This is a genomic window from Flavobacterium resistens (assembly GCF_900182645.1).
GTDB classification, from domain to species: Bacteria; Bacteroidota; Bacteroidia; order Flavobacteriales; family Flavobacteriaceae; genus Flavobacterium; species Flavobacterium resistens.
In genome coordinates this window covers 115,343-158,198 of sequence record NZ_FXTA01000007.1, presented here as the reverse complement: position 1 = coordinate 158,198, position 42,856 = coordinate 115,343, and the positions used below count along the sequence as shown (strand labels likewise).

The following is a 42,856-nucleotide window of genomic DNA, read 5'->3' as shown; positions in this document are numbered from 1 at the left end:
TCATTGCAACCATTGCCTATAGGAGTTGCAGGAAAACTGTATGTATCTGGAGCAGGAGTTGCCAGAGGTTATTTAAACAAACCGGAACTCACGGCGGAGAAATTCATTTCGAATCCTTTTATAAAAGGAACAAGGATGTATGATACCGGTGATTTGGGCAGGTGGCTGCCGGATGGCAACATTGAATTTTTGGGCAGAAACGATAATCAAGTCAAGATAAGAGGTTACCGTATAGAGCTAGGAGAGATAGAAACGGCCATATCCGAATATTCAGAGGAGATACAACAGGTTGTAGTTGAAGCCAAAGAAATCAACCAGGACAAAACTTTGGTGGCTTATTATGTATCCAAAACAGAGATTGACAAATCAGAGATCAGAGCTTATCTGCAAAACAAGCTGCCTGAATATATGGTTCCTGGTTTTTATGTAGAGATAGAAAGTCTGCCTTTGACACCTAATGGCAAGATAGACAGAAAAGCCCTTCCAAGTGTTACCGGAGAAGACATCATCAAAAAAGAATATGTAGCCCCAAGAAATGCCATTGAAGAAAAAATGGTAGAAATATGGCAAGAAGTATTAGGGGTTCAAAAAATAGGAATTACAGATAATTTCTTTGAATTGGGAGGACATAGTCTGATAGTAGTTCAAGTTATCAATCAAATTTCTAAACAATTAGGACAAACGATATCCTTTAAAATATTTTTTGCCAATCCAACCATAAAAGAATTAAGCAAAGAATTAAAACAAAGCGAATATTTAGACATTCCCAAAGCAGCGGAGGATGAATCCTATCCCCTAACTAGCTCACAGAGTCGTTTATGGATATTGAGCCAACTTGAGGGTGGTTCTTTGGCCTATAATATGCCGGCAGCAGTTAGGTTTACAGGAACTGTTGATTTTGATAAATTTGAAGAATCATTTAGGTTATTAATCAAGCGTCATGAAATTTTAAGAACTTACTTTAAAACAAATGAGCAAGGAGATATCAGACAATATATCCTTCCTATTGAACAAGTGGAGTTCAGAATAACATTAGAGGATTATCGTTCGGTAGAAAATCAGGAGGAGACAGTTGTTTATTATTTAGAGAAAAGAAATGATGAACCTTTTGATTTAGAACACGGACCACTTGTAAGGGCTTCTTTGATTCATCTAAACGAGCAAGAATATGTATTTTTCTTATCGATGCATCATATTATTGGAGATGGTTGGTCAATGGAGTTATTGATATCAGAGATTGTAAAAACCTATAATGCTTTAATGCAAGGAGAGGCAATTACTTTACCTGAATTACGTATTCAGTATAAGGATTATGCTGTATGGCTTAATACAACAATTCAGCAAGAAAAACACCAGGTTTCAGAGCAGTATTGGTTAGAGCAGTTTGGAGGCGAACTTCCAGTTTTAGACTTACCGAGTTTTAAAACTCGTCCATTGGTTCAGACCTATAATGGGGATAGCTTTACACACACTTTTTCGAAAGAATTTTTAGATAAGTTAAAGACTTTTTCAAAAGAACAAGAAGTTACTTTGTTTATGACTTTAATGGCAGGGATAAATGTTTTGCTATATAGATATACAGGACAGGATGATATTATAATTGGAACTCCAATAGCAGGGAGAGAGCATCCTGATTTGGAGAATCAGATAGGAATATATTTGAATACGCTAGCCATACGAACCCAACTTAAGGAAGGGGCAAGCTTTTTAGATTTGGTAGCTATCCAAAAAGAAACTTTATTAGGAGCTTATGAGCATCAGGGTTATCCTTTTGATGCTTTAGTAGGGAAGTTGAATTTAAATAGGGATGTGAGCCGTTCGGCCTTATTTGATGTCTTGGTGGTTTTACAAAACCAAGGACAATTAAATAACCTGAATACTGAGGAATTAATCGACTTTGAGGTAAGTGGATTCAATTTTTCTAGAAAGGTTTCTAAATTTGACATCAGTTTTGCCTTTTTTGAAGCAGAAGGATTAGGTTTGACAATAGAATACAATACGGACATCTATGATGGTTATTTGATAGAAAGAATGTTTTCTCATTTTGAGAATCTTGTTAGAGAATCAATAGAACAACCTGAGACCCTTATTCAAGAATTAAACTATTTAACCCAAGAAGAGAAGCAACAGTTATTGTTAGATTTTAACGATACGGAAGTAGCTTATCCTCAGGACAAAACGATTGTTGATTTATTTGAGGAGCAGGTAGTAAAAACGCCTAATAACGTAGCTGTTGTTTTTGAAGAAAAGGAATTAACGTATCAGGAGCTTAATGAAAAGGCGAATCAATTAATGTATTATTTACAGAAACAAGGAGTAGGATTGGACTCAAAAATTGTTTTGTGTTTTGATAGTTTTATAGATTTACAGATTGTAGGCTTACTAGGGATAATTAAGAGCGGAGCTGTTTATGTTCCAATAGAGCCAGATTATCCTCAAGAAAGAATCCAACATATACTAGATGATACAAAGGCAAGATTCGTATTAACCAGCAGTAATCATTCAGATATTTTTGCCACTACAGATGATAATATACTTTTTCTAGATCAATTAAATTTTAATGAAGAAATTCAAGGGAATAAAATTAGATTGAAGCAAAATGATATTTGTAATATAATATACACATCTGGGTCAACTGGAAATCCAAAAGGCGTATTGGTGAGCCATGGGAATTTAATGGATTATTTATTTGGTTTGTCTTCGAAAATTAAGATAGAAGAGAATAGATCTTTTGCCATGATGTCAACAGTCTCAACAGATTCAGGTAGTACTGTTTTATTTGGCTCTTTAATTTTTGGAAAAACAATCCATATGTTTTCAAAGAATTCATTAAGAGATATAAATTATATTCAACAATATTTTAGAGATAACAAAATTGATTGTATAAAAATAGTGCCTCCTTATTGGGCGTCGTTAAATGAACACGATATGATGCCTACGCCTAACAAAATGATTATTTTTGGAGGAGAGGAACTTACAAATGAAATAGTAGAAACGGCTATAAAAAAGGATCCAAATGTTGTAATTATCAATCATTATGGACCTACAGAAGCAACTATAGGAAAACTATTGCATGTGGTAGAAAGTACCCAAAAAGGAAGATCTATACCTATTGGTAGAGCATTTTCTAATACTCAATTATACATATTGGATAAAAACTTGAAAATTTGCCCAATTGGAGTGAAGGGAGAGCTTTTTATAGGTGGCGATGGTGTAGCCAAAGGTTATTTAAATAATTCAACATTAACCCAAGAAAAGTTTGTAGAAAATTGTATAGATAAGAATCAAGGGAAACTATATAAAACGGGTGATTTGGTAGTAATGCGTCCAGATGGAAATATTGAGTTTATAGGGCGAATGGATAATCAGGTTAAGATATTTGGACATAGAATCGAATTAAATGAAATTGATAGGGCAATTAATCAATTTCCGTTGGTTAAAGCAAGTGTTGCACTTGTGAAAAGTAATGCGAACCATCACAAGAATATAGTATCTTACATTGTAACTGATAAAACGATAGACAAATCAGAATTGCGTAGCTTTCTGCAAGGGAAACTACCTCCTTATATGATTCCGGGGTTCTATGTAGAAATAGAATCAATACCTTTAACACCTATGGGTAAAATAAACAGAAAGGCTTTGCCGGATGTAACTGAAGAAGATATTGTTAGAAAAGAATATATAGGTCCCCGTTCGAAAGAAGAAAAGTTGTTGGTTTCTGTTTGGGAAGATGTATTGAAGAGAGAGTCCATTAGTATTAAAGATAACTTTTATAATTTGGGAGGAGATTCTATCAAATCCATCCAGATAGTATCAAGGTTAAAACAACGTGGATATACCCTTAAAATCCAACAGATACTTCAAGTGCCGGTATTGGAGGATTTGACAAAATATTTAGAAGTAAACAGCCAGATTGCAGATCAGTCTACGGTATCAGGTGAAGTAGATTTTACCCCGATACAATATCATTTTTTCGAGAATCCTATTTTTAAAGTACACCATCATTATAATCAGTCAGTTTTATTAAAAAGTAAGGAAGAGCTAAATCAAGAATTTTTATCGAAAAGTATAGAATTTTTGATTAAACACCATGATGTGTTACGTATGGTTTATAGTAATTCGGGAGGGAATTGGAAGCAATTTAATCAAGGTATATCAACAAATGATGTTTCCATAATGTTTCATGATTTGCGCGAGGAACAGGATGAATTAGAGGTAATGTTTAATTTAGGAGAAAAGTTGCAATCCAGCTTTAATTTAATGGAAGGACCGTTATTCAAAGTAGGTCATTTTCGATTGAAGGATGGTGATCGATTAGCCCTGATTGTTCATCATTTAGTGGTAGATGGTGTTTCCTGGCGTATTTTGTTGGAGGATTTATCTACACTTTATGGGCAATATAGATTTGGAGAAAAGCCTAAATTACCCTTGAAAACAGATTCTTTTAAATTATGGGCTTCTTTACAGAAGGAGTATGCTTATGGAGATAAGATAAAATTAGAGAAAACTTATTGGGAGGATATTTGTAATCAATTGATTCCTGTTTTTCCAAAGGATATGGAACTTAGTGAATCTACTATTATAAGGAAGGACGGTAGTATTTCTTTTATCTTAAATAAATCTATTACAGAGTTATTGCAAACACAAGTGCATGGTGTTTATAATACAGAGATTAATGATGTCTTATTGACAGGCTTAGGTCTCGCAATAAAAGAGACTTTTGGTATCAACAAAAGTGTTGTCAAAATGGAAGGCCATGGAAGAGAGGATATCATAGCAGATGTTGATATCAGTAGGACAGTTGGCTGGTTTACCTCTGTTTATCCCTTTGTATTGAATTTAGCTGATTCAAAACCGGCTATAGCTAATTTAATTGGAGTTAAGGAAGATCTAAGAAAGATACCGAACAAGGGTATTGGATACGGAATACTGAAGTATTTATCGGATGGTTTTAGCAAAGGGCTTGAGCCATCGATAGAGTTTAATTATTTAGGAGATTTCGGTAATAATGTAACTAATAAATCAAATTCGTTATTTGAATATTCCTCAGAGAGTATAGGTTTAGATATAGATAGACAGAATGAAAGCGATGTTGCCCTTAGTGTTTCTGGTATTTTGGTTTCAGGCCAACTTAGAATGTCAATAAATTTTTCTAAAGAAATTTATCAGCTAAATACGATTCAAGATTTAGTGGACTCTTACCAAAGAAACCTTACCAATATTATAGAAGAACTAAGTATTATTAAGGAGAATTATCCAACACCATCTGATTTAACTTTTAAAGGTTTGAGTATTGAAGATTTATTTGTGATAAACAGAGATAATACATTAGAGGATGTTTATAAGCTGTCTCCTTTGCAACAAGGAATGTACTATCACTGGTTGTCTGAGAAATCGTCCTCAATGTATTTTGAGCAGATGTCTTATAGAATAAAAGCACTGGATTTAGATATCCAGTCAGTACATGAATCCTATGACAAGCTAATATCAAGACATAGTGTATTGAGAACAAGTTTTAACTATGATTTAAGCGATCATCCGTTACAGATAGTGAGAAAAGTAGTTCCAAGTCAATTTTCATATCAAGCAGTATCTCAAGAAACAGATGTGAATGATTATGTGGAAGAAGTAAAACTAAAAGACAGGGAAAAAGGATTCGATTTAGAGACTTCCTTTTCTCAGATGCGCCTTCAGGTATTGAATATAGGAGATGATCAATACGAGTTTATTTGGAGTCGCCATCATATTCTTACCGATGGTTGGTGTATGAGCATTCTAATAAATGATTTTTATCAAATATTGAATTCAGTTAGTCAAAAAGAGCCATTAAATCTTCCGAAACCATTGCCTTATGCTAACTATATCCAATGGTTAGATAAAGTAAACACAAACGATTCCATGGAATATTGGAAAGGTTACTTGAGAAATTACAGTCAAGTTGCCGAAATTCCATTTAAGACACTGTCTACGGAGAATCCTATTTATAAAGAATCTAAAGAGATTTTGAAAATAGAAGGTGATTTATACCAAAGGCTAAATAGTATATGTAGTCAAATTGGTGTAACACAAAATACCTTCATGCAGTCAATTTGGGGGTATCTACTGTCACGATATAACAGTACGCAAGACGTAGTATTTGGGGCAGTAGTTTCTGGAAGACCTGGAGATTTAGATGGAGTTGAGAATATGGTAGGCTTGTTCATCAATACAATTCCGGTACGAGTAAGATATAACGCAGGAGATACCGCTCTGGATTTGTTAACGCAGGTTCATAATGAGGCAATATCAGGTAATGCCCATCATTATTTGAATTTGTCTGAGGTACAATCTCAAAGTGAATTGGGGATGAATCTGATTAATCATATTATGGTTTTTGAGAATTACCCAGTACAGGAGATAATTAAGGAGAATGTAGAAAATACCCAAAGTCAAAAAGGTCAAGAATTAACCATAGAATCTATGGAAGTATTTGAACAGACCAATTATGATTTCAGCATCATGGTGATTCCAACCCCATTATCATTAATTGTGGAATTGAGGTATAATGCCAATAAATTTGAGCCGCAGTTGATTAAAGGAATTGTAAACCATATTGGTAATTTGGTTGAACAGTTTAGTATTAATATTGACAAACCACTAAATACATTAAATTATTTAACTCAAGGAGAGAAACAACAATTATTAGTAGAGTTTAACGATACCAAAGTTGATTATCCGAAAGATAAAACCATCATCGATTTATTTGAAGAACAAGTCGATAAGACTCCGGATAACATCGCTGTTGTTTTTGAAGAAGTACAATTGACTTATAAAGAACTCAATGAGAAAGCAAATCAATTAGCACATTATTTAAGAGAAACCTACAAAATACAAGCCGATGATCTAATCGGAATGAAGTTAGAGAGAAGCGAGCAAATGATATTGGCTATTTTGGGGATACTAAAATCTGGTGCAGCTTATGTGCCAATTGACCCAAGTTACCCTCAAGAAAGGATTGCTTACATAGAAAAAGACAGTAACTGCAAAATTGTTATTGATAATCAAGAGATAAAAAAGTTTAGTGAGATTAGAGATGATTATTCTCGAGAGAACCTTTCTTCTATAGTATGCGCAGATGATTTAGTTTATATTATTTATACATCTGGTTCAACAGGTACCCCAAAGGGTATAATGATGCACCATAAAAGCATGTCCAATTTAGTCTCATTTCATACTAATGTGATAAATGAAAATTTTGGAAAAGTATTGCAATTTACTAGCATAAGTTTTGATGTTTCATTTCAAGAAATTTTCACTACATTGACAAGGGGTACTACTATTTATCCGATATCAGAATCGAGTAAGTCAAACCCTATTGAAATAGTAGATTTTATTAATGTAAACTACATTGATACAATTTTCTTACCAACATCATATTTTAAGGTTTTAATAGAAACTAAAGAATTTAATCATTTAATTAGACAAAATAATTTCTTAAAAAACATTATTGTAGCAGGTGAGCAATTGACATTAAGTAATGATGCTATAAAAATTATTAAAGAGTCAAAAATTAAGCTTCATAATCATTATGGTCCTGCAGAAACACATGTAGTGACAACAATTGTTTTAGAAGAGAATTATTTAAACAATAATCCATCAATCGGGAAACCAATTGATAACACACAGATCTATATATTAGATGAAGGGTTACAGCCAGTTTCTATAGGTGTTACAGGGAAGCTATATATTTCTGGAGCTGGAGTTTCCAGAGGTTATTTAAACAAACCAGAGCTTACGGCAGAGAAATTCATTTCGAATCCTTTTATAAAAGGAACAAGGATGTATGATACCGGTGATTTAGCCAAGTGGTTGCCAGATGGCAACATTGAATTTTTGGGCAGAAACGACCATCAAGTCAAGATAAGAGGTTATCGTATAGAGCTAGGTGAAATAGAAACGGCTATATCTGGATATTCAGAGGAGATACAACAGATTGTAGTAGAAGCTAAAGAAATCAACCAAGACAAAGCTTTGGTGGCTTATTATGTGTCCAAAATCGAGATTGACAAATCAGATATTAGAACTTATCTGCAAAACAAGTTACCTCAATACATGGTTCCTAGTTTTTATGTAGAGATAGAAAGTCTGCCTTTGACACCTAATGGCAAGATAGACAGAAAAGCCCTTCCAAGTGTTACTGGAGAAGACATCATTAAAAAAGAATATGTAGCACCAAGAAATGCCATTGAAGAAAAAATGGTAGAAATATGGCAAGAAGTGTTAGGAGTTCAAAAAATAGGCATAACAGATAATTTCTTTGAATTGGGAGGGAATTCTATTTCAGCATTAAGAATGATTTCAAAATTCCAGTTAAAATTTGGAACAAAATTGCCTGTTACATTATTATTTAAAAATCCAAACATTTCTCTAATAAAACAGAAAATGGATTCAAATAATAGTATTCCGTATTCGAATTCTCTGTTAATTCCTATTAATGAGAAAGGAACTAAAACACCAATATTTTTCGCACCACCTGCCGGAGGAGGAAATTTAACCTATAAGGATTTGTCAGAAGCTATTGGAGATCATCAACCAACTTATGGTTTAAATGTAAGAGGATTGGATGGGGAATTACCTCCGCATGAAACAGTAGAAGAAATTGCAGCTTGTTACATAGAAGAGATACAAAAAGTTGATCCTCATGGACCATACATTTTAGGAGGATTTTCTTCAGGGGGAAGAATAGCTTTTGAAATGGCTTTTCAACTGTTTAGAAAAGGCTTTGAAGTAAAGAAATTGTTATTATTTGATTCGATGGCGCCAGATGTAGATTATTCAACTTTTCATCCTCAAACTTATCCAGAATGGTTAATAAGAATTGCCGAAGTTATAAGTGAATTATTTTTATTGAAAGACAAAGTAAGATTAGCAATTAATGAATTGGAAAATTTAAATAAAGAAGAACAATTTAGTTTATTCTATAAAAAATTAACCGATCTAGGGCTAGACATGAAAAAAAATTATCTTAGAGGATATGTAGATGTCTACATTAAAACTGTAACAATGACTTATGCTCCTCCGATTGATGAAAAATTAAATTGTCCGATCATATTATTTAAATGTATAAAAAAGATTGATCGTAGTAATTATACAATAAAAATGAAGGAAGCTTTAGCCAATATTGATGAAAAGGAAATAGGATGGCAAAAATGCACAAATAATGTTGTAACTGTTCATGAATTAGAATGTGCACATAATGAAGTGATGAATTCTCCTCATGTTAAGACAATAGCAATAAATCTTGTAAAGCATTTAAGTTGAGAATAAATAATTTTTAGTAATGATTCCTAAAAAATAGGCTTTATCCTATTTTTTAGGAATTATAAAATCTGAAATAAGAAAGAGAGATCAATAATGAAAACATTAGAAATAGAATTAGTTAATTAAAAATTTAAATATGAAGCCTCAATTATTTTTATTACATTTTGCAGGGGGGAGTATGTTTTCCTTTGATTTTTTAAAAATGCATTTAGATTTAGATGTTGAATTTATTCCGTTAGAACTACCTGGTAGAGGTAATAGATATAGTGAAAATCTTTTAAAAAATTTAGACGAAGCTATAGAGGATTACTTTAATCAAATTAGAAAATTAAGAAATAGGGGGCCTTTTATTATATATGGACATAGTATGGGTGCATCTCTGGGATTGTTTTTAACATCAAAATTTGAAGCTATTAATGATTTTCCAATTCATTTAATTGTATCAGGAAATGCTGGCCCAGGAGCAAAAAAAGAAGAGATTATTTGTTACCATAAATTGGATGATATCCAGTTTAAAGATAAATTGAAAGAGTTGGGAGGAATGCCCGAAGAAGTATTTGATAACGATGATCTTTATAATCATTTTGCACCAATTATCCGTTCAGATTTCGAATGTTTAGACAACTTAGATCAAATTGAAACTATTCAAATTAATACTGAAATATATGCAATAATGGGAGAGGATGAGAAAACTAGTTGTGAAATAGATAATTGGAAAAAATTTACAAAGGGAAGCTTTCAAAATAAAATAGTTTCTGGAAATCACTTTTTTATATATGACCATCCTAAAGAAATAGCTAATATAGTTACTGATTGTATCAATAAATTTAAAAATAAATATAGTCTAAGTGTTTAAAATAAAAATAAAAAATATAATCGGTCTTCTTCTCTACGCCATTCCAAACACTATTCTTAGTTTCGGAATCGTGTACATTATGAACAACGTAATTTCAGGCAAAGAAGGTTTCTTAAACGATTACATAGGGATAGTTTTTGTATCAATTGTGATTTATACTTATTTACTAAATATAATATTTCAAAAGAAAATCAATAAATATTCTTTTGACTTATTGTGTGAAAATGAAAAAAAAATATTTCATAAAATTTTAGAAGCACCTCTAATTACACTAGAAAAAATGGGGTCTCAACGATTTTATACAGTAATAGAAGATTTAAGGATTTTTTCGTCTTTTCCAAGTGTAATTACTAATTCAATCAGTTCATTATTAACGTTGGCACTATGTATGACTTACTTGTTCACTCTGTCAATAGTAGCAGCTTTGGTTGTGATTTTTTTAATCATTTTGATAGGATTTATTTACTTTTTTATTGTCAATATGATGTCAAAAAAAGTAGAGACGATTAGAAAATATAATGAATATTATTATAAGTATGTTGAGGATGTGATCAAAGGTTTTAAGGAGTTTAAATTAAATAAACAAAGAAGAACAAACTTGATGCAAAATTATTTAATTCCCAATAGAGAAAATGCAAAAGAATTGGATTTTAAAATTAATTATGTTTTTCTATCTATCAATTTGATTAGCGGATACGGTTTGTATTTAGTGATAGCTGTTATAATTTTTTTACTACCAGAATTAGGTGTCCTTAAAAGAGAAGATGTCATTTCTTATGTCGTTATTCTTTTGTTTATTTCGGGGCCAATAAATAATTTGATTAACATGCAGAACATTTATACTCGTTTGATTGTTGCCAATAATAGAATTAAACTTTTCTTAAAAGATTTTGATACTGTTGAAGCAACTTCAGAAGTTGAACAAACATCTTCGGAAAATTTAAGCCAATTAAAATTCAATGATGTATATTTTACTTATGATAATGATGCGATAGATAAATCTTTTGCACTAGGACCAATAAATGTTTCTATAGAAAAAGGAGAAACAATATTCATTATTGGAGGAAATGGTAGTGGTAAAAGTACCTTTATAAATATTTTAACTGGTTTGTATCAACCGTCTCAAGGAGAGATAATTCTAAATGATCTAAGTGCAAATCAAAGTACAGTACTACAAAATCTTATCGCGGCTGTATTTACAGACAATCATATATTTTATCATAACTATGATGATTATTCCCTAGAACAAAATGAAGAATACCAGGAATTATTAAAAATAATGGAACTCGATAAAGTGGTTGGAGATGACAGTGAAGAATCTGCGAGGCGTTCTTTTTCTAAAGGCCAAGGTAAAAGAATGTCTCTGATATTTGCACTATTGGAGAATAAACCAATTTTGGTATTGGATGAGTGGGCTGCTGACCAAGATCCATATTTTAGAAAATATTTTTATGAAAATTTATTACCTAAATTGAAAGAAGAAGGTAAGACTATTATTGCCGTTACTCATGATGATGCCTATTTTAAACATGCAGATAGAATCATAAAATTTGATTATGGTCAAATAATTATGGATAAAAAAATAACTGATGATATAGTATTGGATTCATCTTTATGGAAATAATATGAAAAAAAATATTCATGAAACTGACTTTACCACAACAAGATATTTATTTTGAACAATTATTATCCACTAATGACCCTATATACAATATTGGAGCTAAAATCGAAATAAATGGAATAGTAAATATCGAAATATTCAAAAAAGCATATATTGAATTAATCAATCAGAATGATGCGTATAGAAGTATTCTTGTAAAAAATGAAGAAGATGTAAGTCTTAAATATTTAGATGAACATCAATCTGAATTGGGATTTATTGATTTTTCTGATGACAAAAAAACAATTGAGGAAGCTAATTTATACATGCAAAAGGAATTTACAAAACCTTTTGATTTATTGGATGGAAATCTTTTGCATGTATTCACTTTAGTAAAAGTTCAACAAGAGCTGTATTATTTATTTTCTGTTTATCATCATATCATAACCGATGGTTGGGGAACTTCACTAATGTTTCAAAGATTGGTTCAAAACTATAATGAAATTTCTGAATTCGGCGCCGTTACATCAAGCTACACTTTTAGTTATAAAGACTTTGCAGAAGATGATTCTCAATATCAAATTTCAGAATCATTTAATCAAGATTTAGACTACTGGTCTCAAAAATTCAAGTATTTACCAGAGAATTTATTTCAAAAGTTAAATCATAAAGTTCAAATAAACAAAAGCTCTCGCAAAGAATTGTTTATTAAAAGAGATACCTATAATCAATTGAATGACTTAGCCATAAGTTATAAATGTTCTACTTTTCATATAATTTTAGGGCTGCTATATTCCTATTTTGGTAGAAAGCACGAAAATAGCGATTTTGCCATCGGTTTGCCTGTTTTAAACAGAAGCAAATCTATGTACAAAAAAACGGTGGGACTTTTTATGGGTATTTCTCCTTTGAGAATGTCATTAGATTTTGAAGCTACTTTTCAAGATTTGATAATTGATATAAAAAAACAATTAAGACAAGATTATCGCCATCAGCGATTACCGTTGGGAAAATTAATTCAAAAACTTCAACTATATAGTCAAAAAGAAAGATTATTCAACATCACACTTTCATATGAAAAACAAGATTATGCCACTCATTTTAAAAACACGAAAACCAAAGTAATTCCTCTAAGTCATCAATCAGAAAGGGTAGCTTTAGCTTTATATATTAGAGAATTTGACGAACAGGAAGATGTGAAAATTGACTTTGATTACAATTTAAATTATTTTGATGATTCTAGCATAACCCAAGTGGTCAATCATTTTGAAAAATTACTTAATGAAGTTTTAACTAATTCTAACAAAAAACTTAAAGAGTTATACTATTTAACAGAAAAAGAAAAGCAACAATTATTATTTGATTTTAACGATACAAAGGTTGATTTTCCTAAAGATAAAACCATATTGGATTTATTTAAAGAACAAGTTGCTATATCCCCTGAAAAAACTGTATTAAAAGATGATGTAAAATCATATTCTTATATTGAACTGGATAAGTTATCAAACCAAATAGCGAACTATATTATTGCAAAATGTGGTCAAGAAGATAAATCTCCAATTGCTGTTTTATTAGATCGTTCGGCTAATATGATTGCAGTTTTGTTAGGGATCTTAAAAACTGGTAAATCTTATATTCCTTTAGATCCCACGTTCCCAAAAGAGCGTTTGAGTTTTATTGTTGCCAATAGTCAAACCAAAATAATTATCAATGAAAATGATTATGAAATAAGTGGAGTTGAACAAGTAAAGACAATATCATTAAAAAATATTCTTGATGAAATTGATGGATTTCAACCAACAGAATTAAAAATTGTCACTTCATTAGACACAGCTTATATTATTTATACATCAGGATCAACAGGAAATCCAAAAGGGGTTGAAATAGGACATAAATCATTACTTAATTTTTTAACTAGCATCCAAAATAAGCCAGGTATTAATTCAAATGATACCCTGTTTTCTGTAACAACCTATTCTTTCGATATTTCCATATTAGAATTCTTTCTCCCTTTGATATCAGGTGCTTGTTTATATGTTGCCAGTCAAGAAACTTTATCAGATCCCAATTTAGTTATAGAAAGATTACAAGAAATTAAACCAACAATTATTCAAGCTACTCCAAGTTTTTATCAAATGTTATTTCATGCTGATTGGCAAGGAGATATGTGTCTGAAGTTACTTTGTGGTGGCGATTTGTTGAGTGAATCATTGGCAAAAAAATTAATAAGCCATAGTTCAGAAGTATGGAACATGTATGGTCCAACTGAAACCACTATTTGGTCGAGTGTTAAAAAAATAGAAAAAGCTTCAGATGCCTCGAACATTGGCAAACCCATAAACAATACACAACTCTATATTCTAGATGAGTTTTTAAATCCAAAACCAATTGGAACATCAGGAGCTATTTATATAGCAGGTGATGGATTAGCCAAAGGATATTATAAAAATGATATACTAACCAAAGAAAAATTCATCCAAAATCCTTTTGATTCAAATAGTCTATGCTATGAAACTGGAGACGTTGGGAAATGGAATAGCGAAGGAGAAATAGAATTTTTAGGACGAAATGATAACCAAGTAAAAATAAGAGGCTATAGAATTGAACTGGGAGATATTGAATCACAATTAAATCAGATAGAGCAGATTAAAGATTCTGTAGTAATTGCTAAAAAAGGAGAACAACAAGAAGCATTTTTAGTTGCTTATGTTTTAAAGAATCAGGAATTCATAGATTTGGATGAAATTGTTAATCAATTAAAAAAGACACTTCCGTATTATATGATTCCCAATGCAATTATTCCTTTGGAAGAATTTCCGCTTACCCCAAACCAAAAAGTAGATCGAAAATGGTTATCACATAGAGAAATTCAATATGATAGAAATGAAGTTAATTTTAAAGAACCCGTTTCTGATTTAGAAAAAATATTATCGCAGTATTGGGGAGAAGTCTTAAAAACAAAAGAAGCTATAAGCATAGCGGATAACTTCTTTGCACTTGGAGGTCATTCCCTAAATGCCGTAAAATTGATTGGATTAATTTTCCGAAATCTTTTTTTAGAAATTACTTTAAAAACTATTTTTGATTATCCTACTATTGAATCTTTAGCTGTTTATTTGCAACAATTGAAGCCATCACAATTAAATTTAATACCATTATCTGAAATCAAAGAGTTGTATCATTTGACTCCTACTCAATATACGATTTGGTTAGCCTCTCAACAAACAAGGGGTTCAATAGCTTATAATATGTTAGCGAGTTATACTATTGAAGGAAATATTGATATTACTAGAATCAATAAATCAATAAATCAAATTATTGAAAAGTATGAAATCTTAAGAACCAATTTTGTTGAAATTAATGGAATTCCTTATCAAAAAATAAATACTCCCAATGATGTTAAATTTGAAATTGGGGTACACAAATTAAAAGATGATAACATTGAAGAAGTAATCAACAAATTAATTACTATTGAATTTGATTTAGAAAAAGAGATTTTAATAAGAGTTCAATTGATACAACTAGGAATTGATAAAAACCTATTGTTCTTTTCTACTCATCACATCATAATGGATGGTTTGTCGCTGGAAATTTTTATCAAAGAGTTTATTCAAAACTATAATGAAAATGATTCAGGCTTTGCAAGAGAGACTATTTTAAAATTACAATTCAAAGATTATTCAGAATGGTTAAATAAAACTATAGCAGAAAATCAATCTAAAAATGAATTGTTTTGGAAAAATTATCTTCAAAATTATATACCCAAAGATACATTTGATAAGGATTTTAGTATTCAAAACAACAAAAAAAATGGTGCAAAATTATTATTTGAGCTTACAGAAGAGGTTACGCTACAGTTGAAGCAATTGGCTACTGAAAAGCAAGTGACTTTTTACACCCTTTTAGTTACTTCAATCAATGTTTTGATTTATAAACTATCGGATCATTCTGATATATGTATCGGAATGGTGAATTCTGGAAGAAATGCTGTTGAGTTAAATGATCAAATAGGAATCTTTGTGAATACAATTGTGTTAAGAACTCAAATACAATCAGAACAAACTTTTGTGAATTTATTAGAAACTGTAAACATTAATATATTAGAGATAAATAATTATTTAGATATTCCATTTGACAGACTACCAGGAACTCTTTTCGATGTGATGCTCGTCTATCAAAATCCAGAATTTAATTTTGAGAATGATATTGAATTGAGTGAATTGAAATTAACTCCTTATCCTATTGAAAACAAATTCAGTAGAATGCCTATGGTATTTAATTTGTTCGAAAGTGACCATCAACTAAAAGGAATTATAGAGTACAATTCTGATTTATTTGAAGGAGATTCCATACAAATAATTGTAGAAAAATATAGTAAATTTTTAAGTGAAATTGCTGCAAATCCTTTAATCAATATCGGAGAAATAGAGAATAGATTGGTACAGGAAATGAATACAGAATTAGATTTTGATTTTAATTTTTAAAAATGTTCATAGGTTCGGTTTTAATTGACAAACTAAGCATTTCACAAAAAAATAAATCAACTACTTAATATTATAAATATAATTTTTTAATGCAGATTGTTTAAAATAAAAAAATTAAATGAAAATAATCCAAAGTTTATGGGTAAAGCCCAGTTTAAAAAAAGAAAATATTAATATTTCAGATAGAAATAATGGAGGTTGGGTAGATAAAAAATACAACTATATGAGTTGGGCACTTAGTTGCCTTCAATTTAAAAAATATTATAACGAAGTTGAGTTAGTTACAGATTCACTAGGTTATGATTTACTAATAAATAAATTAGAGCTACCATATACGAAGGTAGACGTAAGTTTGGATCTTTTAAATGATTATCATCCTGATTTATGGGCATTGGGGAAGATTTATGCTTATAGTATACAGAAAGAACCTTTTATTCATGCTGATGGAGATATTTTTATTTATAAAAAATTTGAAGACAGTTTTGAAAATTCTCAATTAATATCTCAAAATATAGAAAAAGGATTCGGCTATTATGATGAAGCATTTAAATTGATAGAAGAAAAATTTGATTATATCCCCACTTATTTAACAGAATCGAAAATTGAAAATAATGGAATAATAGCTGTTAATGCTGGATTATTAGGAGGTTCAGATTTAGATTTTTTTAAAGAATATACTGATGAAGCTTTTAAGTTTGTAGATAAAAATGTTTCTAAGTTGCATGAAATAAATATAGGGACTATTAATACAGTTTATGAGCAATTTTTATTTAAAGCAATAGCGGAAAAGAAAAAAATTGATATTAATTATTATTTAGAAAATATTAATTATTCTTTTGATGGTCTTGCAGATTTTACATCTTTACCGGAAAAAGAAAAATATATACACACAGTTGGAATATATAAAAGAAATGAATATATCGGAGATTTATTATCACACAGATTACTTACCGATTATCCAGATTATTACTATAAAATAATCAATCTCATTCGTACCAACCAAATTTAATTTTTAATTCATGGAATCATTGGAAGAAAATAGAAATAATGTATTATTAAGAGTTGAAGATTTATCAAATTTAATATTAAATTCAACTTTTGAAGAGCTTATTGAAATTTCAGAAAAAAACAATAAAAAACTAGACCGGTATCTAGTTTCAAATAATTTAGAGAATATTGAAACTGGAGTTTCTGGTTTTGTACTTTATTTATTAGAGATGTATAAATTTTCTGGGAAAGATATTTATTTAGAAAAAGCAGAATTATTGTCTAAGAATATTATTTCTTATTGTGAAAAAACCGATACGAATGATTATTCTCTTTATTGTGGGAGATCCGGATTGATTTATGTTTTGTTACAACTGTATGATGTGAACAAGAATGTAGATCTATTACAAGTTTGTGAGGATTTAATTATCCCTTCTGAAAATGAATTTTTAGAGTCTAAATATACATCTGATTATTTATACAATGGTAGGTCTGGAACGTTATTGGTTTTAAACGAGTTGTTTCAACTGTCAGAATCTGAAAGAATATTTGAAATTATAAATAAGTTCATAAATAAAATTTTTCAAAACGCTTTATTTACAGAAAAAGGTATTTCATGGAAAGCAACCGAAGAAATTAATCTAAATAATTCATGTGGATTTGCCTTAGGGTCATCAGGAATTCAATATGTTTTAAAAAAAATGAATATAGATTTTCCAAATAATCATTTAGACTATATTATTAAATATATTGATAAACACAAAGACTCTTGTTGGGATGAAAAACATCAATCATGGCTTAATTTTGAAAAGGATATTATTAATAATAAGGTTTTAAATCAGTTTAAAAGACAATATTTAGAAAATGACCCGACGTTATACAATCCTACAAATGAACTAAATTGGTCTAAAGGGGGCATAGGTATACTATTGTCTGAAAATCTAAATAAAAAGATATTTTTTGAATTAAATAATTATAAAATAAAGAATCTTCAGAGTAATATTTACGATGGCCTTTCAGGAATTGGATTGTGCTTGTTAGAAAACCATTCCATAGACAATAGATATGCATATCTTTCGCTAATTAAAGAAGAAATATTAAATCAACATAAGCAAACTACACTAAACGGAGGCTTGTTTTTTGGGGATTTGGGAGCATCCTATTTTTTATTAAAAACTTATACAAACATTGAATCAGATACTATTATAAAACCATTTAAAAACAAAAATCAAAGGCCTAATAAACGCGACTTAGCCATTGATATTAGATTTATTAAAAAGAGTTTGTTGTCAAAGATTTACAATAAAACTTTGCTTTTGATAGAAAATATATTTGATGATGAATTAAGTATTTTTTTAAATAATTTAAATTATGATATTAATGAATCTGAAATTAAAAAATTTGAGGATTTTGTGGTTGAAACGTTTGTAAAAGTTGATTCCAATATAAATAGAGTGATAGCTGATATTTTCTTTTTTGAAAAAAAGAAAAAAGAGTATATCAATCAGGAGTTAAAAACAAATCTGCAAGTTTTTCTAGATAAATTATTTCATAGTGATAAAATAATTAAAATTCTTAATAATTCTGATCAATGGATTTTAAACCAAGAATTAAAAATCTCACAGCATATTAAGATAGTAAATACTAAATGGGATTGGGAGCTTAGGGAAAAGCATAGTTTTGTTCAAAATTTTTATAATGAACCTAGCAATAATGAATTTATATTTATAAATACAAATAAAAATGTTGCTGTTGAATATTCACTAAGAACTGATGGTTGGGTTTTGCATCGATTTGATTCGCGAAAAAAAATTAAAGACGCCTTATTTGAAATTAAACAATATTGTACATCACAATCAGAAGAAACGATTAAGGAGTTTATAGAAAATTCTGGTTCAAAAGATGCAGAAGATCTTGTTAAGAGGTTAGATTTTTTAATTATTGACAAAATAAAGCAGTTGTTGTATAATAATATTTTAGAATTTGTATAGATGTTAATATTATATTCGAAGATATCTGAACATTTGCATGAGAATATTATTGAACAATATTTAAATTATTTCGATAAAGATTTTCAAAATAAAATTTTAAATTATAGAAGATGGCAAGACGCACAATTATCATTACTTGGAAGAGTTTTACTTCTAAAATTTTTTGAAGAGAATGGAATTTCAAGTAAGGAAATTAATAATATTCACTATAATGAATTTGGCAAACCATTTTTAAAAGGTAATTCATCATTCTTTAATATATCTCATTCTGGAGACATTACGGTTTGTGCCATAAGTGACAAATCAGAAATAGGAATTGATATTGAAATAATATCAAATATTGAAATAGATGATTTTAAACCGCAGTTTACGGAGAATGAATGGAATAAAATTATCTCATCCAACAACAAAAAAGAAACTTTTTTTGAATATTGGACACAAAAAGAAGCAGTCATAAAAGCACATGGTGATGGACTAACATTACCATTAAACACATTTGATATTTTAGATAATATAACTCATATTAATGACGAAAAGTACTATCTAAAAGAAATAAAAATAGATAAACAGTATAAATGTTATATCTCACAAAAAATGGATGTTTTTGAAATATCAATGAAAGAAATTTTAATCAGTTAATATAAAATATGAAATATCTAAGAAAGTCGTTTTTATTGTTATTGTTGTTGTCAAATTGTTTATTTGCCCAAGTTGAGTTTTTTAAATTAGAAAAAACGACCACTTTTTTTCCAGAATGGAAAGAATTAAAAAATGAAAAATTAAATTATTATTATTTAACAGTGCCTGAAAACTGGGATATTCCTGAGGGTAAAAAAATTAAAATTGCAGTAGTAGTTTTAAAAACAACATCAGAAAAACCAAATTCAAATGCAACAATTTATATTGAAGGAGGTCCAGGCGCGGGAAGTATAGGTGGAATATGGAGATGGCTAAGACACCCGATAAGGCAAAATGGTGATATAATTCTTGTAGATGTTCGAGGCACTGGTTTTTCGTTTCCTAAATTTTGTCCAGACTTAGGCAAAAAATTCTTAGAAATACTATCAAAAAATCAGAATAGTACAAAAGATGAGCAGCAAAAAACTATTGCTTCAATGGATTGTAAACAAGATTTACTTAATAGAGATATTGATTTGAATTCTTATAATAGTAAATCAATTGCCAAAGATTTTAATGCTTTAAAAACTGCGTTGAAGTATTATAATTGGAACGTTTATGGAGTTTCTTATGGTACATATACAGCCCAAGTTTATGCAAATGATTTTTCTCAGGATATTAAATCATTAATTTTAGATTCTTCGATTTCAAATATTTCTCAATATTACAATTCCAATGCTACAAATTACATGAGTAGTTTGAATAAAGTTTTTGACGCTTGTAAAAATGACCCAAATTGTAATAAACAATATCCAAATTTGGAACAAGTATACTATGAAACAATAGAAAAATTAGACAAAAATCCTATTACCGTTAAGGTTGATAAAAAAATAATTCCTAGCGGTAAGTTTACTTATAATGCTGAAGATTTTAAAATAGCAATTCAGCAAGCACTCTATAACAATCAGTTGATTAAGGTGATTCCAATGCTGATTATAGAATTTAATAAAGGAAATGAAAATACTTTGAGTTCTCTTGTTGCTGCTTTTTCTGGGGCATTAAGTTTAGATTATGGACAGTATTATTGTGTGAGTTGCAATGAAGCTATTCCCAATAATTCAATAACAGCTTTCAATAAAGATGCTCAAAATTATAAAAAATTAAAAGGAGGATTGTCGTTTTATAAATCAGATTTTCTAGTTTGTGATAAATGGAATTTAGGAAGTGGAAGCCCCAAAAAAACAATAAACGATTTGTCAAATTTATCCAAAATAACTTCGCCAGTATTAGTGTTTTCTGGGGAATTTGATCCAATAACTCCCCCTTCAAATGGAAAAATGACAGTCGATAAATTTAAAAATGCTTATCTAGTAAACGCACCAATTTCTGGACATGCATCTAGTTTTTCAAGACTTGGATCTAAAATTATTAGTGAATTTATACAAAATCCAAGTCTGAAACCTGATACAAAAGAATTGGATTCAGATAACAAAGTAAATTTTGTTACTGATATAAAAATAAACGGAGGAGTTTCAAAATTTGGTAATAGTTTGAATGAATTCAACTTACTGTTTTTTGCTCCCTTTTTTATCGCTGTCATCATCCTTTTTATTTCAATTTTCAATTTCAGTTATGAATTAATTAGAAAAAGGAAAGAGATCCAGAATAAACTCATGAAATTTTTGATTGTCGTAACATCTCTATTAGCTCTATTTATTATTATTCAATTGGTTGTGGCTTTAGATGATACCGCTCGAAATAATTTTTATATACTTGCTTTTGGATTACCGAATGAATTTAGTTATCTATTCCTGTTACAATGGGTATTCATAATACTGACTTTGGTTTCTGTAATTTACTTTTTATTTAAAATAAAGTCAATTTCTGATGCAAGTATTATATTTACAATTTTATTTTCACTTATTCTAGTTGGGATTTATTTTCAATATTGGGGTTTTTTATTTTGAATGAGTTTTAATTTTTCTCATCTATCACTTTGTTTATGCAAAAAGTGCCAATTTTAGTTTTGGACTATTAAGGTACAAGTTTGCCAAAACATCACTAAATACCCAAAAGAAAAAGGAATTAAAAAAAACGAGTTGAAATATTGTTTGTCAATATTTTAACTCGTTTTTTTGTTGTTGTTTTTCGTTATTTTGTCTTGAGAAATAAATCAATTTTTGAGCTACGTAGAACAGCATTAAAGCTGCGCAATAAAGTTTTTCGAATCTATACTTTTAATATAGTTGAACCTTACCTTTTAATATATTGTCTTTGTTGAGATTTTACTTTTTCAAAAAATGCGTTGCCACGATTTTGCCACAAACCTTAGACTTGTGAAATATCGCAAGAAACCGCCTTGACTTTTTGAAGCAAAATCGTAGCAACTCCACTTATTGATTGTTGTTCATCTGAAGTTAAAAACGGGTTTATTTCTTCAATCCCTTAAACAATAAAATCATGGAAAATTAAGGGAAAATTTTATAGAGAAAACTTCAAAATTTCTGTAAGAATAAAGATGATCCTGATCAAATTTATTTTAGGTGTTTAATTTTGTTTTAATTTTTTTAGTCTATTTTTTCTTATGTTTTAGAGCGTATTTAGTGCTTTTTGTCAGATTTAGAAGAAGTATACAGGACAGTGCAGGATAGTTGAAAGATCTTCTTTATATATGTTTGAAAAGGAAAAAAAATAGTTTTTTAACAATATATAAATTGAGACTGTATGTTTTTTGTAAATTTTATGAATAATAGAAATTATGTTTGTTAAGGGGTTAAAAAATATGAATAGTAATTTTGTTAAAATTTTATGACGAACAAATAAGTTTTACGAGCGATTTTTAATTTGAATTGTCCTACAACAGAGAAGCATAGATTTGGTAAAAGATTCAAATATGGCGCCAATAGAATGTCAACAAATGAGGCAGTATTAAGTTATTTATTTACAAAGAGAACCTACTTTCCTAAGGTGGATTCATAAAGTTTTTATCAATTTTATATAATACAAAAAGAAAGATACTCTCTTAATTGAAGAAAATTTTTATTCAGCAGTAATCTTGTTTGTAAAATCATTATAATATATGAAAATGATTAGGCTTACTTGATTTTGGATAAGGAGTCTATGTATAAAGAAAAAATTGCAATATACCAGTCAGTTTGTTTATAAATGTTATTTGGGGGCTAGTTAGAAAGACGCTAAGAAATAGATTATTCGAGTTAACAGTTATATTTCGGATAATTGGAAGAATTTTCATTGCTTTTACCACCAAAAGCTCATTCAATCTCATTCCGTCTTTAACAGAATTTTGAGTCCTTCCACCGATATTATAGCCGTAAAACGTAAAATGCATTAAAAGGTAAAAAAGTAAGAGTATGAAAACTTATTTCTAGTGAGGATAATTTTTCAAAGGGTATTGGTGCAGATTAATTAAAATTAAGATTAAAAACAATTTAATGAAAAATATTACTTTGATTGGTGTTTGGCTGTTTCTTTTGGTTTCATGTAACAAGCATTCAAGCAAAATAGAAACTGTTTTGGATAATGCAGGAGATAATAAGGAAGAATTACAAAAAGTTTTGACTTATTATAAAAACGATTCGGCTGATAGCCTTAAATACAAAGCAGCTGTTTTTCTAATAGAAAGTATGGATGGCCATTCTTCCTATAAAATACTCCCTGGGTTTGAAGGAGCTTTTAACAAAATAAGCAACTATCCAATGAATGATGATCGTAAGGAGATTTTTAGAAAAATTTTTGATTCGGTTTCTACAAAAGTTATTTCGCAGAAAGCGGAACTAATCCCAGACTGTCAATTTGTTACATCTAAATATCTCATCAATACAATAGAGTTGTCGTTTAAAGCTTGGGACAAAATACCAAAGGAAAAGAAAGCTAATTTTGCGGATTTTTGCAACTATATTTTACCTTATAAAACTGGTGAAGAGCCGATTGAAGAAGATACGCGAGAAAAACTAATTAAAAAATATTCGTGGGTTTATAAAAGTCTTGAAAGCAAAGTTTCTCTGCGATCGATAGTGGATTCGATAGCATCACAATTTGGACATGCTAGTATTGAAAACATGAAAAGTTATTACAACGTCCCTTTAAGCATTAGCCAAGTAGAAAAATCAAGAGTGGGATCCTGTGATGATGGGGTAAATTATATAATTAATGTTTTTAGATCATTAGGAATAATTAGTGCAAAAGATATGATTCCGCATTGGGGAAATCATCATTCATTAGGGCATTCTTGGATTTATGTAAAATATGGGAGCGAGGAATATTCAACAGATGTGCGAGGAAAAGTTGATTTGAAAAGTGAATATGTAGGAGAAAGTATCCCGAAAGTACTACGTGTAATGTATAGTCGCCAAGATATATCTATGCTTTTGCCGTTCTCAAAAGATGTCACAATAGATTATGTTCCAACAGTAGATTGTACAATTGATAACGTCCTTAATGCGCCTTCTGAGCAAGCTGTATTATGTGTTTTTGATGTAAATAATGTTTGGATACCCGTTGCAACAGGCAAACAAAAAGACAATAGTATTGTTTTTAGTACCATTGGAGTTAATGTGCTATATATGGCAGGTGTTATGGACGGTAAAGAGTTTATTCCGGTAAATTATCCTTTTTATATTGATAAAAACAAAAAGTATCATTTTTTTAAACCTACAAAGGGTATTCAAAGTTCTGCTGCTTTATTAAGAAAGTACGGTTTAAGTTGTCCTAAAAGTACTCGAAATATTGACTGGATGAATAATCTAAACGATTGTGTTTTTCAGGGGGCAAATAATTTTGATTTTAGTGATGCCAAGACGTTATATCACATTTCCAATTTTAACAGCACTCACATTAATAAGATACAATTGAAACTAAAGGACAAATTCAAATATGTCCGTTTTTACTCCAATCAAAAAGAATCTTATTTAGCCAAACTGGCTTTTTATGGGGCTGATGGTAAACAATTGGAAGGTATTGTTTTTGAAAAAAATAATACCGTTTTTAAATGGACACAGGGCGCTTTCGACGACAATCCTTTATCTTTTTCTGGAGGAAAAGAAGTTTCCTTAGGATTAGAATTCACAAAGCCTCAAGTAATTAATTGGATCGAATTTCAAGTAAGAAATGATGGCAACCACATTAATATTGGCGATCAATACGAGTTGTTTTATTGGAATAGAAGTTGGAAAACATTAGGCAAACAAATTGCCAAAGACACCGTTTTGTATTATAACACACCTAAGAATGCTCTATTTTGGCTAAGGAATCTTACGAAAGGCAAAGAAGAACACGTATTCATGATTGATAAAAACAAAAAACAACGGTGGTTAGGATTTGATAATTATTAAAAAAGTAATTCTAAAATGAGTAAATTAATAAAAACAATAACAGCTTTTTTCATTTCAAAAACAATTCTTGTTGTTTTTGTAGCTGTTCTTATTTTAGCTTTGCCTCAATTGAATATTCAGGAATATGTTTTACCTACCATTACGAGTAAAACGATTTATTTTCTTTATGGCACTATGATGCTTTTAGGGTTGCATAGTTTAACTATTTTTTTTTCAAAAAACATACCATTTTCCTTTACTAAAATTGATATCGCTCTGCTTATTCTCGTATTTTATATTTCTTTAAATCGCTATTTTATTCAATCCCATTATGGATTTTCGCTTCGTTATATTGAATTATTGGGGTTAAGCTTTTTTTATATTGTTTTGAGGACTATTTCTCTAAAGAGCTATCCATGGTTGCTATTAGCAGTAATTGTTTCAGGAATTATTCAAGCGGTTTATGGTAATTTACAATTATTAGGATATTATCCTTCTAATCATTCTGGGTTTAAAATGACTGGTAGTTTTTTTAATCCCGGTCCTTATGCAGGTTTTTTGGTTAGTGTTTGGACTATTGCATTAGGAATGTATCTTTTTAAAGATTATGTAATCGCAGAAGTGCAATCACAAAAAAAATGCAGCTCTCTGTTTTTAAACGAAGTTGTAAAATACACTTTTGAGTATATCCCTTTATTAGGAATTATCAGCATAGTTATAGTGCTTCCTGCATTACAGTCCAGAGCTTCTTGGATGGCTGCCTTAGTCGTTGGTGGACTATTATTGGAATTAAAATATCATTATTTGGAAATAATAAGAAGAAAAACAATTTCAAGATTTCACAAAACATCAATGATTATATTTTTAGCTATCATAATAAGTACTGGTCTTTATGGTTTGTACTACTTTAAAAAAGGGTCTTCGGATGGACGTGTCTTTATTTCGAAAGTAACTACTGAAATGATAAAAGACACTCCTGTTTTTGGTGTTGGTTTTGACCGATTCAAGACTTATTATATGAATTATCAAGCCAATTATTTTGTAAGAAATGGAGAAACATCTGAATCACAGGTTGGTGACAATGTGTATTATGCTTTTAATGAAGGTTTGCAATTTGTATCTGAAAATGGTTTTACTGGATTGGTATTAGTGGTTATTGTAATATTTGCTTTGTTCCTAACAAAATTCAATGAGAAACTTCTGAGAATGTCTTTTATAGCCAAGGGAAGCTTAGTAACCATCGGAATTTTTGCTTGTTTTTCTTATCCATTCCAAATCCTACCAATAAAATTAGTATTGGTACTTTTGCTGTCCTTGTTATCTAATAGTGCTGAAGATATATTTCATTTTAATATTAGAGAAAACAAAAGAAGTTATGTATCATATAAAAGTATTTATCTGTTAGTAGCTTTTGTTACTATGTATCAAGCTTTTGTTTACATAAAAGATTTAAACCAAGGATTTATTACTTGGGGCAGTGCTCTGAACAGTCATCGATACGGAGACTATAAAGGTGCAATTCAAAAATTTGAATCGGGCTATCCTACTTTTAAAAAAGACGGTGATTTCTTGATGAATTACGGAAAAACGCTAGCAATGGCCGGAGAATATACTAAAGCCATTTCTGCATTAGAGCAAGCCAAAATCTATCAAAACAATACCGTAATAGAAACTTCCTTAGGAGACAGCTACAAAGCAACAAAACAATTCAACAAAGCGGAAACCTGCTACATACAGGCCATAAATATGACACCCGGCAAATTTTATGCACCTTATTTATTGACAAAGCTATACGATGACTACAGACACAAAGAAAAGGCAATCGGTCTAGCTCAAAAAATATTGAAGAAAAAAATAAAAATTCCCTCTACCGCTATTGAAGAAATACGGCTAGAAATGAAAGAAATAGTGAAAAAATATAAAAATCCTCTGGGATTTAAAAATTAAATAACTCTCACATTGTCTAACTTTAAAAAAAGCCTATGATATAAACCACAGCCCAGAGGAAGATTTTATAAACGAAAAGCCTTTATAATTTCGTATAACGGCATTGGGATAATGCCCTTATAATGCGTTGCAAAAGTAGCATTTCCACACCACTTAGCAAATTAAAAAAAGAAAAGGGTGCATACCCATTAAACAAATTAAATTTATAAAATGAAAAAAATAATTGGAATTTTAGGAGTTACCGTGATTGTTGCAACAATGTTTTTTAATGCTAATAATTTAAACGATTCTAGTTCAGATAGTAGTTTGGCTAGTTTAATAGCTTTAAATACGGCTAATGCTGAATCTGGGATAGCTTATCTTCAAGACTGTGAATCAACCAAAAATGCAGATGATTATTGTCGAGAAAGTAATGGAACTGTTTCGACTAATTATTGTACGAGAAAGAATGGTTCTAATACTTGCAGTGTATTCTAAATATATTATTGCAAATATATGAAAAACAAAGTTTAACGAACTTCGTCTTCAGAAGTTCGTTAAACTTAATAATTTTTAAAAATATTGAGTTGAAAATTTATATATAAAAGTTAATTAAATGAAAGTATTTCGACTAATGACTAATAATGTTGTTAAAACAACATTAATGTTGTTTTTTTTGTTCCTTATTGGGTGTAATAATAAGGGACATATTATTTTAAATGATAATCTAGTTCAGTTTTCAAAATTCCCAAAAACCCAGAATATTTCCTTTAAAGAGTTTATAAACGATACTATAGGTGTTCCTGCTGAGTTTAACTTTTCAGATTCGACTATGTTTGTTTTTAATAATTATAGGAACAAATATTATTTCTATAATTATTCATTCAAAAATAATTTGTTTTCAAAAGAATATATAAAGAGAGGAAAGGGGCCTGATGAAGTTCTCTTGGGTTTTTGTTCTGGGTTAAAAGATAATTATTTATGGGTATATGATTCTCAATCGAACAAAATACTTACGATCAATAAAAATACAGCGATTGACAGTAGCAAAGTATTTCTAATTAAAAGTTATAATTTAAAGAAAAAATTTTACAAAACAGTACTACTTGATAGTAATTATGTTTTAGGAATAGGAAATATTGATTCTAAGTATAAAGTTCAAAAAGTTGCATTGAAGAATGGTGAAATCGTAAAAGAATTTGGGGAATTTCAATACATACCGAAAGAAATTCCTTTTGATGTTTGTAAAAATGCATATCAGTCAAATATATACATCAGACCTAGTGCAGATAAAATTGTTTTGCCATATAGGTTCAGTGATGTTATAGAAATTTATGATATTGATAAGGGTACTAGTATTGCAATCCAAGGTATAGACAAATTTGATGTGAATTTCAATATAAATAAAAGTGATAGTTTTAATATGGAAAGGAATGAAAAAACTAGACTTGCTTTTTTAAGAGGAGGTGTCACTAATGATTTTATTTTTTTACTTTATTCAGGTCGATTGTCATCTGATGAAAATTGTAACACTGGTAGATACGTTTTTGTTTATGATTGGGATGGTAATCCGATAAAAAAGATTGTCTTAGATAGAGAGATTAATACATTAGGAGTGTCTAAAGACGGGAAAACACTTTATTCATATGATCATGAAACGGGTTATATCTTAAAAGCAAATTTAAATTAAATGAGAATGAGAAGAAGTTTAAATTTATTTATTCATAAAAGTTTGATAGTGTTATTGTTTTTTTGCTTTTCATGCATGAAAAAAGATGAAAATTTGAATAAAATAAATGCTATAAAGTTACTAGCGGAAAATACTATTGGAAAAAAAATTTTCTTGCCAAAAAAAATAATTATTTATAAACCATTTGGTAGTTATCTCAAGGATAGTATTAATATTTCTAAATCTGAATTAAAAGTATACGCTTATATTAATGCTTCATGTTCTACTTGTTTAAATAATATTAAGTTATGGGACAAGTTTGCATTGGAAATAAAAGACTACGGGGTTCCAGTGATTTTAATTCTTCAATCTTATGATGAATTTGAATTGTTTAAATATTTATGTGAAAAAAGAGAAATTAAAAAATTTCCATATCCTTTCTTTTTTGATCAAGAGAATAGTTTCGTAAAAAACAATAAGTTCATGATTGAAAATGAAACTTTTAGATCAGTATTGACCGATAAAGAAAATAATATAATAATGGTCGGAAATCCTTTTATTTCTGAGGGGATGAAGAAATTATATATTAAAGAAATTAAAAGAAGAAGGAAGTTGTAGTTTAATTTATAAAACGAATTAAAAGTTTGATCGTAATGCCTAAAAACAGTATTCCATTAAAAAAAATATACCTACTTATTCTTATAATATGTTGTGTATCGTGTATTTCTAAAAGTAAAGAGAAGAATCAAGTTTCTGATGGAAAATTGACTGAGATGATTTTTATACAGAAAGAATATGATTTTGGTGAAATACCAATGGGAAAAGGAGTAAGTACAGTATTTAAATTTTTAAATACAGGAAAAAATCCTTTGTTAATCAAAAAAGTAACGACAAGTTGTGGATGTACTGTCCCCGAATGGCCTAAAAAAATAATAAATCCAAATCAAAATGGAGAGATTAAAATAGCTTATGATGCCAAATATCCAGGGCGTTTTAACAAAACGATAACGGTGGTTTACAATGGTAAAAATTCGCCTCAACAATTAACAATAAAAGGAGAGATTCCTTATCCTGAAGAAGAAAAAAGGCCTTCTGAGTGAAATTAATCAAAAGAAAACAATTGTACAGGTGAACATAATTATTTATTCAAAAATCAAAACTCTTAGAAATCTATCTTTTTTTATTGGGATTTCATTACTTTTTTATAATTGTGCTAAATCAAAGGCTGCCGAAGAACCTTCTATGGAAAAAAAAGTTTATGTAGCCGAAAAAAATGAAGTAGTAACCGTTGTACTCAAAAACGAATCTTTCCAAAAAGAGTTGATCAGCAACGGAAAAATAGTTGCGGCCCAAAAAAACAGCATACAGTTTGAGGTAAGTGACAAACTGGAACATTTGTACGTGAAAAATGGAGATTTTGTTCATAAAGGTCAAGTATTAGCAAATTTAAATCCATTTAAGTACCAACAAAGAGTGGCTAGAGCCGAAATCGAACTAAAAAAAGCAAAATTTCAGTTTGAGGACATGCTTGTGGGGCGGGGGATTTTTACAACCCGAAGGGACAGTATTCCTCGTGATATTTATGAGATGGTAGCCAGCCGATCTGGTTATGATGTTGCATTGTTAGAATTTAAAACGGCTCAATTCGAACTTAAATCCACCAAAATAATAGCGCCTTTTTCCGGAAAAGTGGCCAATATGGAAAGCAGGGTTTATGAGAATGTAAGCGCCGGAAAAGATTTTATGACCCTCATTGATGACGGGTTTTTTGAAGTGGAGTTTCATATGATTGAGTCGGAAATGAGCGATGTCGCCTTAAACAGCCGTGTGCAGATGATCCCTTTTGCACTAGGCAAAACGTATAGCGGCCACATCTCCTCCATCAATCCCTTAATTGACAAAAACGGAACGATACTGGTAAAAGCCGTAGTGAAAAACGACGGAAAGCTTACGGAAGGGATGAACGTCAAAGTACGCATTCAAAAAGAAATAAAAGGACAATTGGTCGTGCCCAAATCGGCAGTGGTATTGCGGGACAATCAAGAAGTGCTTTTTAAAGTGATTAATGGACGAGCTTACTGGACTTATGTCAAAACTACTTTGGAAAACAGCAGTTCCTATTCCGTAATTGCACATCCAGACAAAAGCAGTTCCAGCTTAGCTCCAGGAGATACTATTATTGTTTCCGGCAATTTGAATTTGGCACACGACAGTGAAGTCGTTGTTAGTCCAAATGAGAAAAACTAAAAACTTCCTTACGTCCCCATATTTATTTTATTAAGAACCTGTTATGGTAAAATTTTTAATCAATAAGCCCATTGCTGTTTTAATGACCACCTTATGCATGCTTATTCTAGGTCTGTATGCATTTGGTTTTATTCCGGTTGCTTTAATGCCTAACATTGATATTCCAGAAATTACGGTTCAAGTGGAAGCTGATAATATGTCGGCTCGACAGGTAGAAGATGTAATCGTGAAAAATTTACGATCTAACTTGGTGCAGGTAAGCCATCTAAAAGACATTAAAACAGAATCGACTAATGGCAGCGGCGTTATAAGGCTAAGTTTTGAACAGGGAACCAAAATCGATTATTCTTTTATTGAAGTCAATGAAAAAATTGACCGCGCTATGGGAAATCTTCCCAAAACAATCGAACGCCCTAAAGTAATCAAGGCCAATATTACGGATGTCCCCGTTTTTTATTTAAGCATGACCTTAAAAGACCAAGGTCAAGGAAAAGCAAATGTTTCTGCCACTGAATTATATCCTGTTTCACAGCAATTTGTCGATTTTAGCCGTTTTGCCAATCAGGTTATTCGAAAACGCATTGAACAGGTGGAAGAGGTTGCGATGGTGGATGTAAGCGGGCTTGTTTTTTCTGAAATCCGAATCATTCCTGATATGGAGAAATTAGATGCTTTGGGACTAAGTCTGAATGAACTGGAATCGGCAATAAAAACCTATGATGTCGAGATAGGTAGTTTATTGATTAAAGACAATCAGTATCAATATAATGTCCGCTTAGGATCCAGTCTGAATACCATTCAGGAAATTGAAAATATTTATATTAAAAAAAGTGAGCGCCTTTTCCAGTTAAAGGATCTTGCCGAAGTGATTGAACATCCGCAAAAAAGAACCGGACTGGTTTTGTCTGATGATCAGGAAGCCATTACTATGGCTGTCATTCAGCAAAGTGACGCAAAGATGGAAAATTTAAAGACCTCCTTAAACCGTCTTGTTGAAAGATTGAAAAAAGAGTATCCTACCATAGAATTTTCAATAACCAGAGATCAAACTAAATTGTTGGATTATTCCATTTCTAATATCAAACAGGATTTGGTATGGGGAATTTTATTGGCATTTGGAATCATGTTTTTATTTCTGAAAGATGTTAAATCTCCTCTGCTGATAGGCATATCGGTTCCTGTTTCTTTAACAGTCAGTTTGGTTTTTTTTTATGTTTTCAATATTTCCATTAATGTCATTTCCTTATCAGGTTTAATTTTAGGAATTGGTTTAATGATTGATAATTCTATTATTGTAATTGAAAACATAATACAATACAGGGAGCAAAAATATGCGTTAACTGAAGCCTGTATTTTGGGAACCAATGAAATTATTAAGCCTTTATTTTCTTCGGTTTTGACGACCTGCTCTGTTTTTTTGCCTCTTTCTTTTTTAAGTGGTATTTCTGGAGCTTTGTTTTATGATCAGGCGATGGCAATCACCATAGGATTGTTTGTTTCTTTAATTGTCTCAGTGTGTTTGGTACCTTTATTATATCGATTGTTTCATTTGAAAGAGTCAGGTAAAAAAAACAAAATAGATCGTTTCCTTGAAAGAACGAATACTTTGGATTATGCTGAATTATATGAAAAAGGCTTTCGTTTCGTAATGAAAGAGCAAAAAAAATGTTGGGCAATCTGTATTCTTTTATTGGTCATTGGAGTGGTTCTGTTCAGGACGCTTCCAAAAACTCGGATGCCTTATTTGACTAAAACTGAAATGGTATTGAAAATTGACTGGAACAAACAAATTGATGTAGAGGAAAATAAAAAACGAGTATTGGAGTTATTGCAGCCATTGAAAAAGGAATTATTGAATTATACTGCACTGGTGGGCTCTCAGCAGTTTATTTTAGATAAGGAATCGACTTCTTTGACTTCGGAAAGCGCTATATACATAAGTTGTGATTCTTCCGATAAATTGGAAAAAATTAAATATGACATTAATTTATTTATGCTAAAAAAGTATAAAGGAGCTCTTTTTTCATATAGTGAAGTCGATAATATTTTTAATATCATTTTTTCGGATAAAGAAGCCCCACTCGTAGCCAAATTGCAAAATACTGAAAATCTGGGCAGCACACAAAACACACAATTGAAAAAGGTATTAAATCAAGTGCAGCAAAATGTTGCTGATTTGACATTGAAACCTATAGCTTGGCAGGAACATATCGATTTAGTGGCTGACCAAGAAAAGTTAATGACTTATGGAGTATCGACCAATACCTTATTTGATGCATTAAAAAGCGCTTTTAATGAGAGAGAGATTTTATCGGTGATTGACAATCAGAATTTTGTCCCCGTTATACTGGGAGGAGAAACAAAAACATTGGATAAAGTTTTAAGGGAGACAATGGTTCAGTCCAAAGATAGTGCCGTATTTCATGCCAGTGATTTTATTAAAACGATCCATTACCAAGACATGAAAAGTATTGTGGGAGGCATTGAGGGGGAGTATTACCCAATAGAGTTGAACACAAATGAAAAAACCGTAGACCAGACCATTGATAAAATAAAACAAGTCGTCAAGGAAAACAAATTATATACAGTGTCTTTTAGCGGGAGTATTTTTAACAATCAAGAGCTATTAAAAGAATTAGTGGCGGTGTTGTTGATTTCACTGCTTCTATTGTATTTTATTTTAGCTTCCCAATTTGAATCGCTCATTCTACCATTCATTATACTAATCGAAATTCCGTTGGATTTGGCAGGCGCATTTTTATTATTGAAAATTTTTGGAATGAGTCTGAATTTGATGTCCATGATAGGCATTGTGGTCATGAGTGGGATAGTAATAAACGATTCGATATTGAAAATAGACACTATTATCCAATTACAGCGTCAAGGGAATTCTTTAATTAAAGCACTTTTGATTGCCGGGCAACGAAGGCTCAAGCCCATATTGATGACCAGTTTGACTACAATTTTGGCAGTTATACCGCTTCTTTTTACAGGCGGTTTAGGGGCAGAGCTTCAAGCGCCATTGGCAACGGTATTAACAGGCGGAATGATACTGGGAACTATCATTAGCCTTTATTTTACCCCCTTGTGCTATTATTATTTTGCCAAAAGATTTGAAGTTAAGGCAAAAAAGTAAAAAACAATACTTATTAAACCGGTTCAAAGCCTTTAAAAATAAAACTTGAATACCAATTTCGACATACACCTCATGGGAATAATTAAAAGGATACAAATTATGAGCCTGATTGCCTTGGCCTTTTGCAATTTAGAAATCATCGCTCAAGAACAGAAAAAGGCAGTAAGCACCAAACAAATGGCAACTCTGGATGATATCATTGCAATCGCAGGTAAAAAATCATTGGATGCTTTTAAGGCAAAGCAACAATATGGAGCGAGCTATTGGCAGTATAGATCTTTTAAGGCGAGTGTTCTGCCTAAAGTGGAATTAGCGTTAGAACCATTAACCTATAATAAATCCATAACAAAACGTTATGATTCTGATGCGAATATTGATGTTTATCGTCCGCAACAAAATCTAAACTCGTATGGAAATCTTAATCTAACCCAAAATATTAGAGCTACCGGAGCTAGCTTTTATGTCAATTCCAATTTTAGCAGATTGTCAAATTTTGGAGTGATGGATTCGAAGTATTTTACCACCACACCCTTTAGTATCGGTCTGTATCAACCTATTATGGCATACAATAGCCTGAAGTGGATGAACAAAATTGCACCTCTCCAATTTGAAAATGCTAAAAAAGAATATCTGTACGAATTGCAGAATATTAAATTAAAAGCAGTTAACTTTTTTTTTAATTGGGCCTTGGCGAATAAAAAAGTGGAATTAGCTAATGAAAATGTAGAAACAATTCAAAAACTGTACAAAATAGGGAAAAAAAGATTTGAACTAGGTTCCATTGAAAAAGACGACATTCTTAATTTGGAACTGGATATTTATAATTCCGAAAGCAACTTAACACAGAATGAAAGAGAGCTGGAAAAAGCAGAATCAGAATTAGGGTTATTTTTAAGAAATAATAACGCGTTGAATCTTTTACCTGAATTGCCTGAATTGATTTCAAATTTGCAAATTGACCCTAAAGAAGCTATTGCATTAGCAGAAACAAACAATCCTGAAATTTTTAATTTAAAAATAAGAAGAATAGAAGCACAAAGAGATTTGGACAAAGCGACTAAAGAAAACCGTTTTGATTTGTCCTTGTCCGGTAGTTATGGTCTAAACAAAAATGCGAATACGTTTCACCAAGCATACAACCAATTATTAGAACAGCAGATGGTTGCTATTAAGTTGAATATCCCAATATTGGATTGGGGAGAGCGCAAAGGCAACATAAAAACTGCCAAAATGAATAATGAAATTAGTGAAATTGCCATCCAGCAGGATGGCGACAAGCTCAAGCAACAACTCAATTTAAAAGTTATCGATTTTAACCTTCAAAAGCAATTGGTGGAAAATGCTTTAAGAACCAGTGAAATTTCTAAATCTTCTTATGATGTAACCGAGAAAAGATTTCTATCCGGCAGTGTTGATTTACTGCGGTTAACGAGTGCCAGAAAAGCATGGCAAAACGCCTCTGAAAATTACATCATGAGTCTATATAATTACTGGCGATTTTATTATGAAGTTGAGCAATTGACTCTATATGATTTTCATAACAAGAGTACTATTAGTGAGAATTTTGACGAAATACTGGATAAATAAACGATAAAAGAAAAAACGTTTAAATGACTAAAACAAAACAAATAGCTTCATTAATTGCAATGTTGACACTATTTTTTGTAGTGCTGGGCATGGTTTGGTTGGGAATTACTATTGCAATATTTGCTTTAGTCTATCGAGTGTCTACACTTTGTATTCCTTTAGTTCGTCATGGATTTCTAAGGAAAATTTCAAAAGGAATATTTTTATTCGTATTTCTTTTATCGGCAACAATTTGTATTAAACTTCTGGTTTTCGATATTTATAAAATACCGAGCTCCTCAATGGAAAACATGCTCTATCCAGGCGATGTAATTGTAGTCAACAAACTTAAATATGGACCAAAATTACCTAGATCTCCTTTTGAAATTCCTTGGGTAAATTTAGCTTTTTACATGAATAAAGAGGCCAGAGCCAGGAGGAAAGAAACTTGGTGGGATTACACAAGATGGAGCGGTAGTTCAAAAATAAAGCAGGGAGATGTTTTTGTGTTTTCATTAAATACTTCCTTAACTTTTTTTGTGGTGAAGCGATGCGTGGGACTTCCCGGAGATACTATAAATATAAAAAAAGGGGAAATTTACACGAACTCCAAGCTATTTAACTCACCAGAAACAGTGAAGAATAATTGTAATTTCAGAATTAAAGACAAGAATAATCTCTATAAAATTATTGACTCTTTATCGATAGAGGGGCGTGTAAATTATGATTACAGAAAACCAAATTGTGTAAATGCAATCTTTTCAAATAAAGAATTTGAACTTCTCGAAAAAAGAAATTGTATCGATTCTATCTCTAAAAAAATAGATACTTACAACCCGGAAGAGAATCTATTAAAAACTACAACAAGCAAATGGACTTTAGACGATATGGGACCTATTGTCATTCCCAAAAAAGGGATGAAAGTACAACTAAATCCAGATAGTTATTTGCTGTATGAAAAAATGATTAATATGTTTGAAAAAAGTAAAATTACAGAAAAAAATGGAGCTTATTTTATAGATGGCAAAAGTGCTAAAACCTACAGATTCAAACAGAATTATTATTTTATGATGGGAGATAATCGAAAAGGAACTCACGATTCCAGACTATGGGGATTTCTACCCGAATCGAATATAATAGGTAAAGTGCAATGTATCTTATTTTCTAATAAAAATGAGGAGTTTCAATGGAATAGGTTATTTAAAATGCTTTAAGATAAATTTCCATGAAATCAAAATTTTCTTCATTTAGCATATTAGCTTGTTTCGCCTGCCTGTGTATCATTGGTGCAAGCATGATCCCTTTATTAAGCGTTCAATTGAATCCAACCAAATTACTTCCCTCTGTAAGCGTAAGTTTTAGCTGGCATGATGCTTCGGCAAAGGTTATTGAACAGGAAGTAACCTCAAAATTAGAAGGTGTTTTCAATACGGTCAATGGTATCAAAGAGATTAATTCAACAACAAACAAAGAGAATGGATCGATCAATATTAAATTTAAAAAAAATACAGATTTAGATGCTGTCCGATTTGAAATTGCCAATCTAATCCGGCAGACTTATACCGAACTTCCCGAAGGAGTAAGTTATCCTCAATTATCTATTAGTGGAGCGAATGAAAATAATTCTCCCGTTTTGGCGTACAGTATTAATGCTAATGAAAGTCCGTATTTAATTAAGAAATATGCCGAAAATCAGCTACTCCCAAAATTAGCAATCATAAAAGGGGTAAACAAAGTATTTGTCTATGGAGCGGATCCTTTTGATTGGTGTATAAAATATGATTCAGATAAACTAATCCAGCTTTCCATCTCCGTTAATGAAATAGAGAATGCTATTCGTCAATATTTTCAAACGCAACAATTGGGAAATGGAAGTTTGATTTCAAAAAATAATGCTGAAACGGAACAAATCTCAGTGGTATTAAATTATAAATTTGAAAAAGACATTGATTGGGATAAAATCCCGATAAAAAAAATAGGAAATAGAATTATTTATCTGAAGAATATTGCTGAAGTGCAATTAAAAGAAGCACCAATGAAGTCTTATTTCAGAATAAACGGGAAAAATTCTATAAATATGGTTGTATATGCCGAAAACGGAGCAAATACCATAGAAGTGGCCAATACAGTGAAAGAGGAAATAGAGCATTTAAAGAAAGAGATAAATGAGCAATATTCTTTGAAACTGACTAATGACACTTCTGAATATATTACTAAAGAGCTTCAAAAAATTCAGGAAAAAATGCTATTTTCTTTATTGATACTATTTTTTCTTATTTTAATTACCAGTAGAAGTTTCAAGCATATATTGATTTTATTTTTAAGTATTATAGCCAATCTCTTGATTGCCGTAATTTTTTATAAGCTGTTTGAAGTCGAATTACAATTGTATTCCTTTGCCGGAATTACAATTTCCTTCGGGATCATTATTGACAATTGTATCATTATGATTGATCACCTTAAAAACAAAGGGGATAAAAAAGTGTTTTTAGCTATTTTAGCGACGACTTTGACTACTACAGGTGCATTATTATCTACTTTTTTACTGGATGAATCTTTGCAGGCTAATTTAAGAGATTTTACATTGGTCATTGCCATTAATATAGTTGTCTCATTATTTATTGCATTGTTTTTTGTTCCTGCGCTTTTACAAAAAATAGGATTTAATTCTAAGAGAAAAGTATTTTCAAGAAAAAGAAAAAGAAGGATTGTCCAATTTACGGGCTATTATTATAAATTGATATCGGCTCTTAAACGACCGGCTTTTAAATGGTTGTTTATTGTTGTCTTAATAATAAGCTTCGGATTGCCTTTACATCTTTTTCCAAAAGAAATGAAAGGTGATGGTTTTTTAGAAGAAACCTATAATAAAACCATCGGGAATGAATGGTTTTACGATGAAATCAAGCCTATATTAGAAAAAATAATAGGTGGTTCTCTTAGATTATTTACAGAAGATGTATACGAGAATTCGCATTATTCAGATCCGGAACGAACTACATTGAGAGTTAGCGGAAGTATGCCCGAGGGCTGTACCATTGAACAACTGAATGAGGTAATCATCAAAATGGAAAATTACATCAGCAGTTTTGACGAAGTTGAGATGTTTGAGACAAACATAGGCAGTTATAAAAACTCAACTATTTCCATTTATTTTAAAAAAGAAAATGAATTCAGTGGATTTCCGTTTAAACTAAAGAGTTTATTGGAATCAAAAGCTATCAGCTTGGGAGGTTTGGATTGGAGCGTTAGCGGAGTTGGCCAGGGATTTTCGAATGCCTTAGTTTCTGATTACAAAAACAATCGAATTGTAATAGAAGGCTATAATTATGATAAACTATACTCGTATGCCGAACTTTTAAAGTCGCAATTGATACACAATTCTGCTTCCAGAATAACAGATGTTGATATTACCAATGGTGATTCCTGGGGTAATGCCAACTCCTATGAATACTTTTTAGAGTTTGATACCGAAAAAATGGCAATGGGCGAGGTGTATCAAACAGGACTTTATTCCTATTTAAAAAATCAGACTCACGCCGGTGGCGTAACTTCGTTTGTCCGTAATAATGAACTGCAACAAGTAAAATTAGTGTCTGATCAATACCAAAAAGTCAATGTCTGGGATTTAAAACACGTTCCTATCAGCATAGGAAACAATCAATACAAACTGGATCAGATGGCTGAAATTGAAAAAAGAAAAACAGGGAATTCAATTTCAAAATTTAATCAACAATACCGCCTAACTATAGCCTATGATTTTATAGGTACAGAACCATTGGCTCAAAAAGTTAGAGAAAATAACATAGAAGAATTGAAAACTAGATTGCCTATTGGTTATAGAGTATTTGAACAAAATAATGATATATGGGATAAAACAAACAAACAGCAATATTATTTTATTTTAGTTGTCATCTTAATCATCTACTTTATATGTTCCATTTTGCTTGAATCATTAAAGCAGCCTTTTGCAATAATCAGTATGATTCCAATTTCTTTTATTGGTGTTTTTCTAACGTTTTATCTTTTTGATTTCAATTTTGATCAAGGTGGTTATGCTTCCTTTATCTTATTGTGTGGAATAAGTGTAAATGCGGCTCTTTATATCATTAATGATTATAATAACTTTAAAAAACAATATCCACATAGAGCTGTTCCAATGCTCTATTTTAAAGCATTTAATTATAAAATAATTCCAGTAATGTTGACTATTTTATCTACTGTGACAGGTTTAATTCCTTTTGTATGGGGAGGACAGAACGAATCTTTTTGGTTTTCATTTGCTGCTGGATCAATCGGAGGACTGCTGTTTTCATTATTAGGAATATTTATTTATTTGCCCATTTTTATTGTTGACGAGGATATTAGAAGTTCCCATCAGATACAAAAAGATACAATAAAAATTATCTAGGGAAGTTAAAACAGTTCTGTCGCATCTGTTACATATCTAGATGCTTAAGCCAGAGGCAAGTATGTTCAAATCATTTTGTAAATTGACCACATAATTTTTAGGGAAGTGATTTATCTCTAATTTATATGGCAGATGCGACAGAACCCTAAACTGAAAATCTTATCGAATTTTTATAAGTAGATGATAACAAGAATTACTCATAGACATTGTTGTTTTTAGTTATTTTAAATTCTACTCGTCTATTTTTATTTCGACCTTCTTCTGTTTTATTTGACTCTATTGGCTTACTATTTCCGTATCCAATCGTTTTTATTCTAGTTAAGCTTATACCTTTATTACTTAAATAACCTGCTATTGCTTGGGCTCTATCATCAGATAGTCTTTGATTGTACTCATCACTTCCAACGTCATCGGTGTGACCAGAAATCAATATTTCAGTACTGTTATTTTTCTTTAAAAAAATGAGTATTCTTTCGAGTTCATCTATGGTATCTTCATTTAAATCAATACTATTTGATTTAAAGTTGATGTTTTCTAAAATATACGTCTTTTCAAGTACTAAAGTTTCTTCCTCAATAACTTTATTTATTTTAATCTCAACAATATTGTCCGAATTGGGTTTTATCAAAGTAACAAGCCTATTTAATGGCTCAATTGAAACCATATCTATAAAGTAGTATGAATTGTTATGAGTTGCGTTGCTATTGATTTTTTTCTTTTTAGTTTTTGAATCATTATTAAAATTTCCAATTACAATATAGTTTTCTCCCCCTTTTGCTTTAATTACTTTTGAAACTAAGGTCCAATTATCTGAATCCGTATAATAGTTTTCATTTTCAATAGAGTGTTTAGAAGAGCTATTTAACCAAATTTTTGATAGCGAATTGTCGGATAAATAATCTGAACTTGGAAGGTTTAATTTTGGATTTGAAAGAATAAAACTTATTTCACTTAGTGCATACTTGGATTTTTCTGCTAGACAAACATAAAATGACACTTTATAATCTTTGTCTTTTTCTAAAGGACTTTTTAGGAGTCCTTGTATGTATTCTCTATAGTTATTCTCAGCATAAAAGTAACATCCGGCATATTTTTCACCAAATTTAGCAGTTTGGTGTCCATTGTAATTTTTCGGAATTGAAATCATAAGATTTTTTGCATTAATATCAAATAAATCTGTTGTGCCATCATTAGGAGTTGACCAGTATTTTACATTTTCATTAAATGCACTAATTGAATCAGGCGTGTATCGAGTTTCTTCAAAACTTGGATTTAAAATTAAATTCTGAGAAATTAATTTTAAGGATACAATCATAAAGACTGTAGTTAATTTAAACGATTTAGTCATTTTTGTTGATTAAGTTTTTTAATTTAAACGGAAAGTAAATTCTTATATTGTGATACTTCACTTTACAATTAGACACAACGTGATGCTCTATATATAGTTCTTTCTGCAACTTCTAATTTTTCTTTTTTCAATCCTGTCAAAAATAGAAATAAATCAGTTTTTTGCTTAAGTGAAACAGCAATCCATGGATTTGCTTAATGTGTTTTTGCAAAAACAAAATCAATCAAAAAGTAAAACTAAACGCAAAATTTTCAGTGAAATCTGAAAATCTCGCGTTTATAGTTTGGATTGGACTCAAATCGTAATAATAACAACAGGGAAATTTTAGTGGATGACCTAACCAACCATAGCTCTACTTTATTTTTCTTGTATCCGTTTTGCACCTTAAAAATAGCTTATGTTAAAAACAGACTTAAATGTTGTTATCTGGGACTGGAATTCGCAATATTTCAAATCTAATTCTTTTTTAAAGATAATCTTTTCAATTTTTGATACTCAAAAATATTCAGATTGTTCAAATGCTTATGTCTTCTATCGATATTGTAAAATTTTTCAATATACTCAGAAATTGAAGATTCAGCTTCTTGTTTGTTGAGAAAGCGTTTCTGGTATGTCAGTTCTATTTTAAATGTCTTGAAGAAGCTTTCTGCTACTGCATTGTCCCAGCAGTTTCCCTTTCCTGACAAGCTTCTGGTGACTGACTTGTGATTGCTGAGTTCATCGATAAATTGCCTGCATGCATATTGGATGCCACGATCAGAGTGGAAAATAAGAGGTGAATTGTTTGTGATTGGCTCACCGCCTTCTGCTTGAATTCCGGCGTGTAGGATTTCCTTGGTTTCTGCATAGCTTTTGTTTTTCACCACCAAAGATCTTGTGTTTTGTTGTCCATTTTATGGTACGAATACCACTATTTTCCGATGCAGAAATTAACAGCCAGTATTTACTGGATCTAACAGATGCCGAGGTACAATAGAGGTACAAATCTGAATATGATTAAACAAAAAAAAAACAACTAAACCTTATTTTTTTCAAGGTGAATGCGGAATTTTGTTAACCTGTAATAATATCTTTTTAAGAACACATTAATTCAGTGGTTGAAACAAAATTATGAAAATTACTTGATTGAAAATAGTTTTTATTTTTTAAGGAGAGTCTTCTAGTTTAATTTTCGAACGAATGTGCTGATTTTGCGTAAAATTTTAATTTCTTAATATCAACAGCTATTTATTATTTTTTCATATCTTTGAACAACCGGTTGTGTTTGTTATTTATATTCCATTATTTTCTAATAGTTTGACGGTCTCTTTAGATTGTTTAAACTAAGTTTAAAAGCAAAGCTTACTAATTCTTTGATTTAGTATAGGGTTTTGCTATGCCGTTTGTT

General features: G+C 30.5%; 21 protein-coding genes. 19 read left to right on the top strand and 2 right to left on the bottom strand.

The genetic code is table 11. The features are described 5' to 3' along the window. Positions 1-12: 12 nt before the first annotated feature. From FN795_RS20895 to FN795_RS20805, 19 genes are all read left to right on the top strand, one after another. Positions 13-9,300 carry an amino acid adenylation domain-containing protein gene (locus FN795_RS20895; RefSeq protein ID WP_244290021.1) on the top strand — a complete coding sequence of 3,096 codons (9,288 nt, stop codon included), beginning with the start codon at positions 13-15 and terminating at the stop codon, positions 9,298-9,300. Positions 9,301-9,436: 136 nt separating this feature from the next. Continuing rightward, positions 9,437-10,156 carry a thioesterase II family protein gene (locus tag FN795_RS20890; RefSeq protein WP_142452423.1) on the top strand — a complete coding sequence of 240 codons (720 nt, stop codon included), beginning with the start codon at positions 9,437-9,439 and terminating at the stop codon, positions 10,154-10,156. Then, positions 10,149-11,780: a cyclic peptide export ABC transporter gene (locus FN795_RS20885; protein WP_142452422.1), complete on the top strand. Its 1,632-nt coding sequence runs from the start codon at positions 10,149-10,151 to the stop codon at positions 11,778-11,780. The genes FN795_RS20890 and FN795_RS20885 overlap by 8 nt, the downstream gene beginning before the upstream one ends. A 17-nt stretch (positions 11,781-11,797) precedes the next feature. After that, a complete protein-coding gene (locus FN795_RS20880; RefSeq protein WP_142452421.1) occupies positions 11,798-16,240 on the top strand; it encodes a non-ribosomal peptide synthetase in 4,443 nt (1,480 codons plus the stop codon). 118 nt (positions 16,241-16,358) lie between these two features. Continuing rightward, on the top strand, positions 16,359-17,249 hold the full coding sequence (locus tag FN795_RS20875; RefSeq protein ID WP_142452420.1) for a DUF6734 family protein: 891 nt from the start codon (positions 16,359-16,361) through the stop codon (positions 17,247-17,249). Between the two features lie 10 nt (positions 17,250-17,259). Continuing rightward, entirely contained in the window at positions 17,260-19,218 is a 1,959-nt protein-coding gene (locus FN795_RS20870; protein ID WP_142452419.1) for a lanthionine synthetase LanC family protein, read from the top strand. Between the two features lie 33 nt (positions 19,219-19,251). Beyond that, positions 19,252-19,857, top strand: coding sequence for a 4'-phosphopantetheinyl transferase family protein (locus FN795_RS20865; protein WP_244290020.1), 606 nt, complete (start codon positions 19,252-19,254; stop codon positions 19,855-19,857). Between the two features lie 8 nt (positions 19,858-19,865). After that, a complete protein-coding gene (locus FN795_RS20860; protein WP_142452417.1) occupies positions 19,866-21,803 on the top strand; it encodes an alpha/beta fold hydrolase in 1,938 nt (645 codons plus the stop codon). Between the two features lie 1,485 nt (positions 21,804-23,288). Continuing rightward, complete coding sequence (locus FN795_RS20855; protein ID WP_142452416.1) at positions 23,289-25,187, top strand: hypothetical protein; 1,899 nt, start codon at positions 23,289-23,291, stop codon at positions 25,185-25,187. A gap of 15 nt (positions 25,188-25,202) precedes the next feature. Further along, entirely contained in the window at positions 25,203-27,113 is a 1,911-nt protein-coding gene (locus FN795_RS20850) for an O-antigen ligase family protein (RefSeq protein ID WP_142452415.1), read from the top strand. Between the two features lie 210 nt (positions 27,114-27,323). Next, positions 27,324-27,590, top strand: a complete 267-nt coding sequence (locus FN795_RS20845; RefSeq protein WP_142452414.1) for a hypothetical protein — start codon at positions 27,324-27,326, stop codon at positions 27,588-27,590. Between the two features lie 118 nt (positions 27,591-27,708). After that, the gene (locus FN795_RS20840; protein WP_142452413.1) at positions 27,709-28,782 is read left to right on the top strand and encodes a BF3164 family lipoprotein; all 1,074 of its coding nucleotides are present in this window, start codon (positions 27,709-27,711) and stop codon (positions 28,780-28,782) included. 6 nt (positions 28,783-28,788) lie between these two features. Further along, a complete protein-coding gene (locus tag FN795_RS20835; protein WP_167498111.1) occupies positions 28,789-29,379 on the top strand; it encodes a thioredoxin domain-containing protein in 591 nt (196 codons plus the stop codon). A 35-nt stretch (positions 29,380-29,414) separates the two neighbouring features. Continuing rightward, positions 29,415-29,861 carry a DUF1573 domain-containing protein gene (locus FN795_RS20830; RefSeq protein WP_142452411.1) on the top strand — a complete coding sequence of 149 codons (447 nt, stop codon included), beginning with the start codon at positions 29,415-29,417 and terminating at the stop codon, positions 29,859-29,861. Positions 29,862-29,889: 28 nt separating this feature from the next. Further along, a complete protein-coding gene (locus FN795_RS20825; RefSeq protein WP_154275393.1) occupies positions 29,890-31,008 on the top strand; it encodes an efflux RND transporter periplasmic adaptor subunit in 1,119 nt (372 codons plus the stop codon). Between the two features lie 43 nt (positions 31,009-31,051). Beyond that, the gene (locus FN795_RS20820; protein ID WP_142452409.1) at positions 31,052-34,144 is read left to right on the top strand and encodes an efflux RND transporter permease subunit; all 3,093 of its coding nucleotides are present in this window, start codon (positions 31,052-31,054) and stop codon (positions 34,142-34,144) included. A gap of 99 nt (positions 34,145-34,243) precedes the next feature. After that, positions 34,244-35,731 (top strand): TolC family protein, encoded by a 1,488-nt coding sequence (locus tag FN795_RS20815; RefSeq protein WP_167498110.1) that lies wholly within the window; start codon positions 34,244-34,246, stop codon positions 35,729-35,731. A 23-nt stretch (positions 35,732-35,754) separates the two neighbouring features. Further along, a complete protein-coding gene (lepB, locus tag FN795_RS20810) occupies positions 35,755-36,924 on the top strand; it encodes a signal peptidase I (RefSeq protein ID WP_142452407.1) in 1,170 nt (389 codons plus the stop codon). An 11-nt stretch (positions 36,925-36,935) separates the two neighbouring features. Beyond that, entirely contained in the window at positions 36,936-40,121 is a 3,186-nt protein-coding gene (locus FN795_RS20805) for an efflux RND transporter permease subunit (RefSeq protein WP_142452406.1), read from the top strand. Positions 40,122-40,314: 193 nt separating this feature from the next. Here the strand turns inward: FN795_RS20805 and FN795_RS20800 are convergent, their stop codons facing one another. Together FN795_RS20800 and FN795_RS20795 are read right to left on the bottom strand one after the other, a co-directional pair. After that, a complete protein-coding gene (locus FN795_RS20800; RefSeq protein ID WP_167498109.1) occupies positions 40,315-41,436 on the bottom strand; it encodes an OmpA family protein in 1,122 nt (373 codons plus the stop codon). A 488-nt stretch (positions 41,437-41,924) separates the two neighbouring features. Beyond that, entirely contained in the window at positions 41,925-42,335 is a 411-nt protein-coding gene (locus tag FN795_RS20795) for an integrase core domain-containing protein (protein ID WP_244290022.1), read from the bottom strand. Between the last annotated feature and the right edge of the window lie 521 nt (positions 42,336-42,856).

Bases quoted from the DNA above. Each gene is read 5' to 3' on its own strand.
- FN795_RS20890 (WP_142452423.1), top strand. From the start codon at position 9,437: ATGAAGCCTCAATTATTTTTATTACATTTTGCAGGGGGGAGTATGTTT.
- FN795_RS20880 (WP_142452421.1), top strand. From the start codon at position 11,798: ATGAAACTGACTTTACCACAACAAGATATTTATTTTGAACAATTATTA.
- FN795_RS20875 (WP_142452420.1), top strand. From the start codon at position 16,359: ATGAAAATAATCCAAAGTTTATGGGTAAAGCCCAGTTTAAAAAAAGAA.
- FN795_RS20870 (WP_142452419.1), top strand. From the start codon at position 17,260: ATGGAATCATTGGAAGAAAATAGAAATAATGTATTATTAAGAGTTGAA.
- FN795_RS20860 (WP_142452417.1), top strand. From the start codon at position 19,866: ATGAAATATCTAAGAAAGTCGTTTTTATTGTTATTGTTGTTGTCAAAT.
- FN795_RS20855 (WP_142452416.1), top strand. From the start codon at position 23,289: ATGAAAAATATTACTTTGATTGGTGTTTGGCTGTTTCTTTTGGTTTCA.
- FN795_RS20850 (WP_142452415.1), top strand. From the start codon at position 25,203: ATGAGTAAATTAATAAAAACAATAACAGCTTTTTTCATTTCAAAAACA.
- FN795_RS20845 (WP_142452414.1), top strand. From the start codon at position 27,324: ATGAAAAAAATAATTGGAATTTTAGGAGTTACCGTGATTGTTGCAACA.
- FN795_RS20840 (WP_142452413.1), top strand. From the start codon at position 27,709: ATGAAAGTATTTCGACTAATGACTAATAATGTTGTTAAAACAACATTA.
- FN795_RS20835 (WP_167498111.1), top strand. From the start codon at position 28,789: ATGAGAAGAAGTTTAAATTTATTTATTCATAAAAGTTTGATAGTGTTA.
- FN795_RS20830 (WP_142452411.1), top strand. From the start codon at position 29,415: ATGCCTAAAAACAGTATTCCATTAAAAAAAATATACCTACTTATTCTT.
- FN795_RS20820 (WP_142452409.1), top strand. From the start codon at position 31,052: ATGGTAAAATTTTTAATCAATAAGCCCATTGCTGTTTTAATGACCACC.
- FN795_RS20815 (WP_167498110.1), top strand. From the start codon at position 34,244: ATGAGCCTGATTGCCTTGGCCTTTTGCAATTTAGAAATCATCGCTCAA.
- lepB (WP_142452407.1), top strand. From the start codon at position 35,755: ATGACTAAAACAAAACAAATAGCTTCATTAATTGCAATGTTGACACTA.
- FN795_RS20805 (WP_142452406.1), top strand. From the start codon at position 36,936: ATGAAATCAAAATTTTCTTCATTTAGCATATTAGCTTGTTTCGCCTGC.
- FN795_RS20800 (WP_167498109.1), bottom strand. From the start codon at position 41,436: ATGATTGTATCCTTAAAATTAATTTCTCAGAATTTAATTTTAAATCCA.